The sequence below is a fragment of the Candidatus Villigracilis sp. genome (genome assembly GCF_057083605.1).
Map to the genome: position 1 here is coordinate 1 of NZ_JBXMTI010000107.1, position 48,305 is coordinate 48,305.

38 protein-coding genes and 1 tRNA gene are annotated in these 48,305 nt (G+C 48.2%); 12 read left to right on the top strand and 27 right to left on the bottom strand.

Annotation, left to right across the window (positions count from 1 at the left end):
* The first annotated feature begins 52 nt into the window (after nt 1-52).
* Complete coding sequence (locus tag AC14M5_RS15310; RefSeq protein WP_484030555.1) at nt 53-1,789, top strand: formylglycine-generating enzyme family protein; 1,737 nt, start codon at nt 53-55, stop codon at nt 1,787-1,789.
* A 101-nt stretch (nt 1,790-1,890) separates the two neighbouring features.
* On the opposite strand, the gene AC14M5_RS15315 is transcribed toward AC14M5_RS15310, so the two are convergent.
* The gene (locus AC14M5_RS15315; protein WP_484030556.1) at nt 1,891-3,930 is read right to left on the bottom strand and encodes a formate--tetrahydrofolate ligase; all 2,040 of its coding nucleotides are present in this window, start codon (nt 3,928-3,930) and stop codon (nt 1,891-1,893) included.
* 93 nt (nt 3,931-4,023) lie between these two features.
* Complete coding sequence (locus tag AC14M5_RS15320; RefSeq protein WP_484030557.1) at nt 4,024-4,869, bottom strand: isopentenyl phosphate kinase; 846 nt, start codon at nt 4,867-4,869, stop codon at nt 4,024-4,026.
* A gap of 47 nt (nt 4,870-4,916) precedes the next feature.
* On the opposite strand from AC14M5_RS15320, the gene AC14M5_RS15325 reads away from it, so the two are divergent.
* The gene (locus AC14M5_RS15325; protein ID WP_484030558.1) at nt 4,917-5,798 is read left to right on the top strand and encodes a hypothetical protein; all 882 of its coding nucleotides are present in this window, start codon (nt 4,917-4,919) and stop codon (nt 5,796-5,798) included.
* Nucleotides 5,799-5,901: 103 nt separating this feature from the next.
* A complete protein-coding gene (locus AC14M5_RS15330; RefSeq protein ID WP_484030559.1) occupies nt 5,902-6,390 on the top strand; it encodes a PaaI family thioesterase in 489 nt (162 codons plus the stop codon).
* Between the two features lie 133 nt (nt 6,391-6,523).
* On the opposite strand, the gene AC14M5_RS15335 is transcribed toward AC14M5_RS15330, so the two are convergent.
* From AC14M5_RS15335 to AC14M5_RS15355, 5 genes are all read right to left on the bottom strand, one after another.
* Nucleotides 6,524-6,910 (bottom strand): SRPBCC domain-containing protein, encoded by a 387-nt coding sequence (locus tag AC14M5_RS15335; RefSeq protein WP_484030560.1) that lies wholly within the window; start codon nt 6,908-6,910, stop codon nt 6,524-6,526.
* A 111-nt stretch (nt 6,911-7,021) separates the two neighbouring features.
* Nucleotides 7,022-7,948, bottom strand: coding sequence for a pseudouridine-5'-phosphate glycosidase (locus AC14M5_RS15340; protein WP_484030561.1), 927 nt, complete (start codon nt 7,946-7,948; stop codon nt 7,022-7,024).
* A gap of 9 nt (nt 7,949-7,957) precedes the next feature.
* Nucleotides 7,958-9,553, bottom strand: a complete 1,596-nt coding sequence (locus tag AC14M5_RS15345) for a hypothetical protein (RefSeq protein WP_484030562.1) — start codon at nt 9,551-9,553, stop codon at nt 7,958-7,960.
* The gene (locus AC14M5_RS15350; RefSeq protein WP_484030563.1) at nt 9,550-10,959 is read right to left on the bottom strand and encodes a hypothetical protein; all 1,410 of its coding nucleotides are present in this window, start codon (nt 10,957-10,959) and stop codon (nt 9,550-9,552) included. The genes AC14M5_RS15345 and AC14M5_RS15350 overlap by 4 nt, the downstream gene beginning before the upstream one ends.
* A gap of 69 nt (nt 10,960-11,028) precedes the next feature.
* Nucleotides 11,029-11,685, bottom strand: coding sequence for a D-glycero-alpha-D-manno-heptose-1,7-bisphosphate 7-phosphatase (locus AC14M5_RS15355; protein ID WP_484030564.1), 657 nt, complete (start codon nt 11,683-11,685; stop codon nt 11,029-11,031).
* A gap of 33 nt (nt 11,686-11,718) precedes the next feature.
* On the opposite strand from AC14M5_RS15355, the gene AC14M5_RS15360 reads away from it, so the two are divergent.
* Complete coding sequence (locus AC14M5_RS15360) at nt 11,719-13,152, top strand: phosphohexomutase domain-containing protein (RefSeq protein WP_484030565.1); 1,434 nt, start codon at nt 11,719-11,721, stop codon at nt 13,150-13,152.
* Here the strand turns inward: AC14M5_RS15360 and AC14M5_RS15365 are convergent.
* The 7 genes from AC14M5_RS15365 to AC14M5_RS15395 all read right to left on the bottom strand — a co-directional run bounded on the left by AC14M5_RS15365 (nt 13,137) and on the right by AC14M5_RS15395 (nt 25,015).
* On the bottom strand, nt 13,137-16,241 hold the full coding sequence (locus AC14M5_RS15365) for a hypothetical protein (RefSeq protein WP_484030566.1): 3,105 nt from the start codon (nt 16,239-16,241) through the stop codon (nt 13,137-13,139). The two genes, AC14M5_RS15360 and AC14M5_RS15365, sit on opposite strands and share 16 nt — an antisense overlap.
* Before the next feature lie 2 nt (nt 16,242-16,243).
* A complete protein-coding gene (locus AC14M5_RS15370; protein ID WP_484030567.1) occupies nt 16,244-17,332 on the bottom strand; it encodes a hypothetical protein in 1,089 nt (362 codons plus the stop codon).
* Nucleotides 17,333-17,482: 150 nt separating this feature from the next.
* The gene (locus AC14M5_RS15375) at nt 17,483-19,537 is read right to left on the bottom strand and encodes a winged helix-turn-helix domain-containing protein (RefSeq protein WP_484030568.1); all 2,055 of its coding nucleotides are present in this window, start codon (nt 19,535-19,537) and stop codon (nt 17,483-17,485) included.
* Nucleotides 19,538-19,576: 39 nt separating this feature from the next.
* The gene (locus AC14M5_RS15380; RefSeq protein ID WP_484030569.1) at nt 19,577-20,395 is read right to left on the bottom strand and encodes an HAD family hydrolase; all 819 of its coding nucleotides are present in this window, start codon (nt 20,393-20,395) and stop codon (nt 19,577-19,579) included.
* 143 nt (nt 20,396-20,538) lie between these two features.
* Nucleotides 20,539-21,573, bottom strand: coding sequence for a S24 family peptidase (locus AC14M5_RS15385; protein ID WP_484030570.1), 1,035 nt, complete (start codon nt 21,571-21,573; stop codon nt 20,539-20,541).
* Between the two features lie 8 nt (nt 21,574-21,581).
* Nucleotides 21,582-23,261, bottom strand: a complete 1,680-nt coding sequence (locus AC14M5_RS15390) for an SPFH domain-containing protein (protein ID WP_484030571.1) — start codon at nt 23,259-23,261, stop codon at nt 21,582-21,584.
* A gap of 188 nt (nt 23,262-23,449) precedes the next feature.
* The gene (locus AC14M5_RS15395; RefSeq protein ID WP_484030572.1) at nt 23,450-25,015 is read right to left on the bottom strand and encodes a hypothetical protein; all 1,566 of its coding nucleotides are present in this window, start codon (nt 25,013-25,015) and stop codon (nt 23,450-23,452) included.
* 253 nt (nt 25,016-25,268) lie between these two features.
* On the opposite strand from AC14M5_RS15395, the gene AC14M5_RS15400 reads away from it, so the two are divergent.
* Both AC14M5_RS15400 and AC14M5_RS15405 read left to right on the top strand, forming a co-directional pair.
* On the top strand, nt 25,269-25,916 hold the full coding sequence (locus tag AC14M5_RS15400; RefSeq protein ID WP_484030573.1) for a PHP domain-containing protein: 648 nt from the start codon (nt 25,269-25,271) through the stop codon (nt 25,914-25,916).
* Nucleotides 25,917-26,022: 106 nt separating this feature from the next.
* Nucleotides 26,023-26,235: a cold-shock protein gene (locus tag AC14M5_RS15405; protein WP_484030574.1), complete on the top strand. Its 213-nt coding sequence runs from the start codon at nt 26,023-26,025 to the stop codon at nt 26,233-26,235.
* A gap of 231 nt (nt 26,236-26,466) precedes the next feature.
* Here AC14M5_RS15405 and AC14M5_RS15410 read toward each other — a convergent pair whose 3' ends face one another.
* Complete coding sequence (locus AC14M5_RS15410; RefSeq protein ID WP_484030575.1) at nt 26,467-27,609, bottom strand: D-alanine--D-alanine ligase family protein; 1,143 nt, start codon at nt 27,607-27,609, stop codon at nt 26,467-26,469.
* 257 nt (nt 27,610-27,866) lie between these two features.
* On the opposite strand from AC14M5_RS15410, the gene atpA reads away from it, so the two are divergent.
* From atpA to mreB, 5 genes are all read left to right on the top strand, one after another.
* Nucleotides 27,867-29,531, top strand: a complete 1,665-nt coding sequence (gene atpA / locus AC14M5_RS15415; protein ID WP_484030576.1) for a F0F1 ATP synthase subunit alpha — start codon at nt 27,867-27,869, stop codon at nt 29,529-29,531.
* A gap of 29 nt (nt 29,532-29,560) precedes the next feature.
* Complete coding sequence (gene atpG / locus AC14M5_RS15420; RefSeq protein ID WP_484030577.1) at nt 29,561-30,454, top strand: ATP synthase F1 subunit gamma; 894 nt, start codon at nt 29,561-29,563, stop codon at nt 30,452-30,454.
* A 12-nt stretch (nt 30,455-30,466) separates the two neighbouring features.
* On the top strand, nt 30,467-31,867 hold the full coding sequence (gene atpD / locus AC14M5_RS15425) for a F0F1 ATP synthase subunit beta (protein WP_484030578.1): 1,401 nt from the start codon (nt 30,467-30,469) through the stop codon (nt 31,865-31,867).
* A gap of 89 nt (nt 31,868-31,956) precedes the next feature.
* Nucleotides 31,957-32,397, top strand: a complete 441-nt coding sequence (gene atpC / locus AC14M5_RS15430; protein ID WP_484030579.1) for an ATP synthase F1 subunit epsilon — start codon at nt 31,957-31,959, stop codon at nt 32,395-32,397.
* Nucleotides 32,398-32,403: 6 nt separating this feature from the next.
* A complete protein-coding gene (gene mreB, locus AC14M5_RS15435) occupies nt 32,404-33,411 on the top strand; it encodes a rod shape-determining protein MreB (protein WP_484030580.1) in 1,008 nt (335 codons plus the stop codon).
* A gap of 279 nt (nt 33,412-33,690) precedes the next feature.
* Here mreB and AC14M5_RS15440 read toward each other — a convergent pair whose 3' ends face one another.
* The 9 genes from AC14M5_RS15440 to AC14M5_RS15480 form a co-directional block, all read right to left on the bottom strand.
* The gene (locus AC14M5_RS15440; protein ID WP_484030581.1) at nt 33,691-34,308 is read right to left on the bottom strand and encodes a redox-sensing transcriptional repressor Rex; all 618 of its coding nucleotides are present in this window, start codon (nt 34,306-34,308) and stop codon (nt 33,691-33,693) included.
* A gap of 136 nt (nt 34,309-34,444) precedes the next feature.
* Nucleotides 34,445-36,319, bottom strand: a complete 1,875-nt coding sequence (locus AC14M5_RS15445; protein ID WP_484030582.1) for a CHASE2 domain-containing protein — start codon at nt 36,317-36,319, stop codon at nt 34,445-34,447.
* A 100-nt stretch (nt 36,320-36,419) separates the two neighbouring features.
* Nucleotides 36,420-37,601 carry a FecR domain-containing protein gene (locus AC14M5_RS15450; protein WP_484030583.1) on the bottom strand — a complete coding sequence of 394 codons (1,182 nt, stop codon included), beginning with the start codon at nt 37,599-37,601 and terminating at the stop codon, nt 36,420-36,422.
* A gap of 115 nt (nt 37,602-37,716) precedes the next feature.
* Nucleotides 37,717-38,802, bottom strand: coding sequence for an SH3 domain-containing protein (locus AC14M5_RS15455; RefSeq protein ID WP_484030584.1), 1,086 nt, complete (start codon nt 38,800-38,802; stop codon nt 37,717-37,719).
* Nucleotides 38,803-38,891: 89 nt separating this feature from the next.
* A tRNA-Arg gene (locus tag AC14M5_RS15460) sits at nt 38,892-38,963 on the bottom strand.
* Between the two features lie 84 nt (nt 38,964-39,047).
* Nucleotides 39,048-40,016 carry a PrsW family intramembrane metalloprotease gene (locus AC14M5_RS15465; RefSeq protein ID WP_484030585.1) on the bottom strand — a complete coding sequence of 323 codons (969 nt, stop codon included), beginning with the start codon at nt 40,014-40,016 and terminating at the stop codon, nt 39,048-39,050.
* A gap of 61 nt (nt 40,017-40,077) precedes the next feature.
* The gene (locus tag AC14M5_RS15470; RefSeq protein WP_484030586.1) at nt 40,078-40,707 is read right to left on the bottom strand and encodes a TIGR03936 family radical SAM-associated protein; all 630 of its coding nucleotides are present in this window, start codon (nt 40,705-40,707) and stop codon (nt 40,078-40,080) included.
* Between the two features lie 5 nt (nt 40,708-40,712).
* Nucleotides 40,713-41,234 carry a hypothetical protein gene (locus tag AC14M5_RS15475; protein ID WP_484030587.1) on the bottom strand — a complete coding sequence of 174 codons (522 nt, stop codon included), beginning with the start codon at nt 41,232-41,234 and terminating at the stop codon, nt 40,713-40,715.
* A 14-nt stretch (nt 41,235-41,248) separates the two neighbouring features.
* On the bottom strand, nt 41,249-43,174 hold the full coding sequence (locus AC14M5_RS15480; protein ID WP_484030588.1) for a TIGR03960 family B12-binding radical SAM protein: 1,926 nt from the start codon (nt 43,172-43,174) through the stop codon (nt 41,249-41,251).
* A 168-nt stretch (nt 43,175-43,342) separates the two neighbouring features.
* On the opposite strand from AC14M5_RS15480, the gene AC14M5_RS15485 reads away from it, so the two are divergent.
* Nucleotides 43,343-44,023 carry a hypothetical protein gene (locus tag AC14M5_RS15485; RefSeq protein WP_484030589.1) on the top strand — a complete coding sequence of 227 codons (681 nt, stop codon included), beginning with the start codon at nt 43,343-43,345 and terminating at the stop codon, nt 44,021-44,023.
* 44 nt (nt 44,024-44,067) lie between these two features.
* Here the strand turns inward: AC14M5_RS15485 and AC14M5_RS15490 are convergent, their stop codons facing one another.
* From AC14M5_RS15490 to AC14M5_RS15500, 3 genes are all read right to left on the bottom strand, one after another.
* Entirely contained in the window at nt 44,068-44,601 is a 534-nt protein-coding gene (locus AC14M5_RS15490; protein WP_484030590.1) for an NUDIX hydrolase, read from the bottom strand.
* The gene (locus AC14M5_RS15495) at nt 44,591-47,053 is read right to left on the bottom strand and encodes an FAD-dependent oxidoreductase (RefSeq protein WP_484030591.1); all 2,463 of its coding nucleotides are present in this window, start codon (nt 47,051-47,053) and stop codon (nt 44,591-44,593) included. The genes AC14M5_RS15490 and AC14M5_RS15495 overlap by 11 nt, the downstream gene beginning before the upstream one ends.
* 136 nt (nt 47,054-47,189) lie before the next feature.
* Nucleotides 47,190-48,305, bottom strand: a 1,116-nt coding sequence (locus AC14M5_RS15500; RefSeq protein ID WP_484030592.1) for an FGGY family carbohydrate kinase, incomplete at its 5' end; no start/stop codon positions are given.

Genomic DNA, 48,305 nt, shown 5'->3' on the forward strand with positions numbered 1-48,305 from the left:
AACCTGATAAACTTACTAAAGTTCAACCCACTCCCTTGGAAGAGAGATATTCATGAAAAAATTCAGGTTCATTTTGTTAGGGGTAGTTGTATTGTGTACGATGGTTTTGTCTGCTTGTGGTGGTGGGGAGAGTCAGGTGAATCCGGGCCCGGCTGTAGAGGAATCCACACCGGTAACCCCCACGGGGGTGGATAGCCCTGTAGTTCAGGTTTCGATCCCTGGCCCGGTTGCGGGGACAACCATGTTATGGGTGGATGGAAGTGTGATCGCATATGTTCCAGAAGGTGAATTCAACATGGGGGCGGATGGTGCTGATAACCCGATTCATACAGTCGGCTTGTCATCATTTTGGATACAACAAGGTGAAGTAACCAATCGTCAATACTCCCTTTGTGTTTCCAACGGACAATGCTCTGCTCCATTAGATGCCAAGCGCGCCCTTGCCCTTGAAGAACCTGCTTTGGCCGAGGTGCCAGTCAGTGGAATCAACTGGCAGCAAGCCGATGCTTATTGCACATGGATCCAGGGAAGTTTGCCAACTGAAGCCCAATGGGAAAAGACCGGACGCGGCCCTGAAAGCAGGCTCTTTCCCTGGGGTGATGCAAATCCATCATGTGACCTGCTCAATTTTGATAACTGTGTAGGGTTTCCAGCAGATAGCGGGCAATACCCGTCGGGGAATTCCTATTATGGTGTCTTTGACATGGCTGGTAACGTTTTTGAATGGGTGCATGATTGGTACGACCCTGCTTATTATCCGGTTTCGCCGGTTCAGGATCCTCAAGGGCCAGAGGCTGGAACTTTGCGTGGTTTACGCTCCAGCAGCTATTTCTCTTTTTCTTCGGATATAGCCCTTGCGCGCCGCTTGTATATGGAACCTGAGAAATTCCGAGAGGATGTGGGCTTCCGCTGTGTAGTTCAGGAACCTCAAATACAACTTCCGTTCTGCCAGGTCAGCGCGATTGGGGTTAAACAGTCCGCAGGCGGTTCAAGCTCCTTAAATTGCGAGCCGCCCAAGTATGAAGTTGGCGGATCATTCTGCGCGAATGATAATTCCTACGTTAATATTTTTGTTACTTCGGGTGAGTTGTCGTCTACGGATAAGAGTTCCCTTTGTCACTATGGGGGAGAGGTCAACGGAGAAAGCATATTTACTTGCGGCCCGGGCAAGGTAGACAAAGTAATGTCTATGTGTGGTGAGTGTACGAATCTCCCTGCCCCCAGCGAGTTGGAATGTCCCTTGGGATATACCCCGCTTGAAGGTTGGATATGTGCCTGGGATGGTGAAGGAATCTCTCTACCTGTTGGCGAAGCTCCCGGCTGCCCAGATGGGTGGACTTCAGGCAATCTGGATGGAAACCCCAACTACCCAGCCTGCGCTGATATGAGCCCGAAATCTGCACAAGGTGAATATTGTCCTGCGGGAACATATTGGGATGCTGCTGTTCCGGGTTGTGTGGGAACACCTGTGACCGGCGCAACGTGTATGGCTGGCTTTGTGTTTGATCCACAAGCCGGATGTTGTGCAGCTCCCAGCGCAGGGAATTACCCCGGTTGTGGGCCCGGTGATTATATGAATAAGCTTGGCTTTTGTTCTCCAATGCTTATTGAAACCGAATCCTGCACCGATGTTGTTGTCTCCTATATCGATTGCGAAGATTTTATAGTGACGCCTGTCCCCGGAGGTAATGATGGTGGTGATCCCGGAAGCGGCGGATGTAATTTAACCTGTACCAATGGTAATGTTCTAGACCCCGTAAGTTGCACTTGCCTCGGGAACAAGCCATAGGGCTAGATATTGCGTAGATAATTCAGAGCACCTGTTAGCAAAAGGGACTCAACGTTTGGTTGAGTCCCTTCTATATCTATAGCGTAGTTATTGTAAGTTTGTTAGAACAGCCCGACTACTCTGCCAGTCTTTAAATCGAGGTCAATATCATAAAAGACCGGGCGGGTGGGCAGACCGGGCATGGTTCTCATGTCACCGAGGATCGGGTATAGGAAACCTGCACCAACCGAAGCGCGGATCTCGCGTACTGTGATGCGGAAGCCGGTGGGTGCGCCTTTTTTGGATGCATCGGTGGTAAAGGAGAGGTGGGTCTTCGCCATGCAGATCGGCAATTTATCAAAGCCGAGGCGATTGTAGCGCGCGATCTGTTCTTCGGCTTCGGGGGAATAATCCACACCGTCGGCGCGATAGATCTCGCGTGCAATCGTTTCGATCTTTTCCTTGATGGAAATTTCCAGCGGATACAGGAACTTGAAATTGGTGGGCATCTCTGCGGCTTTTACCACAGCCTCAGCCAGTTTCTTCGCGCCTGCGCCGCCATCTGCCCAGTGTGTGGAGACGACTGCATCCATCGCGCCCATCTTCAGCGCGGCCTCGCGGATAAGTTCCACTTCGGCTTTGGTGTCGTAGGCAAATGAATTCACTGCGATGACCACGTTTACACCAAACTTGAGCGCGTTTTGTACGTGACGCTCGAGGTTGGTCAGCCCTGCGCGCAGAAGGTCGAGGTTCTCATCTGTATATTCGGGCGCAAGCGGTTTGCCAGCCACTACCTTCGGCCCGCCTCCGTGCATCTTAAGCGCGCGGACGGTTGCAACCATCACAACCACTTGCGGGATCAAGCCAGAGTAGCGGCATTTGATATCGAAGAATTTTTCCATGCCGATGTCTGCGCCGAAACCAGATTCGGTGACGACATAATCCGCAAGCTTGAGCGCAATCCTGTCAGCGATGATCGATGACTGCCCATGTGCGATGTTGGCAAACGGTCCCGCATGAACGAAGGCGGGAGTGCCCTCAAGAGTTTGCATCAAGTTCGGCTTGATGGCGTCCTTCATCAAAACAGTCACTGCGCCAGCGACGCCGAGGTCTTCAGCGGTAACAGCTTCGCCGCGTTTGTTCGTAGCTACAACCATTTTGCCAAAGCGTTCACGCATATCTTCAAGGTCTGTAGTGAGAGCCAGCACAGCCATGATCTCAGAAGCGACGGTAATGTCATAGCCAGAGCGATGCTCATGGCCTGCTTCATCCTTGCCTAGGCCAACTTGTATTTCGCGCAACATACGATCATTGATATCCACAACGCGGCGCCAGGTGATGGTGGACTCATCAATATCAAGACGAGCGAAACGGCTGCGTTCTTCGGGTGTCAGGTCATTGGGATTGGTTTTGTTGATGCCGAGTTTTTTTAATCGGCGCAGCATGGTGGGGGAGAACTTGCGATTGCCTTTCTTATCAACAGGACACAGCGCGTTGAACAACTTTTCATCATCCTGCGTTTTTTCGTGCATTACGCGCGCATCCAAAGCGGCTGCTGTCAAATTGTGCGCCGCGGTGATGGCATGAATGTCACCTGTCAGATGGAGGTTGAAATCTTCCATGGGGATCACTTGCGAATATCCGCCGCCTGCGGCGCCGCCCTTGATGCCGAATGTGGGGCCCTGACTGGGCTGGCGGATACACGTAAAGACCCGCTTGCCCAAATGAGCGCCCAATGCCTGGCTCAACCCTACCATCGTGGTGCTTTTCCCCTCACCAAGCGGAGTGGGAGTAATGGCGGTCACGTCAACGTATTTTCCGTTCGGCCGACTCTTGAGGCGTTCCAGAATCTCAAGTTTGACCTTGGCTTTGTACGGCCCGAATAATTCAAGTTCATTCTCGCGAATGCCAAGTTCTTCGGCGATCTGCATAATGGGTTTAAGTTTTGCAGCTTGTGCAATCTCAATATCTGATGGCACAGGGCGGACGAGTTTTAATTTCGTCGGCTTGAAAGTCACTTTTGCTTTGGCGGGAGTGGCTTTTCTAACGATGGCCTTTTTCACTGTCACCTTCTTTGAAACAACTTTCTTTCCCTTCGTGGAGGATGCCGGCCTGGCTTTTGCCCTCGCACTTTTCTTCGTGGACTTTGCATTGGTTGCCATAGAATCTCCTTGAAATTATATATAATTATTGCCTATCTATTATCTTAATAATCGATGAAAAAAGCAAGAGTTGTTCGTCATATTTTTGTCATATCAAATCGTTAAGAGGGTGCCAACATTTTCCCCACGTAATGCGCGCTCCAGAGATCCATTTTCTTCTGCTGAAAAAATTTGCACTGTCAACCCATTCGTTCGTTGGATTAATGCAAGCATTTCCTCCACTTTGGTTTTCATCCCGCCAGTGACATCGGTACTCGCCGAGCCGCCAATGCCTGCCCGCATCTTTTCATAATCCGACAGTTGAATCTGCTTCACCAGTTTTGTCCTGGCTGGGAAGTCTTCCCACACACCAGCTTCGATCCCAGCCAGTAATATGCGTGAGGGGGAGAATTGCTCAACCAGAAATGTAAAGACATCTTCTGTAGAAAGGATTGTGCCTCCGAGTTTCTCGTCAAATGCCACATCGCCGTAAACAACGGGTAGCAGGTGGACATCTAGTGCTTTGCGTATAGCCAATACATTATGATGAATGACTTTTCGATCATTTGAGACCATCGAAGAAGATGGCGGAAATGAAATGGCTGGCACACCAACATTGAAGAGAGACTCCATTACGTAGCGATTTAATTCCGCTGCCTGAAAACGAACTTCGGCAAAGCCTTTCCAATACCCCCTCTCCATCTCCCCCCATTTGCGAAGCAAATGGGGGGAGATGGAGAGGGGGGTAACTCCTTCGCGAGTGCCATACTTTTTCGCAGCAACATGTCCGAATGAGCCAGAACCATGCCCAAGGATCAGTAGCAGTTCCGGGCTTGAATCCAGAACCGTTTTTATTTCCTGTGCGAGTTCTTTTAATTTATCCAATCTTGGGGTGTAGGGAGTCTCTTTGTCTGTGATGAGTGATCCGCCCAGTTTGAGAAGCACGATTTCTTTTATCATGTTCAAGTTTTACCACTATTAACCAGACTTCGGAAGTCTTTTCAGTAATGTCCTCATCGCGTTCGCTAAAAAAGACTTCCGAAGTCTCGCCGGTATCCACATGCTATAATCGCTTTATGGATATTCGCGCAGGCGTGATCACTCTTGCCATATTAGCGGTTGTTGCTGCTTATTATTCGATACGTGCTGCGATCAAGACCATGCAGACCGCGCGAAAATTATCGTTCTATAGTTTGCGCAAGCGTTATAACGTGACGGCCTGGAGATTATTTTTCTTTGCAATAGCCCTGCTGGGATGCGCCTATTGGCTTCCATTTTATGGCGAGCCGCTGGTCTATCAATATTTCCCGCCATCTCCCACAGCCTCCCTGACCCCAACGATTACACTGACGCCAACCATCACGTTGACGCCGACGATCACCGTCCCGCCAACTCAAACCTTGACCCCATCTGTTTCTGATACGCCTACATTAACACTCACGCCCTTTTTGCCCGTTGCAATTGAAGCTTTGTTTGAAGGGCCGATCACACCGAATCCAGATGCGGTGTTTACAGCGATTCAATTTTCAACAGAGTTTGATGGGTTGAATCCGATCAACCCGAAGACTGTGTTTGAGCTTCCGATTCAATCAATGTATGGTGGCTTTGATTACAACAACACCATTCCCGGCGTGCAATGGACTGCGCTCTGGTATCGTAATGCTCAATTGGTTTGTTATGAAACCGAACCCTGGGATGGCGGCACAGGCGGCATTGGCGGTTATACAGAATGCTCATCCCCTGTTGGCGGTTGGCAGGCCGGTCAATATGAAGTGCAAATATTCATGGGCTACGACTGGAAAGTGGTGGGACGTTTTGTGGTCTTGGAAAACCTTAGAACCCCAACCGCGACAGGCACTCCGACTTTTACGCCCACTTCAACCCCATAATTCTTTCACCAGAGATGAACAACGATAAACAAAGATTGCGGATTCCATCCCTGTTTATCTCTGTTCATCAGGGTATAAATTTCTCTTTCAAAAGGCGAACAACATGATAGAAAAAGCATTTCAAGATTACTATCCCGATCACATGGCGCATTGTTATGGCTGTGGAAGCCTGAATGAGTTGGGGCATCAGATAAAAAGTCATTGGGAGGGCGAAGAATCAGTCGCGTATTTTCAGCCCAAACCATTTCACACTGCCATCCCCGGCTACGTTTATGGCGGCCTACTGGCATCATTGATAGATTGTCATGGCACAGGCACAGCCGCTGCGGCAGGCTACCGCGCCGAAAACCGCGCCATGGATACAGAGCCGCCTTTACGTTACCTCACCGCTTCATTGCATGTGGATTATCTCAAACCTACACCTCTTGGCCCCAGGCTGGAAGTACGTGGGAAGGTGAAGGAAGTGAAAGGGCGTAAAGTGGTGATCGATGAATGGATTGTGGTTAATGGAGTGATCACCGTGCGCGGAGAATTGGTCGCTGTGCAGGTGCCGGATGAATTGGTGAGGGAGTTGTTGAGGGATAGAGATTAGAGAATTAGAGATTAGTAAGTAGTGGCAGGGCAATAATGCTTTGAGTTTTCAATTTGGGCCTTCGGGGTGGGCGTGAGGTGCGAGGCACTCGCACCTTCCTTCTGGTTACTTTTTACTCCTCACTTTTTACTTCTCACCCAAAATATTCCTTCATTGGCTTAAAGTAAAAATCATCCCAGCCTTGTCTGTAACTTTCTTGTCCTTCGGGGATGTTCGTGTGGATAAGCGTCAGTTTTGTTTGGCCGTTCATCTCTTTCAATGAAATTTCAACGTGTGAGTCGTCGGCTTCTTCGGGGAATTCTGAGGTACGCCAGGTTTGGACGATCTTCTTATTCTCTTCTAAATTCAGAAATGTTCCCCAGATGTAGCCATCCCAGGCCGTGAAATCGCCGTTCACGCGGCCATCAACTTTGGCGGGGCTGCCCGTCATCGCAGTGTGGCCTTGTGTTGTGAGCCATGCTCTGTAGATTTTTTCTGTGCTTGTGTTGAACGTAACCGTAACGGTGAATTCGTTTTTCATATTGCTTCCTCTTCGTCATTGCGAGGAGGGCACTAGCCCGATGAAGCAATCTCATCATCGTGTTGGAGATTGCTTCGGGCGAAGAGCAAGAGCGCCCTCGCAATGACATGGCTAAATCACCCATTCTTTCTTTTTGATATTCACTTCTTTCGCAATTTCCGCGGCGAGCCTTGCATTGTTTAATAACAATGCGAGGTTTGCCTTGAGCGATTTTCCTTTCGTTAATTCACTAATGCGACCTAATAAAAACGGAGTTAGTTTCTGCCCGTGGATGCCCTGCTCTATGGCCTCAGTGGAGGCTTTGGCAATGATCGGTTCCATCTCGGACTTTGAAATTGATTCCGTTTCTGGAATTGGATTCGTCACGAGGACTCCGCTCTTCATACCCAAGTTCCAATGTGCTTTGGCAAATTCCGCGATCTCTTTGGGGGAGTCTAATCTGGCGCTTACACCAAGTCCGCTTTCGCGTGAGTAGAAAGCGGGGAATTCATCCGTTTTGTAGCCGATGACTGGAACTCCCACCGTTTCAAGATATTCAAGTGTAGCAGGCAGATCCAAAATCGCTTTCGCGCCTGCACATACAACGAGCATGGGAATCTCAGCCAGAGCATGTAAGTCTGTTGAAATATCGAAGGGTGATTCTTTGTGTACACCACCGATGCCACCTGTGACAAAGACTCTGATACCAACCATGTGCGCGGCAAACATTGTCCCTGCGACTGTGGTGCCGCCATCCGCTTTTTTGACGATGGCTGTAGCAAAGTCACGGTGACTCACTTTCAGAGGGGAATTAGAATCAGAAAGCCGAATCAATTCTGCGTCGGAGAGGCCGATGCGAATCTTTCCATCCAGTAAGGCAACGGTGGCAGGAGTCGCGCCGTGGTCGCGTACTTGTTTTTCCATATCCCGTGCAAGTTGCAGGTTTTGCGGGTGGGGAAGCCCGTGTGTGATGACGGTGGATTCGAGGGCAACAATGGGCGCGCCCAGGCTGAGAGCGCGAGAGATTTCGGGAGAGAGTTGAAGGTTGGGATGTTTCATTAATGTTCTTTATGTTATGTAATGAGATGTGTGATGCGATATATCCAGCAGGGCTTTTTCGATCATGGCAAGTTCAGCCTGCTTTTCAATGGATGATCTATTTTCTTTTTGGATCAATACTCTTGCGGCAAGCAGTTCCTTGCGGAAGGCTCTTAACATTTCCATTGCAAGGTTGTTCGTGTCTTTGATGGTAGTCGCCTGCTGTAGGAACTGGCGCGTAAAATTGGGGTTGTTGGCGAGTGCGGGGTTTGCCTTAACCAATTTATCGTATTCCTCAAGTTCTTTATCAGTGAACTTGCGGGTTGTCGTGGGTTTTTCGAAATTTGTGATGATGACACTGTTGATCATTTGAATCAGTTCATCCATCTCATGCTTTTTTCTCGATTGTTCAACTGAACTGCGTCTTTTTTCATTTTCACGCAAGAGGTTCCAGGCTTCCTTGTGTTTGTCAAGGATTAGGTTGGATGGCAATTGCCAGGTGCCGATGTCTATCCATTCAATAGTGATTCCCAATTTCGCGGCTTTTTCTTTGAACTCAGGCTTGAAGAATTGTGATGTGATCTTTGAGCGGGAGACAAAATTTGGTGCATGAGATTCCTGCTTCATGTTTGTCACTGTTTGCTGGCCTGTCATCTCAACCCGCATTTGTGCGATGGTCTCGTTGTTTTGAGAGACGATATCGATTTCCTTTTGACCAATGCTGGCAAGGATTTCACTGAGGGTACTTAAGGTGATCAATCTTTCCAATTCGGAGAGAACGAGCGGAATCGCGGTCGTATCCCAAGGGAAGGTAATACCGGACGGGCTGGATGGCTCCGGGGTGATAATCATTTGGTTATATACGAGTGCATGGACGGCGCGTTCGTCTAATAAATATGTATCTTCCAGGTCGTCATTTTCATCTTCTTTTTCGCGCTGCTTGCGCAGGATGCTGAAAATTATTTTGATGCCTTGCACTTCAATCGGGATGCCATCTTTCGTGCGTGACTTAACTGACAGCCCGCTGACAAACTGGTCGCGCAGATTGATGATGGCATACTCGCGTTTGCCTACTTCGTCATGTTTGCCGATCTCGCGAATACGCTCAAACCTACCGAGTTTCCAGGGTTCACTGCGCGGGGTGATAACCTCTGGTTCACCATCCACTCTTTCGAGCAAGGCCACACTATCCAAATTCACCTGAATCGTGCCCGGGCCGCCAATCAGGATGATGGGCGATGTTTCATCTCTTTCGGTAATCCTGCCTTCGTTGATCGTGATGTGTTCATGGCTGTAGCCGAAGGTAACTTCTTCAAGGAAGTCGGATGCGATGGTTTCATCAGGCAATTCAAATATATCAGCGAGGTAGTAAGTGGCCATGTTTTTGGAGAGGCTGTAAACAACGACCAAAAGAGGAATATATTTTACAAAGCTCAAGCCGATGACGATTGCAGCGTGTAATCTGTTTTCCACGGCAAAGATGTGGAGCAGCATGGTAAAACCGCTCAGTATAAACCAGACAGCCAGACTGGCAATACCTCGCCATCTGTTCCTGAACTGCACGCTTTTATCCGTAAGGCCAAAGAGCAGGGATGCGATCTCGTCGCGTTGCACAGGTCTTCTCATTGGTTTTTCCGATCCTGTCTTTCGATGCGGTCAACTTTGTTAACCAACAGCCATTTCCAGATTTCATCCAGTTTTCTTAATTCTGTTTCCATTTCATCGTTGGGGCGGCTCTCGTTAAGGATGGATTCCTTGAATGGCTCGATCAGGTTCATAAGAGTTGAGAATGCATCTTGCGGCGGTGCAATTGGGTTGTCGAATTTTTGCGATGCGATCTTCGCAAAGTTCTTACTGGCTTCTTCGCGCGCGGCGTTTTCGATCAACGCCTCCTTGTCGTGCAGATATTTTTCCTCCTCTTTAGCGATCTTCATCCACTCTGCGCTCCACTGCTGGATGAACTGTTCTTCCATAACCGGGTCAAACAGGATGTTATGGATGCGCACTTCCATGATCTCAAGTCCGCGCGCTTTGAGTTGCTTGTATTCCAGGCTCTCCAGCCACTCTCCTGTCGGTTCGCCGGTGTCGTTCATTGCCACCACATTTTCCTGCCTAACCCGTTTGTTGATCATATCTTCAATGGTTTGCAGGCCGCTGACACCCCCGGTTGCAAACAGCTCTTCAAGTTTGAATTTACGAATATATTCACGCCAGAGATTCACAACCAGGTGCGCAGGCAGTCTGTTCCAATCCATACGGGTCTGGCTGCTATCTGCGGTGCCAAGCCGAATCACTTCACGGGTGATCGCGTTGCGCACAGAGGTAGGATCAAATCCGTATTGTGAAGTCACGCCGCTTTCAGACGGCATTTTTTTGATGGGACGTTTAATGCTGAATTTGATGCTGATGGTCGGGGATACTTCAAAGCCATCGCGCGTTTGTCCGCTGGTTTGCTGGCGGCGGCTTTGCAAATCGTCATAACTTTTTTGGGATGATGTTTGCGTGGGCTTTAGGAAAGATTGCTCGCTCACAAGCGGACCGATGAACTGCCACTGTGCCCGAAGATCGACACTCCCTGCGATATATTCATTCTCCTTTGTGAATTTGATCCCAGGCCCAACTGTGCTGGTAATTTCGGTATCTGTTCGTAAAACAAGCGCGCTGGCAGTATCCAGCACGATCACACCGGGGCCGCGTTTCTCTGCTTCAGCCGCATGTTTGATCACACGTCCGTTTTTGATAAAAAGTGTTGGTCCGCGTTCACCTGATTCGAAGATCTTTACCCGTGAATAGATCTCCTGCCTGTCTTTTGGGTTTTGAATTGGCAGAACAAATTGGGAAAAGAAGTAGATCAACCGATCCAGCAGATAGAAGGCAAAGATTACGTCAAAGATAAGTATGGCGATGCTGACGTAATAACTAAAAGAAATTCCTAGTCCCCAAAGAACACCATGCCAGATGACCGTTGTAACCAGAATGACACCGACGGGCGTCTGTAATATCGAACCGAATCCACTAAAGAGTTTTCTCATCTTAAGCCGATTCTAAAGCAGAATCGGGCAAAGTGGCAATCGGAGTTATGGGGGATGGACTTGTTGATGCTAGGAAATATTTGGCAATAACCATGCAATTGCCTCTCCAAGATTTTGGCAAATAAAATCCGGTGAGGTGCTGTGATCGTCATCTAGAATCTTGCGAGCTTTTTTTCCGTGTCCACTCAGCAGGAGTATGGTTTTGCATCCGCTTGATTGCCCTGCTTCAATATCGGAAAGTTTATCCCCGATCATAAAAGATGAATTTAAGTCAATATTAAAGTCTTTTGCGGCTTTCAGGATCAATCCCGGCCTTGGTTTTCTACAAAGGCATTCTGGGGTTACCTCAGGGCTGTGAGGGCAATAGTAGAAGGCGTCATAATGTGCACCTGTGCCTGAGAGTTCATTCCATAATTTTTCATTTATCTTTTCAAGTTGATCCACTGTTAAAAGTTTTTTGTCGATAGCGGCTTGATTGCTTATCACAATGGTCAGTATATTCAGCTCATTAAGAATATGCATCGCCTCGCCTGCTGATGGATTGAGTTCAACGTCAGTTGGATCCAATAGATAGCCTCGTTCTACATTAATAGTTCCATCACGATCAAGAAAAATCGCCTTATTGACATATCTTTTTTGATTGAGCAATTCCAAATTTAAATCTTCACTGAATACATCATCAGGAATAAACCTGCTTTTGGGTCTTTGTATACGGGTATTTTTCATGTTAAAAGTTGTATAATACTTTTTGAGGGCAAAATGGACAAATTATTCAGTGCAGATGGAATACGAGGCAGAATTGACCATGGGATTTTATCATCGGAATCCTTGGAACGGTTGGGGATGGCGCTGGCGGTTTGGTGGAGGGAATTTTTCCCCAGCCCGGAGATTTTAATCGGGCGGGATACGCGCGAATCAGGAGAACGGATCAAGCAACATCTGGTCGTGGGGTTGACGCGGGGAGGAGTGCGAGTGGTCGACGCTGGAATCATCACCACACCCGCCATATCTTTCTTAATCATTCATACGGGGGTTTTTTGCGGGGGCATTTCAATATCTGGTTCGCACCTGCCCGTCGTTGAAAACGGGATCAAGATCTTTAACGAACATGGCAGGAAAGTAGATGATGAAGGTGAACGCTTGTTACAGGAATTGTTTTTCGGTCAACTACCCGAACGAATTGGTCGTTTACCAGCGCCAGTTGTTAAAAGTGAGAAACTTATAGATATTTATATTCATGAATTGATTGCGGAATATCCTTCTTTCAAACTGGATAAGAAAATCGCGATTGACTATGCCAATGGCGCCGCGTCGATTGTGGGAGAAAAAATACTTTCGAAATTGAGTATGAAACCACTCTCTGTAAATGTTTCGCCTAACGGAACCAACATAAATAGGCGGGCCGGCTCAGAGCACGCGAGACATGCTCCCAGGGATTTTGCTGGCTTTTTCAAGCGACATGGTTGCGATTTTGGCATTGCGTTGGACGGAGATGGGGATCGTGTGGCATTCATTGATAGAGATGGTAAGTTCTTTGACGGCGATATGATCCTTGCCATGTTGGCACTTGACTTGAAACAATCAGGCAGATTGAAGAGTGACAAGGTCGTCATTACCCAGATGAGCAATAGCGGCCTTGAGAAGCACTTGAAGCGGCACAATATTGAAACAGTAGCTGTAAGGAACGGGGACAGACACATCACGGACGCGTTGCTGAACGGAGGTTTAACCTTAGGGGGAGAGCAAGTGGGTCATATCATTATCCGCACGGATAAGAAGAGAATCACGGGAGATGGGCTGAGAACTGCCTTATGGATTCTGAACGAATTGGCGACCACGCCCAAAGGGGAAATCGGCGATTTAATGGGTGGGCTTCGAAAATGGCCACAAGTGAATACCTCCATATCCCTGCACAAACGTACATTGTTGGATGCGGAACAAATACCGGGATTGAATGACCTTCTAGAAATGATTCGGCAACAGGTTCCGGATTTATCCCGTCTCGAGTGTCGGCCAGCCAGTACGGAGCCTTCCTACCGAGTCATGATCGAGGCGTTAGAGACTCCCATTCATGTTCTCGCGGAGTTGACGCGGCAGGTAGCTCGTCATGTTCAAAAAGAGTTGAATTCCATAAACCAGCCAATCGAAATTCTCGACTGTGTGGATGGCGGGCATATTCACTTGCCAGGATAAACTCCCAGCATGATGAAAACCTGGTTGAACAGGGGTTTGGCCCATTCCGGTGGGATGCGATATTTTTCGATAAGATTGTCCACGTGCTTAGACAATTGTTTTACTATGCTCCTGTCACATTGACTGAAGCGTTTGTAAATGCGTTCTGTCGTTTTTGTGTAGGTGTTGGAGGATACAGAGGAATAGCGATAGTAATACGCAACAGAGAGCAGATAGTGTTCCAGCGCCTCTAGGGAAGTATGTAAATTGATCTTTGATTTCAGTTGCCGATCAAAGACAATGGCACCGATCAATGATTCAACCTGCCCCATCAATTTGAAATATGCATCTGTGACTTCCTCGTCTGGAATTAGTTTCGGCCTGGCGTTTGGAACCAGTTTATACTCCTTCGGTATTTCAGTAATGATTTCGTTCAGTTCCAATAAGGCTTTCTCGTGCTCTAGAGCGCGGAAATACAGCACTGCCAGATCTTGCTTGCTGTCTAACCTTTCGATGAAGTAATCGAGTTTTTCCGCGATCTTGACTGATTCGTTGAAGTAATAAGCGCTCTCCCTTAGAGTGACCTGTCTGGTCCTTCTGGGAAAGTTGCCCTGCGTTTGAAGTAGGTAGAGACAGCGAAAGCATGCCCCCATTTCGTTTAAAGCATAAACATAGCGGATTGTTTCCTGGACCGAGACCCTGAAAATTCGCAGCGCATTGTTCAGGTCAGAAATGGCGGCATGGGTGATTTCGATTGATTTTTCGAGACTAAGTCCATGTTGTGGCCCGGCTTCGGCCATACTGCGCTGGATCATTGCCCGCGTAAGAAAAGCCAGTCCTTTACCGCGCTCGACAGACATGCTCATGAATGTTTCATAGGCGGCGTTTACATTGTCCAGAGCCTCGTGGGAATTTCCGAACCTGTGCAGGATGCTGGCTAGCGATATCTGGCTGAGGGCGACACGGTACCTGGACTTATCTGCTTTGCGTTTTTTCAATCCCTCCTCAATATGAAGTTCAGCAGGGGGTTGGTGCCATAATGCGGAATGGATGCGTCCCATATTGTCGAGCGTGGTGGCTTCCTCATCCGTCAGCTTCGCAAATTCAAAATAGTTCAGCGCCTCTGAAAGTTCCAAGAGGGCGGCTTTGTTTTTTCCTAGATACATCCAATAAGTGTAGCCGAGGTTATTGTGCGTTCGTCCTTTAACAAAGCAAATACGCTTTAATTCATAATCTCCAAGATTCTTCTTAATTTCATTCAGCTTTTTTAGGTCAAAATGTTCAAGGATATCCAGGTTTTCCTTGTAGACCTCGATGGCTTTCTTGATCTTTCCCAGATACATCAGGGATTGCGCCTTCCAAATTCCCAATTCAGCATACGAGGAATAATACAGGTCCTTGTGTTTTCTGTAATTCTCTTTGGCCCAGACAGCCTTTTCGGCTACCTGGATTGCATCCTGGTGACGGCCGCGGAAGGATAAGCGGCGAACCCACATCATGGCGCTATCAATCTGGAATTGTTGCCATAGATCTGGCATGAGAATTTTGATATTTTCGCGATCAATCTCACTGCTGGCAGAATCCTCCTTTGCTTTCGGGTTGGCGTTGACCGCGAATTGAGCCATAGCATCCCGCAGTCGCATTTCAAAGCCGGTCCTGACCATTCGAAAAGCGGAATCTGCCTGTTCGAGATACCATAAATAACCGCTTTTCGGGTTGACCCTCAACCGATAAAACAGCGACTCAACCATCAGATCCGATAATGGGTCGTCTTTTCTTTCCGTACTTTCGGTGCTTTCTGCTCTGGCTTCCGCTGTCGGTGTACTTTTTATTTCTTTGTCATACCATGCAACGATTTTTTTGGAATCTTCCCTCGCCTGAACTGGTTTCAGCAACCCCATGTCACAAATTGCATACATGGCATCATGAAGGAAGTAGGTAATATGCAGGGTTGGCTTTTTTGACAGAGAGAGTTTTGTGAACAATCGCCTTGTTTTCACAAAAGGCAGTTTGGAGAACTCCTTCAATTCCTCTTCGAGGTTTTTGAAATTCGTAGGTTCCAGCGCCGCGAGCAACTCGGGAGAGAGACCATTTCTAGCAAGTGCAAGATGGCTCAGGATGGTTCTTCTCGTAGAGGCACTGTGATCCATGTAGATCTTCAAAAGCATTTTCCCGGCTTCTTTCGCGTCTCCTTTACTTTCGATCTTTTGACGGATTTCATCGAACTTGCCGGTTGCGAGAATGGCTTGCAAGGCAATATCCAGCAATAGGGGATTGTATTTCGTTCGCTCCAGCAGAACGGTCTTCATTTCATCAGTTAGAATTTTTTTCAAGTTGGGATAATCTTGTTCTCGGAACGCGAAGAAACCTTCAGCCTCTTCCTTCGAAAGAACTGATAGATCCTTCGATACGAAATTGATTCTTCCTGAGGCCCTGTCTCTGTTAAAATTCGCCTCATCAATGGCGGTTCTTAAGCGGGCCTCAAAGCGATCCGCAGGTCTTCCAAAAAGAAGGATGGTGGTATTAGTGAGGCGCGTAATCTGATCCAATAGCCAGCCGGTAACCGATGAGGTGTCTTCAATGTTCCCCATTTCCCCCAGTTCCGCTTCAGTTGGGTCGAGCGCGCTTTGCAGCCTTTCGATCGTGTCGAATGCCCATACGAGATGATTTTCCTCAGCGAGTTTTCGGATATCAGATGAAAATGTTCTTTCCACGATCCGACGCTGGTCCTCAAGAGGCGGCCCTCCTGTACCTCCTGTTGACAGTTTGACATAGATTCTTCTTTCATCCAGATAATTCTTAAAATCATCCGCATGTTGGGAAAAGGCGCGGATCAACAACCGCTCGATGCTTCGGTTATTGTTTGTGTCTGGATCATAGAGGTCCAATATGCCGGACCATAAAACCCCATCCTTGCCACTCGGTTCGTAACCATCTATGCTTCCCAACCGCGTTCCAATATCCCTTGCTAGAAAGGTTTTTCCTGCTCCTGCCGATGCCTTAATAAGATAAATCGTCACTCCTTTATTTCCATCGTGCCTTTTGGACAGAATATCATTGTAAATTTCTTTCGCCGAACCTCGGCTGACCCACGGAAAATGTTGTTTCATGATTACGCCTCCATTTCCTTTTTATATGTGGAGAACATTTCGGAGATTTTCTTATGATACTTATCACCAATTAGGGATAAAATCTCGAGTTTTAGTTCAGGATCTCCATCGCCGTTTTCCCACCGGTCAATCACCTGTCTCCAGCTTGCGCCGTTCCAGTAATCCCGCATGGATTGAACCCATTTGGTGCAGTAAGCACCGCGTTTGTTTGGGCTTTGCGCCCGGCTGGCCTGGGCCTGATGATAAATTGCACTGACAATCAGTTGAGGCAGAAAAGAAGCGCTTTTAGCTTCTTCCTGAAAATATATTGCTGCGACATCTTGTATGTCGTTAAATTGTTTAGGATGGCTCAAAGAAAAATTTAATGCAAGGAGGCGCCGGATGGCGTTGTCGGTGAAACGGTATGCGCCACTTTCTGTATCAAAATGAACGATCCAGCGGCGCGTCAATTCATTAATCTGATTATTGTAGTGATCCAACAGGCCGTCATCTTCCGTATTTGCATCTCCCTGAACTTTCCGCAAGATGTATACATTGAAGGCTGGAAACAAACTGATCATTTGGGCGATTTCCCTGGTTTCGTTTGGAAATTCCTCCAGAAAGTAATTGTATGCGAAGCGCGCAGTTTCCCTTTCGGTCCATTTTGGATGCTCCTGAACCTTCTCCAGTAATTTCGGGTGGCCAAATGTAAGTTTGTAAACAGTTTCAGCATCGAATTTCCTTCCCTCGACCATTTCTCTGATTTCATCGGGACTCAAAGGTCCAATCTGGTGATTCTCCTCACGAAGGCGCACATCATATTCCTGCCATTGGCTTAACTCAACTTGGCTTCCGGTTAGAATGAGCGTATCGCCCCTTTCGATAAGCGGCAGAATGGTATTACTTTCGAAGTCGAAAAAGTCTCTGGCTGATGGATCCTTAAGCAGAATGTCCAGATTGTCGAGGAATACCGCCTTGTATTTCGATTTCCTGTTTCCAACAGCCTTGAGAATGGCCTTGGACAAATCCCGAGATTTTGGGTTGGCCACATCCCAATGTCCAGCGATCCCCAAGTCGGCCTCTGTGGACAATCTTCGTTCCGCTTCTTTCAAAAATGTGGATTTACCGCTCCCGCGGCTTCCCCAAAAAATCAGCAAGAGCGGACTGGACTGATCACCCATCCTTCCGAGCGCAGTTTGAATTTTTCCGATCAGATTCAAGCGGGATGCCATCAGCGAATTGGCGCGTGGAGACTTTGACATCTATGTATCCTCCTTGTTAGCGCGTTTTCCCACGCGCAAGTTAACCTTGTTGTGATCCCCAGTAATGATTACCGAATTGGTCGCGTTACCCCCAATTCCGATGTTCCCTTGCGGATCCAACAATTGATAGCCTTGGCCGTGTATCGTCTTGATCCAGCCTGGATCAAGACCGTTTTTCTCTTCCATTTCGATTTTCAATCGCCGAATCGCCTCGCGTACTGCCGCTTCCGTGACCCCATCGCTGTTAGCTTCGGGCCAGGCGGAATGGATTAATTCATCTTTGGAGCATATCTCTCCCTCCGCCTCCACCAACGGTTTAAGTAGGAGTTTGGAGCGTTTGGATAATTTTAGTGGTTGATCCGAATTTTTGAAATACACTTCTGTTCCGCTAGCGAGGAAGGTTTCTGTGTTACCAGACGGGCCGATTATCAGATTCCTGCCCATTCGAAGCCATTCTAGGTGAACCTTTTCCCAACTCTGTAATTCAATCATTGTTGGTATGGGCACATTTTGGCAATGTACTAAGAACAACTCATTCGCCAGCCAGATGATTGCTCGCGGGATACCCTCTGAAAGTTGAATAACTTCTTCATCTATAGATTTCATTTTGCTTTTGGGCTCACATAAACGAGCCAGAACTTGGTTGGGGTTGACTTTATTAGGAGAATAAAAGGTCAGCCTTTGTTTAATTAACTCTTGGAGATCTTTGTCATTCCACTTTATTTCCCGTAGCTCGCATTTTCCAAAATACCTTTCCTGCATAAGGAATCTGTTTCGCAGGTTTTTGGGTAAGAAAAGGCGGAAGCCAATCTTGTCTGCTTGGAGAAGAACTAAGCCTGTCAGCATTTCAATTAATTTGGGCAACGGCACGTTGTCTTCAGGCGTGATGTCTAACAGGCATAACACCTGTTCATATTCTGATAGCTCTTTTCCCAAGATTTGAAAAATCCGTGTGGGGTTCTTTAGATTACCAATTTCCGAACCGTCAAAATCGTTGGCATGTTGCTTGAATCTTCCCGATCTTGCAAGTGCCGACATAAATATTTTTCTGGAAACACCCAAAAGTAATTCCTCGGGGTTGGTTGTTTGCGTAATTAGATCCAGGAAATCTTTGATCTCATATGAAATTGCCAGTGTCTTTGATAACAGACGTTCGGGTGCACAATTCGATGAAATGAATTTTCTTAATGCTGTTTTACCGCTTCCCTCTGCTCCGAAGAATAACCAGTTTTTCCTGCTTTTTGTGATTTCGCTGGATAATAACGACAGCCCTGTGGAAGGCACATAATACTTAGTCGAATCATTTTCTTCTTCGGCCATATTATATTTGAACGGATTTTCTGCTAAATTATTCTTGTTAAGCCATTCGGTTAATAAGGTAGTATCGTTTCCTGTTCCAACATCAATCTCTCTAGGCCTCCCGAGTACCGATATGATATCCGTGCCCTCTAGTTTTTCCTGCTCTACGACTAAATCGTTGACGGTTTCAATTAAATGTTTGCGAAATGTCTCCTCAAATTCGCTCGACCTAAAAGAATGTATTAGTGCCGGATGTTTGCCGCGGGGTTTACATTCTTCAAAAAACTTTAAGACTTTGTTGAATTGCGCCAAATCCTTTGAGTCTAAACCTGTGATTGAAAAGTCATCAGCCTTCTTGTAAACCATAATAACGGGTCGCCGAGATTTGCTCTGTAAAAATGTTTCGTAGGCCCTTTCAAATTCCTCTTGCGTGCCAGAACTATATTGTGTTCCATTTTTTCTTCGCGTACCAGGAGGTGTCCCAAGCCGCTTCCATAGAATAAAAACGAAAATATCGCTTCGTTCGGGTGGAAAGTGTTCCAGAATAATTTCGTTTGCAATGCCTGCATTGGGCGGAACATCCTCCCAACCGGCGGCTCGAAGCGAGGGAAGTGTGGGAAATCCCTCCTTCGATCTTTGGAATGCTTGAAGTATCTCATTTGTATATGATATGACCTTGAACGCGTTACTTCTTTCTTGGGGCACATCTCTTGGAGAACCTATGAAAATCCGAATGTATTGCTTCTCATCTGGCATCGGTTTTTTTCCTCCCGACAGTGACATATTGGGTTGCCCTCAAGCCATCAGGCGCATAAAAGCGCTTCCATCCTCGTAATGATGAGACTCTTTCTTGATTTCAGATGGAAAAGGGCTTTGCTCTGACCGTTCATTGTTTCCAAAAATCTTGTTTCTTAATTCAAACAAATCTGAAATTCGCGGAATCAGCGATTTCGTCTGAACATCTTTATTGAGGGGTGTGATGCGTTCAATCAAGTAGGCGTCCATTCCAAGTTCTATGGCGGCCTTGACGAATGACCAACGATCATCAACGAAAATACTTTTATTGATCTCGACGTCTAATTTCTCCACCGCGAGCCGATAAATTTCGGGTTCGGGTTTTATATACTCGAATTCATAGGACAGCAATATAAAATCAAAATACTGCCCTAGCCCAAGCCGGTTAATGATTTTGTTTGCGGACGGGAATGCATTCGAAATAACTCCTAATTTCAGACCTGCAGCTTTAAATTCAGCCAAGACTTCGTGCACATCCTCAAAACAATCAAAAGATCGAGCGTCCGAGTAAATTTTTGCCAGAATTTTTGCTGATCTTTCTTTGTCTGAAGTGATTTCAAGAATGGTCAGCAAAGAGGTAAAGAAATCATTCCAATATCTAATCTCGTCATTCGGCTTGACTATCCTTTTAATATTGTCCTTGTCTGAAGGTTTCTGGCGTCGGTTCCATTCAGCCCGAAATGCCTCTAAGTATTCAACTATTCCGAGCGGTTTCTGCCTTATCTGGCCTAGTGTCAGGCATATTTTGTTCACAATTTCTAACTTAATACGTACAACTGTATCACCCAGGTCAAAAAAAACAGCTTGAGGTAATGACATTTTGGTTTTCTCCCGACGACAGAATTAACTATTTTTACCATCGGTCGGGAATTTAATATCACACACTTTTTCCACAAAATTTAGCCGAGTCAAGCACATACTTGTGGCAAATCTATCATGTTCAGATTCTTTCATAACCTTTTTTATTCGCCTTGATTCCCTGGCTGTCCTTCAAATTTTGCGACCGCAATTACTATGCCGACAATATTAACATTTCTGTTGATTGGTAGCGGTCCGTACAAACCGGGCGGTTCGGTTTCTGAAATTAACAAATGATCGGATTTTGAGTAGCGCTTCACAATAAATTGATAACCTGAGCCGGAATTGTCCGGGCAATTAGCGACGACAATAGCGCCATGGCTGGCGTCGTTGCTTTCGTAGTACAAGACAAAATCATTCTCTATGATCGCTACAGGTTTTGAGGCGTTCATACTGTGGCCTGAAACTTTTGCCCAGCCATATTTCTTTCCCTCTATCAGGGTAATCAAATGATCACCTTGCTTTAGCGAATAAATATGATGAGGTTTATCGTCCATGATGATTTCGTCTATAAAAACGCCATCTTCTTTCAGGAAAGATTCGCTCCAGGTTGGACCTTTTGGATTGGCGTATACCCCGCTGTATTTTGGCATCCAAGGCATGGTAAGACGCGTGTTGTTTTTGACAGATTTGGGAGGCTGTGCTTTTTTCTTTTGTTTAGAACAACCTTCCAATTGGTCATGTAATAAGTTTTTGAGAATTAAAGCTTTTTCTATATATTCCGTTGGATGAAGCCGTATATAGTCTTTTGTAAGCGTCTCCAGGGCTTTTTCGTATTCGCGGAGGGCGAGATGATCTTTTCCGCCCTCTTCATAGGTGCTGCCAAGCATGGCCCGCCCAATGATGTCGTTCCAGGTTTCGCCCTGGCTGCGAAAATGCTGGCTTGCGGCTTCGAGTTCCATGATCGCGGTTTCGTTTTCCCCCAACTTAAAATGTAAAACACCATTTAGAAACAAACAAATTCCCTCCTTGTTGCATGAGTAACAATGGGTCTGCTCGCGGTTTTCGCATTGCCGTAACATTATGAGGCTCATATTTTCCGTATTGTCAAAAGACTTTAATATTGAAATCCTTATTTTTTCCATAATTGGATCTTCGATTTCAAGCAAGCCGGTTAATATTTTGGGAATAGGTGTCATAATTGCCCTTATATTTGAGGTTTTTCAAGCAGGTCTTGCAGTTTCTCAAGTGTTTCAAGAGTTTCTCTTGCTGTGTAACTTCGCATATACGGGTCGCTTAGGCCATGGTCTAAAATTTCTGAAAGAGATAACAGCAATGCCTCCGTAAGCCGCCCGCTGTTGTTCTTTCTCAAGCCGTCTGCAATCGCCAAAATGAGGTCGTGCTGGGCGTCGGCCCTGACTTTCTCATGGGCGCGGATGCCAAACGCTTTTGCCTTGCCATCCATGATCGTGGTCAGGCTTTGTTTTTCCGCTTCCCAATATTTAACATAATAATCTCCCACTTCCTGGGGGATTTTTATGGAGAGTATTTGAAAATCTGTGACATACACGCCAAAAGCGTTTGCCGCATTGTTGAGCGCGTTGAATATTTCGTTAGTGGCATCTGGCGATAAAATTTGCCCGCTATTACGATCGGCAACGAGGAGGTCGTCCAGGAACCTGCTGCCAATGTAACCGGGAACAACGCCGGAAATCTGCCCCCAGATGGCATCCTCCCAAGTGAACTCACTAGGTTCTTCTGTTGGAACTGACCAGCGTACCGCGTACCGCTCGATGGCTTTTTTAACCGCTTCGGGATCATAGGGATAAATCAATTGGGGCTTGGTGCTTATTTTTTGTGGATCTCCGACACGGTATTCTATGCAAATTGTAAGGCCAACAATAATCCCATCTTTTGTCCATACGGAAATATCCCCTGTTTTGGACTTTGTGCGTAAATCCACAGCATATTTAATCGTCTCGTACCGTTCTAGGAAAGAAACACCAGGTCCGACAACGCGCGAAAAACGATTTCCGCGCTCGATGTAAAGGGCGGAGCCGTCGAATACGATTAAGAGGATAGGTCCGCCAATATTACGTGCCAGCCATGCGGGCCAGTCGTCTTTTTTGAGGAATTCGCCATTTTGAACCAGGATGTACCTAAACTGGGAAATGGAAGGAAACCACTCACTAAAAGGCATTGGGAGCTTGATCCGGCTGCTGACACGGTAATCAATGACGTCGGCGGGGATAACACTCGCTGGAGGAATATAAAATTCCCAAAAGAATTCCTTTGCGTGGCGAAACGCAATTTTCTTAACCCGTTTGACTGCCACATATACCAGTACGGCTGTGATTACCATTACTCCAAAAGCAATGGGCCAATCCTGCTTTGCGTATACCTTCAACGTTTGCCGTTCATACCGGATGAGATATTGCTTATTTGCATCCCGAATCACCCATTTACTGCCGGCCTGTTCTACTATAATGGTGGCGTCGGCGGTCAGTAGCTTGCTTTTGATTTGGAATGCTTCACGAATTGGAACGGACACCTGACTTACATTCAGCATCTCAGCAAACACGGGGTCAAGGCTGAACAGATACTGCTTAATATAGAGTTTGCTTAACAAGAACATGACCCCATTTTGCCTTTCATACACATTCAGCGTTTCTCGCTTCTTTCGGATAATGTATTGCATATTTTCATCCTGAATCGTCCACTCGCTGCCAGCTTGTTGCGTTGTTATTGCCGCCTTCTCGGTCAGAATCCAACCCTGGCCTTGAAACGCTTCATGAAGGGTTTCGGTTACCTTCCCCGCATCCAGTGCCTTGGTAAATCCAGGGTCAAGATTAAACAAGTGCTGGTTTAAAGGAAGTATCGCGAACAAGAAAATGATGCTGTATAACAGAGCTATGATCAATGATGTCGTGCCGACAAGCGATGCGATGGGTGAAATTGCACCTGCGTCGTAATAGGCGTTATCGGCTGTGTACGCCGCCTGCCATTTTTCGGGGTCTTTCAAGAAGGGAAATTTCGCATCCATTTATTTGCTTACCTTTGTCAGCCCAATGATTACTATTGGTCTCGCCAGGAATCGTGTAGTTCCTTGATTTTTTCCTCTTCTTCGGGGGTGTTCTTGTGTGCGTAATCTTGAAGAGCGTTCAAGTATCGCATTGCGATCACGTGTTTGGATAATTGGGGATGCATATCATGTGTTTTTTGTAGCGCTTCTGCAATAGAGTTTAGTAACTGAGATTCGGCGTATGCACGCGCTTCCTGTTGGTCTCGTTCTGCACCTGCTTCGGCGTCCGCCAGTTTTTGGTTTCGTTTGTGTTTCCACTCGGAACCCCACGCGGCTATTTGTTGTTTTGAGATTTCGTCCATTTTGTCCTTTCCGTTGGGCGGGAATCTAAAATTAACGACACGCGCTACCACCAATAAGATACCTTTTGAATGTAAAGTTAATGCAGCGCGATCCTTTACTTCTTGGGCAATATCGTTCATGGCGTTAGCCCCCTTTTTATCGTCTGTCGGACGCCAAAATTCATCTAACATTTTTTGTGAAACCACTTTACGCGTCTCTTCGTCGACAATGTTCAAGGCCCATTGATCCCATGGTATTGTGACATTATCAGAACCAATTGTTTTGGCGCTTGTCGTGCTGAGCGCCGCCTGAATACGACGGTGTGAGAACGGAAAACTTCCCGTTGTATAACTTGGTATATTAGCGTCTTGTAAAATGGGATTTATAGCACGCAATTGAGCGTAAGTTTTATTATCCCAGGATTCAGGGTCCATACGGAATCCTGTAAATACGCGTACGATGAATTTGATCCCATCCTTGCTGACCACGTCAATTTCATTAGTACGGAGCTGTAAGCGTAGATCAATGATCTGGAGGGGCTGTTCGAGTTTCCCCGTAAATATCACGCCGGGACCGGCCACACGATTGAATTGGGTCCCACCCGTGATTCCAACTACATGATGTGATTTTGTCCAAATAAGCCCTGGGACTGGAAGGTCGCGTGCGAAATCACCCTTGATCCGTGTTTCCACTTTTTTCCAAGCATGATCTGAAACCACAAGTATTGGGAATTGGCATCCCCATGTATAAGACACCAGAACAAGAAACCGCTTCCATCTTTCAGTTGTATCTTCCGGGTTGGAAGTCGGCAGGGTGACCATTGCCAAAATATAGAGCGCCGAGTAATACGTTAGAATCAATGGAAGGGAAATGAATAAAACACCGACCCAGCGATTAATAACCCAGCCAAAGAAAATCGCTGCAAGATGTCTCGTTACAGAATGGAGCCATCGTTTTTCGCCATATTCATATCCATATACATATGCAATGCCCAGGCCGATCAGAATAAAGATTACCCACCTGAGTATTGCCTGTACCGGTGTAAACCCGGTAAATCTGAATAGTAAAATGGGCAAAAACCAAAATATTCCAATTAGTAATGCTTCCGCTAAAATCCAAATGATTTCTTGAGAAATAACATCGCGTTTTTTCTTATTCCTATTGTAATAGTAAACATCATATCCAATGAATATGGTTAGCACTATCCAGGGGAATATTAAATCTAAAACCGCGTTGGCTGTTGCCAACGTATTCTTGACTATTGCAATCCAGTCCATTACTCCAAGAATACTCAAATCAAAGATCTCCCTAGCTCTTTGTCAAGTTTTACATTGTATATGACTAAATCGGATATTTTTTTGCTGAAATTTTAGCTTTAGGGTGTATCCCAGTTAGGCAGTTTTTGAATAGTATGTACAAGTTAATAATTCTGACCACCTTTTTGCATGGGCACATTTTACCCAAAAATTACAGCACCATGACAAATTTCAGTATATACTGTCGCATATCACCTTGTCAAGAACAAATGTCATGATGAAACTGGAATTCCACTGCCATACCAACACCTCAAAAGACTCTCTCGCCCACCCTGCGGATCTGGTTAAGGCCGCGCGGCGTAAGGGACTTGACATACTTGTGGTCACCGACCATAACTCGATTGTCGGGGCTTTGGAGGCGCAGGCGATTGATTCTGAATTGGTAATTGTAGGTGAAGAGATCATGACGACGAAAGGGGAAATTCTTGCGGCGTTTGTGCAGGAGGAAATCCCCCCCAACCTTACGCCTGAGAAGACTATCTCACTATTGAAAGAGCAGGGGGCATTCATCAGTGTGTCTCATCCGTTTGATGAAATCCGTGCGGGAGGATGGAAGGAACATGATCTCCTTGAGATCGCCCCATTGGTAGATGCAATCGAAGTATATAACTCGCGTTGTATGCTTCCGCGATTTAATCGTAGAGCGCAGGAGTTTGCGGCGAGACATAATCTGGCTGGCACTGTCGGCTCGGATGCGCACGCGGCTTTCGAGGTGGGGAGGTCGCTTATGTTGCTGGATCAATTTGAAGGCGCGAATGGTATGCGAAAGGTAATTCGTCAGGCAAGGTTTAAGGTGAAGTGGTCGCCCTGGTGGTTCCATCTGACTTCCAGATATGCATCCATGGTCAAGAAAAAATCTTGACATGTAGTTTTAGCCATGATAATCTTGCGTGCAGTGTGCCCGGATCGCCTTTGAAAGCGTAGAAGGTGGACGGGTATAAATTTTTTCTCAGCAGGAGTTGTGAAAGATGTCTGAGCGTTATGTTGGAACCGTCAAGTGGTTCAATGCGACCAAAGGCTATGGCTTTATTGGACGCGAAGGTGGTGAGGATGTGTTCGTCCACTTTACTGCCATTCAGAGCGATGGCTATCGCAAGTTGGAGGCTGAACAGAAGGTTGAGTTTTCTGTGGAAGACGGCCCCAAAGGTCTGCAAGCCGCCAATGTCGTTCCACTCTCGTAAGACTGAGCCTGACGGCTAAGGTTTTGCGAAATAAACAGGGTTGTCGTGAGATAACCCTGTTTTTATTTAACGTGAATTATGGATAAAAAAAAGCAGGCCGTTGTGTCACCCTGAAGGAGCGCTTTTCAGCGACTGAAGGATCTCAGAAGTAGGTTACGAGATGCTTCGCGCCTGAGAAGCGGCACTCAGCATGACACGCCTCCTTATCCATTATTGACGTTATTTAATGCTTTATTTCTTCTTGGGAGTTTCAGGGACGGATTCTCGCGGCTCTAACATTCCCCAGCGGCTTGCGCCGAGATATAAAATATCGAGCACTAAATCTTCATAGCGAATGTCTTCGGCTTTGGCTTGCAGGCAGAGATCGCTATAGTCCGGGGTGAGGCCGGGCAGGGTGTTGATCTCGATTAAGCGCGGATTGCCTTCTTCATCGAGCCGAATGTCTGTGCGGGAGAAATCCAGCGCATTAAGGATTTGATGCGCACGCACAGCGAAATATTTTAATTTCTTTTCAAGTTCGGGTTCGATCTCCGCAGGGCAAAAATATCCGGGCGCACCATCTGCGCCGACATCTTTTGATTTTGCTTCATTGCTATATACCCAGGGTGTAACAGAGCGACTGGTATCCAGCTCAAGAACGGGGAAGCGATGAAAACCATCTTTCTCGTACCATTCCGGGTGGCGTGAAAATAGTTTTGAGTCGGAACGGCCCAATATGCCAACTGTGAATTCACGTCCGGGTAAAAAAGTTTCAACCAGCGCAGGTTGTTGATAACTATTGATGATGTATTGGGTGCGTTCACGGAGTTCTTTTTCGTTATTGACGATGGCCTTCATATCCACGCCCATGCCGGTGCCTTCGCGCGCTGGCTTTACGAAGAGCGGGAATTTCAATTCGGGGCGGAGAGGTTCATCACCGATATTGAATTCCTGAAAGGGGGCAACGGGCAGGCGGCGATCCCGCCAGATGCGTTTGGTGAGGGTTTTATCAAGGGAAATGCCATTCGTTAAAACGCGGGAGCCTGTGTAGGGGATGCCAAGCATTTCGAGCAGGGCAGGCACTTGCGCTTCGCGAGCGTCACCGCCGAGGCCTTCGGCGATATTGAAGCAAATGTCTGGCTTTTCTTCGCGCAGCGCGTAGGGTAGGTCCCTGTCAGCTTGGATAAATGTGGTTGTATGGCCATCAGTTTCGAGCGCGGCGCGAATCGAATCTATCGTCTCGATGTGGTCATAATCGGCGAAAGCATCAGGCGGGACGCCTTCAGGCTTGGCATGGTTATCATCTTTTATATTGGCGAGGACTGCTATTTTCCAGTATCGTTTCATTTGGCGTTGCGGTGTCTTTTCTTCCACACGGTTTAGCGGCTCGGGCATCTTTGCTCCTTAAGATGAAGGAATTTGCATTTCGTATTGCAATCATAGCGCAGATGAGAAGTATATGCAGGATTTCTTAAGGTAAAAGATGTTTGTAACTAGACAATCATTAGCCTTTCAGGTATCATTGGCTCGCTTGTGCTCTCGCTCACTAAGGCAAGATTAAGAGATTTGCAGGCGGAAAACAACAAATATACCCGGATAAGCCCCTTATCCGGGTTCTTGTACGTAATACGAATTTTGGTGGAGGCTAGGTAATGTCAGACTTGATCAAGCAGATCACAAGTGATTTGCAGAAACAAATTGAAGGCTTTGAGCCTGAACTCAACATCAGCGATATTGGTGTTGTAGTTGAATCGGGTGACGGGATTGCCCGTGTGCATGGCCTTGCGAACGTTAGAGCGCAGGAACTTGTGCAGTTCTCGAATGGCGTGATGGGCACGGCGTTCAACCTTGAAAAAGACAGTGTGGGCGTGATCGTGATGGGCGCATACGACGGCATCATCGAAGGCATGACCGTTCGCGGGACGGGGCGCATCGCTTCCGTGCCGGTAGGGGATGCAATGGTCGGACGCGTGGTCAACTCTTTGGGCGAGCCGATTGACGGCAAGGGCCCGATTGCGACTACAGGGTTCCGCCCAATTGAGCGCATTGCTCCAGGTGTGGTTCAACGCCAGGACGTGGACACTCCGGTGCAGACCGGTATCAAGTCGATTGACTCGATGATCCCGGTGGGACGCGGTCAGCGTCAATTGATCATCGGTGACCGCCAGACTGGGAAAACTGCCATCGCAATCGATGCGATCATCAATCAAAAAGGCAAGGATTTGATCTGTATTTATGTAGCCATCGGTCAGAAGAAGGCCGCAGTTGCGCGTACAGTTGGTATTCTCGAACGCGCTGGGGTTATGGATAATACAATCGTGGTTGTAGCCGCTGCTGATGAATCAGCAGCCCTTCAATATATCGCTCCATACTCAGCTTGTGCCATCGGCGAAGAGTTCATGGAGACGGGCCGCGATGCTTTGGTGATCTACGACGATCTTTCCAAACATGCGTGGGCATATCGTCAGGTTTCCCTGCTTCTGCGCCGCCCGCCCGGACGTGAAGCGTATCCTGGTGATGTGTTCTACCTTCACTCCCGTTTGCTTGAACGCGCCGCCCGCCTCGCGAACAAGTACGTCATCGTGAAGAATGATTTCAAAGAAGCCATGGCTTCCGAAAAAGATGGCGTGGATGGAAAAGTTTATACGGGCCCCGTTTCCAAAGATGAAGCGGAAGAAGCCCGCAAGAAGATGAAGGATGATCAAAACTACAAGATCATCAAGGTAAAGGGTACGGGCGGTTCACTCACTGCTTTGCCAATCATTGAGACCTTGCTCGGCGATGTCTCGGCATATATCCCCACGAACGTAATTTCAATTACAGACGGTCAGATCTACCTTGAATCCAACCTTTTCAATGCGGGCATTCGTCCTGCGGTGAACGTGGGTATCTCCGTTTCCCGGGTAGGTGGTGATGCGCAGACCAAGGCCATGAAACAGGTCGCTGGCCGCTTGCGCCTCGACATGGCGGCGTACCGCGAATTGGCGGCCTTCGCTTTGATGGCCTCCGATCTCGACAAATCCACACAGCAGCAGTTGAGCCGCGGCCAGCGTATGCAGGAAATTCTCAAACAGCCACAATATCGGCCCATGGAACTTGAGGATCAAGTCATTGTTATTTACGCGGGCACAAACGGTTTTGCCGATAATGTGCCGCTTGAAAAGATGGCGCAGTGGCAGGCAGATCTCATCCGTTATATGGCTTCTTCACATCCTGAGGTTAGAAAAGATATCGTCGCAAAGCGGGTAATTTCCGACGATAACCGCATCGCTCTCACAAAAGCCCTCGACGCTTTCCGCGCGGGTTGGCAAGCCTAAGACGAACCAAGGAATAGAGGACTAATCTTATGGCTTCCGCTCGTGAAATGCGACTCCGAATCAAGAGCGTAAAAAACATATCGCAGGTCACGCGTGCTTTGGAAACAGTCAGTGCCAGCAAGGTCCGCAAGGCGATCAACGCGGTCACTGCGACCCGCTCCTATGCAACAAAGGCGTGGCAGGTTTTAAAACACGTTGCCGAACAACCGGGCCGTGAAAGCCTACATCCATTGCTTGCGAGGCGTGCATCTGTTAATAATACATTGGTTCTGGTCATTACCGGTGACCGTGGACTGGCCGGCGCCTACAATTCCAATGTGATCCGTTTTACGGCTCAACGCTTTGACCCGAATCCTGTTCCCGTTAAATATATTGCGGTCGGCCGAAAAGGGCGTGACCTGCTCATCCGCCGCCGCAAGGAAGTGATCGCGGAATTCAGTAATCTTCCCGCAGCGCCCACATTTATGGATGTTTCCGCAATTGGTCGTTTGGCTGTGGATGCGTTCAAAAATGGTGAAGTGGATGAGGTCTATCTCGTTTACACAGACTTTGTCAACATGGCCCGTCAGATCGCTACAGTAAAGAAGCTCCTTCCGCTTGAGCTTGGTGGGGAAGGCCGTGTGGAAGATTATGAACACAAATCCACAACTGGGCCGTCTGCGGCATATGAATATGAACCAGACCAGCGTGAAATTCTGGATGAGATCATCCCGCGCTTTACTGCATTGCAGGTGTATCAGGCAATTCTTGAATCACAAGCCAGCGAACATGCCGCGCGCATGATCGCGATGCGCAATGCGACAGACAACGCGAAGGAATTGGTCGGCGCGCTGCAATTGGCTTACAACAAAGTTCGTCAGCAAGGCATTACGAACGATATCTTAGACATTGTGGGCGGCGCAGAAGCGCTGGCCGCGAAATAACTGGAGGAAATCATGGCAAAAGCAACTGGCCGTGTTGTACAAATCTTAGGTGGTGTGGTTGATGTTGAATTCCCCGAGGGTGATATCCCTGGGTTGTTCGAAGCGATTGAAGTGGAACGTCCTGGGCAAAGTGTGTTGATACTTGAAGTTCAAAAACACCTGGGCGGTAATTGGGTTCGCACCGTATCCATGGACTCAACCGATGGCCTTCAACGCGGTGTTCCCGCTTTCGCAACCGGTGCCCCGATCATGGTTCCAGTGGGACCAGCTACGCTCGGACGCATCTTCAATGTGCTTGGCAACGCAATCGATGAAAAGGGTGAAGTTGCTGCTGCAACTCGTTATCCCATTCACCGCCTGGCTCCCGATTTTTCTGAACAATCGACGCGTGTTGAAATTTTTGAAACCGGTGTAAAAGTTATTGACCTGATTGCTCCGTTTACCAAAGGCGGTAAGACAGGCATCTTCGGTGGCGCTGGAACTGGCAAGACCGTTATCATCATGGAACTCATTCGTTCTGTGGCTACCGAACACGAAGGTAATTCCGTTTTCGCTGGCGTGGGTGAACGTACTCGTGAAGGTACGGGCCTATACCGCGAAATGCTCGAATCAGGCGTTATGAAAGATACCGTCATGGTGTATGGTCAGATGAATGAACCTTCCGGCGTGCGCTTACGCGTTGCTCTGACCGCCCTTTCGATGGCTGAATATTTCCGCGATCAGGGCAAGGATGTGCTGCTCTTCATTGATAACATTTTCCGCTTCTCCATGTCTGGCTCCGAAGTGTCCGCTCTGCTTGGTCGTATGCCTTCCGCGGTGGGTTATCAGCCAACTCTCGCCACTGAAATGGGTGAGTTACAGGAACGCATTACCTCCACCCGCACTGGCTCGATCACATCCATGCAGGCTGTTTATGTGCCCGCAGATGATTACTCCGATCCTGCTCCTGTGGCGACGTTTACACATCTGGATGCGACCATTGCTCTCGAACGCTCCATCGTGGAAAAGGGTATTTACCCCGCCGTGGACCCGCTCGGTTCAACCTCCCGAATTCTTGATCCTAATATCGTTGGAGAGGAGCACTACCGAACAGCTCGTGAAGTTCAGCGTGTCCTCCAGCGTTACAAGGATTTGCAGGACATCATCGCCATTCTCGGTATTGATGAACTCTCCGAAGATGATAAACTCATTGTGTCCCGCGCCCGCAAGATCGAGCGCTTCTTCTCACAGCCATTCTATGTGGCTGAACGCTTCACGGGTATTGCAGGCAAGTACGTGCCTCTCAAGGATACTGTCCATGGCTTCCGCGAGATCCTTGATGGCAAATGCGATGACCTTCCTGAACAGGCCTTCATGATGGCTGGTACCATTGACGACGTGCGCGAACGCGCGGAAAAATTAGCGAAGGCGTAATATCGTCATTGCGAGCCCTTCGGGAAGCAACCCGCTAATCGTGGAGATTGCTTCGCCAAAAAACGGCTCGCAATGACATGGAAATAACCATGACCATTCGATGTGAAATTGTTTCCCAGGATCGCACTGTATTCACAGGAGATGTGGACATTGTTGTGCTTCCCGGTGCAGCAGGTGAAATGGGCGTTTTACCCAAACATGCACCTGTTCTCACCACCTTGAAATATGGAGTGATTAAGATCCGCAAAGGCGGAAAGGAAGAGTTGTTTACCGTAGCTGGCGGTGTGGCAGAAGTGCAGCCCGATATTGTCACTATCCTCGCGGACCGGGCTGAGAACATTCAGGAAATTGACGTGGTTCGTGCCGAAGCCGCGAAAAAGCGTGCGGAAGAATACCTTGCCAAAGGCGTATCTGCAGACCCAGATCGCTACCTTATTATGGAAGCCGCGCTACGCCGTGCGAACTTGCGCCTCGATGTTGTTCAACGATATCGCAGAGGCCAGGCGCGTATTCCATCCACGGAGAACTAGATACACGTGGCATTATTCTCAAAAGACCTGGGCGTAGACTTGGGCACCATGTTTACCCGTCTTGCTGACAGTGCTCAGGTGCTGTTGGAGGAGCCGACGATTGTTGCCATCGAGGTGGATGACCAGAAGATGGTTGCGGCCGGTCTTGAAGCACGAGACATGTACGGTAAAGTTCCTGAAAACATAGAAGTGGCGCGTCCGCTCAGGCATGGCGTAATCGCCGACTATGAAATTACAGAAACCCTGCTTGCGTATTTGTTGCAACGTGTCAGCGGTTCCATGCGCATCTTCCGTCCGCGCGTGATGATCTCTGTCCCTTATGGGGTGACTAGTGTGGAACGTCGCGCGGTTTATGAAGCAGTCATGGAAGCGGGTAGCCGCGAGGCTTTCTTGATCCAACAGCCGTTGGCAGCTGCGATTGGTATTGATCTTCCCATCAACTCCCCATCTGGAAATATGATCATCTGTTTGGGCGGTGGATGCACCGAAGCCGCAGTGATGGCTATGTACGGTATTGTCGCCGCAGATACCTTGCGGGCAGGCGGCATGGATCTGGATGAGGCCATTGTCAATTATGTGCGCCGTAAATATGGTGTGATCATCGGGCAGGTGACAGCCGAACAACTTAAGATACGTATCGGTGCAGCGGTCCCACAGGATATTGAAAACAGTATGGAAGTGCAGGGACAGGATCAAGTCACTGGCTTGCCTCGCCCTGTTACTTTGACAACTGGCGAAATTGTGGAAGCTTTGCAGGAGCCCTTGAGGCAGATCGTGGAAATAGGCCGCAAGGTATTGGAAAAAACCCCGCCTGAATTGGTCTCGGATATTATTGATCGCGGCGTTGCCTTGTGCGGCGGCGGTGCTTTGTTACGCGGCGTAGACAAATTGCTGACCAAGTCCCTGGGTATTCCTGCGTATTTGGTCGATAACCCACTGACTTGTGTTGTGCAAGGCGCTGCGAAAAGCTTTGGCATGTTGAATGTGATCCGTAGGAATCTGCCGCAAGTTTAAACCATAAAGAGTGTCACCCTGAGCGATAGCGAAGGGTCTCTGAGACTGGCGTAGAGATTCTTCGCTTCGCTCAGAACGACACAGACGAAGTTTTGTTTTACCAAACAGGTGACTCAATGTTGAGTCACCTGTTTGGTTTTAGGGCTTAGTTAGCAACTGATTCAGACTATGAATCTGCTGGTTGAATAGGAGCAGGCTTCGGCGTGGTGTGATGCGGCTCTTAATCCAAATAAAAAAACTCGCCACGAAAAAATCGGGCGAGTCAAGTTTATTCAGCCTTTATAGATAATAGGTCATTCTTTGCAGATGCGTCGCCGGGTCGATGTATTGCACTTTCACATTATTCGGCACATTCAAGCTGATGGGGGCGTAGTTGAGTATGGCTCTCACACCGGCCTGTGTCAGTTTATCGGCAACGACTTGTGCGGCAGGCGCGGGGACGGTGAGCATGGCGACTTTTATGTTGGACCCTTTGATGACCTCAACAATTTTGTCGGCGTCCTGAATGACAAACTCGCCAATCTTTTGACCAATCTTTTCCTTGTTATTATCGAAGATCGCCACAATCCGAAATCCGCGGTTTTTGAAGCCCTGATAATTCGCAAGCGCGTGCCCCATATCACCAGCCCCCACCAGCACCACATCCCAAATGCGATCTACTTTGAGAATTTCGCGAAGCTTATCAAGCAGGTAGGCAATCGAGTAGCCAGTACCTTGTTTTCCAAATTCGCCAAACTGTGAAATATCCTTACGAATCTGCGCGGCGGAAATACCCACGTGTTCACCAAGTTCCTGGGATGAAGTGGTCTTGACACCATTATCCGCCATACGTTGAAGCGCGCGCAGATAAACAGGGAGCCGCCCGATGATAATATCTGGTATTTTTTCTGCGTTCATGTGCCCTCGACTTTGTGAAATTTATCTGTAACTGTATCATAAAATTTGATTTAGTGCAATTCAACACAAATAATTCACAATCAAAAAAACGGCACATCATTGGATGACATGCCGCTTCTTTCTCCGCTGGTATCTGCTACACCTGCCAGGACTTCACTTGTTCTGACGTAGGTGCGCCCTTCCGCCCGATGACTTTGTATACGTTCACCGGCTGGGTCTTGCCTTTCACTGTCACTGCGTCGGCGAATTCTGCGTCAAATTCATTTTTGACCATTTGATAGGTACTCTCACTAATGAGAATGGGCCAGGAGTAGGTTTTCGTCAGGTCTTGCAAACGGGAGGCGAGGTTGGCATTATCACCGATCACTGTGTAGTTGATACGCTGTTCCGAGCCGACCATCCCTACGAATACTTCACCGGAGTTTACACCAATTCCCATTTCGATCTGGCTTTGTCTTCCCTCATTTGCCCATTGTTTTCGAAGGTCTTCGAGAGCTTTTCTCATATCCAGTGAAGCACGTAATGCGCGGACAGCATGATCTTTAAACGGCACAGGTTCACCAAAGAAAGCAATGATGGCATCGCCTTCGTACTTATCTACTGTGCCGCCATGCTTGTAAATCACCTTGGACATGGCTTCCAGATATGGGTTGAGCAGGGCCACTACATCCTCGGGCATAAGTTTTTCAGAGAGAGTGGTAAAACCGCGAATGTCGGAGAAAATGATGCTGACATCGGAGCGTTTGTTCAGCGAATTCAAATCCTGCGTAGCCATCATCTGGTCTACCATTTCAGGTGAGATGAAGCGGCTGAATAAATTGCGGACGCGTCTCTTCTCCAGCTCCTGTGATACAGCCTGTTCAAGTGTAGGCAGGACGACTCCTAAAAAGAGCATGATCTGCGGAGTCACTATGGGCAGAACGTATCTTTCGCGCATGAACAGCACCCCAGCCAAAATCACGTAACCCACCATACCAACGATGAGCAAGGTGACGGTGAGCGAGGGACGCTTCGAAAGTGAGATCAAGTATGCGAGGGCAGCCGCAACTATGGTGATAAGAAGAGCGATCCAGGGCGCGGCTAACGTAAGATATTTGCCATTGATCAATGTGTCTATTGTGCTGGCTACGATCTCCACACCGGAGGTGGGGACTTGTGCCGAGAAGGGGGTTGGGTAAATATCCTGAAGGGTAATGGAGGTTGCACCGATCAACACGATCTTATCGCGGAATGCATTCGGGTTTTGTTCAAGAACATCGCCGATTGCAACACTGGAGGCCGAGTAGGTGGTGTATGTGTCAGCAGGCCCTGCAAAGTTGACCAACAACTGCCCGCCGTGCAATGGCACGGTTACGCCATTGAATTGCACACTGTTGCTCGTTACGTTGGAAGGAGGCGAAACACCGAGGTACAGCCTTGCTATTTCAAAAGCCCAGTGATAGTAGGGTACTTCATTATAGAGATCAAAGGTTTGTACTCCGCGCACGATGGCATCTTCATCGCGTACCACTGTGGTAATGCCCATGCCATCCAGAACTTCCTGGTAAGCAGCCAATGGTTCTTGAATGCTTGGATAGGTGAATCCTTCTATGTTGTTTTGAAATATCTGTGCGATTGACACAGCAGAAGGAGCGTTTGCCAGAGCTTCTGCAAACTTCTGGTCGTTGGCGGGGTCTTTGTCATCTTCAAATAGGAGGACGTCCACGCCCACTACTTTCCCACCGCCTGCGTTGATCTGATCCACGATCTCGGCAAAATAGGAACGCGGCCAGGGCCATTGATAGCCTGTCCAATTGAATGAGAAATCATCAATCGCCACGATCACAATATCATCCGATGGTGTTTCCTCGCCGCGGATGCGCATAAGCAGGTCGCGTGCGGAGTATTCGACCAGTTCGATCGGTGTTGTCACGCCTGGGAATAGTGCCGCGATCTGGATCAGCAGTAAGAGTATTAATGTCCCTAGCAATAATGCGAGTTTCAGGTTGAATGGCTTTTTCTCTTTTTTCATTGTGGTTTTGCTGCCTTAATTATCTCATTGGTAATGAACTCACGAACACAAAAACTGGCGGTTTCCCGGGAGATGGGAAACCGCCAAAATTGGGTCATCACTAATAACCGTAGCAAGAAGGTCCATACGGGTCATAGCCTGGACATGAAGAATCAAAACAAATGTCGCAAGTAGTAGCCGGTTCAGTCGGCAGTTTCTCTTCTTTTTCTTCCTTAGGTGGCTTCGGTGTAGGGTCACCCTGTGGCTTCGTGAAGGATGCCGTATCTGTCGAGCAGATTTCACCTCCATCTGCGCCGTATGCAGTGACAAACCATTCATACTCTCCACCATTAGGGAAGATTTCGATATAACGCGCAGTGCTGGTCTCTGTAGTCTCGATGATCGCCCGATTCCCGTTTTGATCTATAAATGTAATCACGTACATTTGCGCGCCAGGCTCCTCTTCCCATGCAAAGGTGACCTGGCCCAGTTTTGGAAGGCCCGCTCCTGCTGGTGGCTCAATAATATTAAAACAGGCACTGCTTGAGCCTCCCGGCGGCACTACGGATTCAACAGTAGGCGCTTCGGTAGGAGGTTCAGTTGGTTCGGCCATTGCTGTCATGGTTGCCTCGGCCTGCTCAATAATATCTTTTGCCTCGGGGTTTTCATCCAGCCATTCCTGGAATTCCTCGGGTGTCATGGGTTCAGCATTGGGTGCGGTCCAATTCCCTGTTACCGGGTCGCGATGGAAGAGAATGACTCGTTCACCAGTGCCGAAATTCTCTGTGCCAGCCGGGTTGCTGGCAGAACAACTCCCCTCCAGGCAGGTCACATAAATGTCCCATACCCCGGGAGCAACTTCCACAGCTTCCACCTTCATATAGGAACCGCGCACAGAAGCCACACCAGAGGGCGTTTCTACATCCGCACTGCCGCCGCTCAAGATGATGAAGAGCTTTCCAACTTCCAATTGGATTTTTGTTGCAAGGCCGCCCTCCACCTCATCGTTCGAGACCAGTGTGAACAAAGAGGCTGGCGCCACTCGAATGATCGTACCAGAAGACAGATCCAGGCGAACGTGTCCATCATTCCCAGTTTGGATTTGCCCGTTCGCTTCCAGCACGGTATCCGCGCTGGCGGGCGAAAAAGCCTCATCCCCGGCCTGTTTTGAATCCACCTTCCCGGAGAGTTCACTCAGCCTGGCAGAAAGCGGCGAGACTGGTTTTTCGTCTTTTGGTTGACAACCAGCAATTAATAATATGGTCAAAACCAGGGTAAACAAGTATGTGGCTCTCTTTTTCATTCTTACCTCCAAATATCAATGATCGATAAATCTTATAACGCCAAGCTGGCGTTTCATTGGCCAGCTCATTCGTAGGAATTTTACTATCAATGTAATGCGATCTGACAAGCCATTTTCAGCGGACAGCTTCCACCTTCAAAGTATATTTTGTGTAACGGAATTCATTTGAAGCAGGGTTGGATAAACGCAAGTAATAAACGCTGTTGGATGTAATGTTAATAATTTGTTCTTCTCCACAAATAAATAAAAGATCATCGATACTAACTCCATTATTCCACAACTCCACTTGTATTGCATTGCTTGAACATGACACTTGAATAGTTATAGCCTCGCTATCTGAACTAAATTCAACCCAATCTTCGGTATCTCCATCAGGCGCAGAAACTTCGCCAATTACCTGAAAAGCATGGGAGCCTGTTGGGGCAATCGTCACTTTCGCTAATGGATTTTCCATTGAGTCACCATCCTGCAGGGCGGTCAAAGTGATCACGGCGGCAGGCGTTGAGACAATATCATTTGAGGCCTGCGGCGTTGGCTCTGCATCCTCAATTATCGGTAGAGAATCAGCATCATCAATTTGTAAAAACTCAGAGGCTGCCCAACCTTTTCCATCAGGAGCATTTGTATATTCGATCTGTATCCACGCGCCGCTGGGGTCTTTGCCGATGATGAAAACCACATCATTTGGATTTAATACACCGAGCGTTTCATATGTGGCGCCAGGACCGTTACGAATATTTATTTTTTGGATGACCAGCCCGCTCATAGCGGACCCTTCGCCTGCCTCCGCGCCAATGACAGGAATCTCCGCTGATGCATTTATCTGCACATATTCCGCGCGCACCCAGCCAATGCCTGTTGGCGAATCTGAATAAATGATCTGATACCAGCTTCCACTCGCATCCCTGCCAATGATCTGTACTTTGGAAAATTGCGCGATCAAACCCAGGTTCTCACTGGCTGTGGAAGTCTCCGCCCGCACGTTGACCTGGGTAGTGGTTGTCCCTTCAATTGGTTGGATGGTTGGAGCAGGCGTAGGCGGGAGAGGCGTTTGCGTTGGCAGTGGAATGGGCGTGGCTGGCAAGGTAGCGGTGACGAATTCCGGGGTCGCTGTAAATGCAACTCGGCCTTCCAGTTTCACATCACAACCCGTGATTGCGATCATCAACATAATGAGTAGAGCAAAGTTTTTATAATGCACGGAGACAATTGTATCCAAGAAATAAGTAGTGTGAAACAAGATAAAGGGGTCGAAACAAAAAACCGCCCGTATGTGGCGGCTGTGATGTGTACCCCCGGACAGACTCGAACTGTCCTCTTCAGCTCCGGAGGCTGACGCTCTGTCCACTGAGCTACGGGGGCGGGCGAACGGAATTTTACCATAGGCGAAGAAAAAGACTGATGGAAGTGTCATCAGCCTTATGGTCAGAATTGAAGCGATGTTTTTTATCGCACTTGTGGAGCGAGTCCTGCGAGTTCCTTGCGAAGCGATTCGATGATGACCATATTTCCGCTCTCGTCGCCAAGTCTTTTTAACTGTTCTTTCTTGTGCGCCAGCTCACCGCAGGCGTGATAAAAACGGGAGGTGGCCCTGCCGCTCAAGGATGCCGTGGTTAACGTCCAGGGGGATAAAGCTTTTTGATATTGCGCCTGTGAGATCAGGCCCGATGAAACTTCCTCCAACAATTGTTTTCTAACAATGTTGCGTTCGTTGACGATCATCCAAATGATGAAAAAGAACATCAATGCCCAGCCGAACCAGTCGATCAGTGAACCAACAGCAAGGCCTTCTACTCCACCGATCAATCCGCCGAGGGTGTTGTGGAAAGCATGGACGGTGATTGCAATGGCGAGTCCCATAAGAGGTGCGATGAGCTTAATTAACATGTTCCTGTTTAATCGGGCAACGGCAAAACCAATGCCTGTAAACGCAGTGAAGAAGGCGTGCATCCACCCGACCACGATGACGCGGATGAAGACCAGCACAAACAAACCGCCCCAGCCGCCTTCAAGATATCCATTGCGAAAAATGTAGAGCGAGTTTTCGGTTGCGGCAAATCCCAACCCAGCCATGCCGCCATAAATGATTCCATCCAGGATGGAATCGAATTCCCTGCGGAACATAACGAAGACGATTGCAACCGCCAGGCCCTTGAGTATTTCCTCGACAAATGGCGCAACAATTGAAGTTGTGCCAAATTCTGCGGCGACCTCTGAGTTGGTGAAGATGTAGATACCAACACCAAATGCCGTATTAATGATGAAGGCTCCGCCTGCGGCAATGATCACGCCCCAGAAAAAAGCTGCACCCAATAATGCCTTGGGCTCCTTTTCATAACGGTCCAGCCAGTAAACGAATGCGGCATACAAAAACATTGGGACAAAACCAAAGAACAAAGATGCGATCAGTGCCATAATGTTTCTCCTCTGAAAAATAAAAACGAGTCCATGAACTCGGACCCTTACATTCTACGTTTTATTTTTGAAAAATCAAGCGTGTTCTTTCAACGCGCGTGTATTCTGGTGCAATATCAAGCGCGCTCAAAACTTCTTCTGGCCGTCCCGTGGCGCCATCCCGCGCGGCCAGAGTCATCCTCAGCCACACTTCGCCATCCGCCTCTGTGACCACGCTTAACATCTCAATCAGTGGACGCAGGTCGTAAAATTTTCCGCGACGTTCACGCGGAAGTGATTCAGAGGTCATCAGCGCCTTGACGTTGCGCGTCAACTCCGCGCCGTCAATTGGTTCTGTCAAATGGACTTCATACGCCGCTGAGAGCACTTGTGTCTGCAAAGCGGGCGCGCGTTCATCCACGCTTTCCACATGGATGACCCGTATATCGGGAGGCAGGCTGTCTCTTAATCGAATGGAAATATCTTCAACGGATATCTCTTCATTCAAGCGCACATCCAGCACTTCGCCGCGGGATGAGAATCCCAATGGCAGGGCGGCGGCCAGGCTGATCTTCGGCTGTGGGTGAAACCCTTGCGAGTAGGTGAGGGGTAATTCTGCGCGGCGCATGGCACGTTCCCATAGTCGATGCAAGTCAAGGTGACCGGTGTATCTCAGTGCGCCTTGTTTTGTGAATGTGATCCTGGTCCGCATAAAGTTTATGATTCCGCAGCCATTCGTTTGAGCCAATGGTTTATTTCCAGGCTGGTGCGGCGGTACGATTTATAAGTGTGCTGCGCAATACGGTGGAAAAGGTCGTGGTCGAGGCATTGATCGTGCGATAAATTTTGCAGTGCAGAAAGGATATTTGAATACGCGGCGAGTTCCTGCATGATGATCTCGTCCAATGCGATATTCTTATATTTCTGCGTCACCAGGTGATCGATCTTTTCCTTTTCCATCAGCGGCGATTCGTAATCCGGGCAGCCATAAACCTTCTGAAAATTTTCCAGGGCAGTGTAGGAGGTGCAGGGTGAATATGTTTCGCAATGCAATATCTCAGTCAATCGGTCTGAGATGAATTGCTCGCGTGAGAGAACATCGGCCAGCAGGTCTTTGATCGACAAACTGCCTGAAACGCCGTTCATCGTCAACTGGCGCGCAAAACCGACACGGTTAAGCAATAACTCAAATTTATCGCGCTCATGCTGCAAGCGCTCAAGCAGAATGGTTTTATTCATTGGGCTAAAGGGAATTAATCACCCACTACGGGTAATTCAATATCAATTTTCCGTGCGGGGGTTTTCACATCCGGGCACTTCCAACCCTCACCAGGGTTCTCACGCCGCAGGTTGGCAAAAGTCGGCAGGATGCCACAGGCAAAGCAGTTCAAGCGGCAATCCACGCGGATCTGGCCTTCGAGTGACATGCGGAAATCCTGAAAGAGGAAATTCTTGCGCACCGCAGCAGTGATGTGCTCCCACGGGAAGACTTCATCGGTACGGCGCTGGCGGTGGGTGTAGAAAGCAGGGTCAAGGCCGTGTTCTTCAAAGGCAGCCATCCATGTTTCGTATTTGCGGCCCTCTTCCCAAGCATCGAACTTCGCGCCGTTTTTCCAGGCCGTGTAAATCACATCCGATGTTCTGCGGTCACCGCGCGAAAGCCAGGCCTCAAGCAGGGTGTCTTCGGGTTTCGTCCAGCTTAGTTTGATATTTTTATCTTTCATCAATTGGCGCTTGAGCAGAGCCTGTTTTTCCAAAATGCTATCTCGTGTATCGCAGGAAACCCATTGGAAGGGAGTTTGTGGTTTGGGCACGAAGGTGCTGACGCCTGCATGAAGTTTCACCTTCCAGCCTGCCACTTTACGTCCTTCTTCTATAACGCGTCTGCACAGATCTACAATGGCTTGCACATCTTCGATGGTTTCGCTGGGATGGCCGATCATGAAATATAGTTTGATAGTCGTCCAGCCGCGGCTGTAAATATCACGCGTGGTGTTGATGATTTCTTCGTCGGGGATAAATTTGTTGATGATGCGGCGCATGCGTTCGGTGGCTGCTTCGGGCGCAAGTGTGAAACCGCCGGAGCGGTGCTGTTTTAGCTTTTCCATCAAACTCACTGAAACAGATTCAATGCGCAGGGATGGAAGTGAAACGGTTAGTTTTCGTCCCTCAAAGCGTTTGCTGATCGCATCCACCAGATCGTTGATGTAAGTGTAATCAGAGGATGAAAGCGACATGAGCGCCAATTCCTCAAACCCCGTAGCGCGGACTGCCTCATCGGCGGCATCCACCACCTCTTGCACGCTTCTTTCCCGTACGGGACGGGTGATCATACCCGCCTGGCAGAATCTACATCCGCGGGTGCAGCCCCGCATAATTTCAACGGAGACACGGTTATGGACAACGTCAATATTCGGCACGATGAATTTTGTTGGTGGCGGAGGTAGTTTTGCCACGATGCGCTTGTTGACAGTTTTAGGCGCTTCTGGGATGGTTGGCTCGGTATAAGCCACCGTTCCATCTTCGAGATAGGTTGTTTCGTAAAAGCGAGGAACGTACACACCGGGGATTTTTGCGAGCGCAACCAACAAGTCATAACGTTTGAACGTTGAACGTTTAAACGTTTGAACGATGTTGATAATATCGTGAATCACTTCTTCGCCCTCGCCGATCACGAAAGCGTCGATGAATGCATGCATGGGCTCAGGATTTGTGGCGGAATGTCCGCCAGCGATGATGATGGGGTGAGTCTCATCCCGGTCTATTGAGCGGACGGGGATGCCAGCCAGATCGAGAATGTTGAGGGCGTTCGTGTAGAGAGTCTCGTAAGGGAGGGTAAAGCCGATTATGTCGAAGCAGGCTAAGGGGCGTTTTGATTCGAGCGAGTAAAGTGGAATCCCATGTTCGCGCATGAGTGGTTCCATATCCAACCAGGGAGCATAAGCGCGTTCGGCCAGAGCATCCTCCCGCTGATTGATCTGGTCGTACAGGATCTTCAATCCGACATTTGAAACGCCGATGTCATAAATATCGGGGAATACAAGAGCAACTTTGGTCTGCGCTTTATCCCAATCTTTGGCAACGGAGTTGAGTTCCCCGCCCACGTAGCGACCAGGCTTTTGCACCTTTAAGAGGATGCGATCCAGTTTTAATTCGATCTGCTCAGGAGTTAACATCATGGCGCAGATTATACCTGATAAGAATTATCGAAATAGATTGGAAATTTTTGAGCCCGTGATGAATGGTCTTTGCAGAAATGAAAAGAAAAATCATCATAAATAGCCCAAACGGGTCAACGGGTTGCGGGTGGGTAGGGCTTAAAATTAAAAACAAAAAAGGAGTATGAAATGAGAAAAGTTTTATTTATTACGCTGGCGTTATTGCTGGCGGCGTGTGGTGTTGTGCAGCCCATTCAGCAGGAGCAACCGACCCCGATCATTGCCACTGTACTTGTGACCGTTATCGCACCAACCGAAGAGGCCGCGCCAACTTCCATCTCGCTGCCTACCCAGGCGCCAACTGAGGTCCCTCCAACTGTGGGTCCCACTGAAACACTGATTCCCACTGCGGAACCTCCCCAAGCCACCGAGGTTGTGCCAACCCTTCCGGCAGCTACAGGTTCATCAGACGTTGTAGAAGTATTGGTCCCCAACGATTTAGGCAAGGGCGTATTTAAAGACATCAAGTTTTCGAGCGATCTACTTACCTTGCAATGTTTTCCGCGCGAGATGACGATTAACATCACTGCGAACCTGCCCGAGATCGTGGATGCCATCATGTATTACCGCGTCGTCGACAATCCTGCTGCTCTTTACCCGTCTGAATGGAAGAATGTTGGTGAAATGGTGAGCGACAAGCAGGGCAATTTCTCCCTCGTGTTCGAGGCGCTGGATATGCACCCCGACCTGCGCATCCTCGAAAAAGCTTGGATCGATTTCCAATTTATCGGTATCAACAAAGGTGGCGGTGTGGTGGATCGCACACAGAAGATAGAGAGATTGGTTACCTATAGGAAAGCGTGCCCGTAGTTCGATTAAACAAAAAGGACAGGTTTCAAAACCTGTCCTTTTTGTTATCTCTCCAGCACGATCAACTTGGATGGTTGGTGAAAATACCAGTTCATGATCTCGACAAACCAGGGACAAAAAGCATTCTTTTTATCCATCATCATCTCTTTGATCTGATCGAGGCTGAAATAATGAATCTCTTCGATCTCAACCGGGTCAAACCTGACTTGATTGGGGTGTGTGATGAACCCTTCATAAATTCTACTGATCTCATTGTCGTTGGGGCCATATTCCATTTTGATTGTGACCAGCGGTTTGATCTCGATCCCTTCCAAACCCATTTCCTCCTTCAAACCACGCACTGCCGCTTCGAGATAACTTTCTCCAGCCTGGACATGCTCCGAGACGGAGCAATCCAGCATGGATGGAGATGAGGCGCGGTCTGCGCTCCGCTTTTGCACAAGCATTTTTCTGTCTTGTGTAAATAAAAATACATGCACACCTCGGTGTTGTAACCCAAGCTTGTGGACAGTGGAACGCGTTGCCTGCCCCGTGACAATGTCGTCGTCGTTTACGATGTCAAGTAGTTCATCTGCCATTTTCTTGAGTCCCGCCTCTGGATTCAGGCAGTTCGCTACCTGAACTGAGTCCAGAATTAATGAAATTTGCCATAGATGTTGCCGCTCGTTTTCCTTCCAGAGCACAATGATCGGCAGTCTCCACACCGCGCAATAAATTCCCCGCCACGAATACACCTGTCACCGATGAATGAAACTCCGAATCGATCTTTGGCCCGCGTGTAACGGGGTTGATCTCCAGCCCGCCCAGCCTTGCAATTTCATTTTCAGGAATCCAATTGCCTGTGAAGATAACTGTGTCACACTCCACGATTTTTATTTGTCCGCTTTCGTGAGTCAACTCAACGCCTTCCAACCTTTTGTGCCCAAAGATATTTGTGACACGAGTTCTGGACAGAATGGACGTCCGAGTGAGAATATCAGCCAGTGCCCACTTCATCACCACGTATGGAAATTCAATTTGGTGATGCGCTTCTTCTGTCACCATCATTTCACATTTCACACCCGCGTGCATCAGCGTCATTAATGCGGAAAGACTCACCAATTCCGCACCTACGATGACGGCGCGATTACCAACAGGCAAATGTTCCTGATAAACAAATCTCTGCAAAGACCCAGTAGTAAAAATACCTTGCGGGCGAGTCCCTGGAATCAATCGCGCCGAACGAGGACGTTCGCGCACACCTGTGGCAAGCAATATCGCTTGCGCTTCGATTTCACCCAATCCACTTGGCGAAGTGAAACTTAATTTGGATGAGTCCTTCCACCCCATGATGGTGGTTGATGTTCGTATTTCAACACCAAATTTTTCAGCAAGATCACTATAGTATCTTGCATATTTTGGTCCTGACCACGTGCGCCACAAATCCTCCCTCCCAAAACCTGTGTGGTGACAAAAACGCGGCATACCGCCTGCCTCAGGTTCGCGGTCTACGACGATCACATCTTTTATTCCCCGCTTCTTCAACTCAATTGCAGCCGAGAGGCCCGCAGGGCCAGCGCCGACGATCAACACGTCAACTTCGTTGCCCCTCTGGAGTCTGACAGCTTGCTGTCGGTTTTTTTCGGGTAGCAAGCTCCCCGATTCCAGAGTCTTAACCAATGCCGCGTGGCAATTGAATCCCTGGCAGCGGCCTTGCGAGGCGCGGGTTCGTCTTCGTAAGGCATCCAAGCTTGTGGCTGGGATAATTGCATTCATGGCGTCCGTCAACTCACCGCGCGATACTCCTTCGCAATGGCAAACGATCTCAGCATAAGATGCATTACGAGAAATCATCTCGGCGTTTTGATGTGGCCGAATATCAGCTTGCCCAATCGTTGGCATCTTCACCGATCTAAAGCCTGATTTCAATTGTAAATTTAACCCCGCACCGCTCAATAGCTCCACAGCATATTCAGCGATTCCCATTGCGGCAGAAATCCCCGTCGAGCGGATTCCGCCCACGCACAAATATTTCTGTTGGGCATCCATCTCAATTTGATAATCACTGTGCTCCGTTGCGGCGCGCAAACCAGAATAAGTGGCTGTTACTTCTTCATCCAATAATTGGGGCAGGATCTCGCGCCCTTTGCCAATCAACATTTCTAATCTATCCGCAGTTGTTTGCGTGGCCGTTTTGCGCGAAGCGGGTAGGTCTTCCGCGGTTGGGCCAAGCAAAATATTTCCGTAAACTGTCGGGCTGATCAACACTCCTTTTGTTTTGGATGTGGGCACGGGCAGCAACACGTGATTAACAAGTGGACTCGCCAACTTATCGTAGACGATTAATTGTCCTCGCCTCGGAACGACTCCGAAGTTGTTCTTTCCAAAATGGGCATTGATCTCGTCTGAAAACAATCCCGCTGCATTGACGATGTAACGAGCACGAATGACCTCACTCACGGACGATAGACCATTGACGATAGACCATAATGAGCCATCGCCTGTCGTCGATGGTCTGATTTCCTTCACCTGAAAATTCAAAAATAAATCCACGCCATTTTCAACGGCTTGATATGCAAATGCTAGTGGAACAGAAAAGGTGCAAAGAATTCCCTCGCCAGGGACAAGCAAACCGCCTAACGCACCTTTGTTGATATGGGGTTCACGTTCATAAATTTCATCAGCAGAAATAATCTTTACATCCAAAACACCGTTCTCGAACGCCTTCTTTTGCAGAGATGGAAGTGAATCAAATTGCTCCTGATTCCAGGCGATCAAAATTGCGCCCAGCCTTTCATGCGCGATGTTTGCTTCGGGCATGAACTTGTCCATCAGGCCATAACTGCGCCTCATCAAGGTTGCTTCGAGCGTGCCTGGTTTTGCGTCAAAGCCTGTGTGCCAGATGGCCGTGCTGGCTTTCGATGTCCCCATGCCCACATCTGAATTCGCTTCTACGAGCGCAACTTTAAGTTGATAACGGGAAAGCTCACGTGCAGTTGCGCATCCCACCACTCCCGCGCCGATGATTGCAATGTCAAATGTTTGTGTCATAGTTCATTGTCCGTCCTGAGCGGAGTGACGAGCGGTAGCGAGGAATGAAGTCGAAGGACAAGGTGAATGCGAATTCGTTATTATATGTGCTTCGACTGCGGCGCAAAGACCGCGCCTCCGCTCAGCAAGAAGGGTATTACCCATGAAACATCTTCACTGCCTCAACCGCTTTATTCCACTGCGCCAGTTTCTTTCCTCTTTCTTCTTTTCCCATCTTCGGTATATAAACTTTTTCTGCTTTCCAATTTTTCGATAAATCATCGAAAGTTGTTCCCAAAGCAGACATGCCTGCGAGGTTGGCAATGCCAATTGCTGTAGCTTCCAGCGCGGCAGAGACTTGCACTTCTAAATCTAATAAGTCCGCGATCATTTGCATGAGATAGGGGTTGCCCGATGGGCCGCCATCCACTTTTAGATGTGGAGGTGTCTGGCCCAAATCCTGAGACATTGCCATTACCACTTCATATACACGGCATGCAATTCCATCCAATGTCGCGCGGACAATATCATCTGAACTTGTGCTGCGATTCAATCCGAACATGGCGCCGCGCACATCTGTCCGCCAGTGGGGGGCGGCGAGTCCTTGCAAAGCAGGGACAACCACCACACCCGAATCGGTGGAACGCTCGGCCGCTTCATTGCTGGATGCAGAATCAGGAATCAATTTCAAATTATCTCTCAGCCACTGCACTGCCGAACCTGTGACAAAGATCCCGCCATCGAAAGCATAAGCGGTGTGCCCGTTGAAATTCCAGCCTACGGTTGTAAGCAAGCCATTATTCGATAAACGGGGTTTGTCCCCGATATTCATCAAAAGGAAGCTGCCCGTACCAAAAGAACACTTCATTTCCCCGGCGTTGAAACAAGACTGACCAAATAATGCGGCTTGCTGATCCACCAATAATGCATGTAGAGGCTGAGGCCTGCCATTCCCAAAATCCACATCAGCGATATAACCTGCGGATGGCTTTACTTCGGGCAGCATACTGGGTGGAACGTCGAACAGTGAAAGTAAGTCATCATCCCATTGGAATGTGTTCATATCGAATAGCAAAGTACGCGAGGCGGTAGATGGGTCGGTGACGTGCAGTTTGCCATTTGTCAGCTTCCAGATGACCCAGGTTTCGGTTGTGCCAAATTTCAATTTACCTTCATGTGCCTGCCTGCGAATATTAGGATAGTTTTCAAATACCCACTTGAGCTTAGACGCGGAAAAATAGCTGTCGAGTAGCAACCCTGTCTTTTGGCGGAG

Coding starts and splice junctions, on each gene's coding strand:
- AC14M5_RS15465 (WP_484030585.1), bottom strand. CDS start 40,016: ATGGCACTGATCGCATCTTTGTTCTTTGGTTTTGTCCCAATGTTTTTG.
- AC14M5_RS15375 (WP_484030568.1), bottom strand. CDS start 19,537: ATGCCAGATGAGAAGCAATACATTCGGATTTTCATAGGTTCTCCAAGA.
- AC14M5_RS15335 (WP_484030560.1), bottom strand. CDS start 6,910: ATGAAAAACGAATTCACCGTTACGGTTACGTTCAACACAAGCACAGAA.
- AC14M5_RS15380 (WP_484030569.1), bottom strand. CDS start 20,395: ATGTCATTACCTCAAGCTGTTTTTTTTGACCTGGGTGATACAGTTGTA.
- AC14M5_RS15410 (WP_484030575.1), bottom strand. CDS start 27,609: ATGCCCGAGCCGCTAAACCGTGTGGAAGAAAAGACACCGCAACGCCAA.
- AC14M5_RS15385 (WP_484030570.1), bottom strand. CDS start 21,573: ATGACACCTATTCCCAAAATATTAACCGGCTTGCTTGAAATCGAAGAT.
- AC14M5_RS15310 (WP_484030555.1), top strand. CDS start 53: ATGAAAAAATTCAGGTTCATTTTGTTAGGGGTAGTTGTATTGTGTACG.
- AC14M5_RS15355 (WP_484030564.1), bottom strand. CDS start 11,685: ATGAAAAATACCCGTATACAAAGACCCAAAAGCAGGTTTATTCCTGAT.
- AC14M5_RS15345 (WP_484030562.1), bottom strand. CDS start 9,553: ATGAGAAGACCTGTGCAACGCGACGAGATCGCATCCCTGCTCTTTGGC.
- AC14M5_RS15495 (WP_484030591.1), bottom strand. CDS start 47,053: ATGACACAAACATTTGACATTGCAATCATCGGCGCGGGAGTGGTGGGA.
- AC14M5_RS15480 (WP_484030588.1), bottom strand. CDS start 43,174: ATGATGTTAACTCCTGAGCAGATCGAATTAAAACTGGATCGCATCCTC.
- AC14M5_RS15315 (WP_484030556.1), bottom strand. CDS start 3,930: ATGGCAACCAATGCAAAGTCCACGAAGAAAAGTGCGAGGGCAAAAGCC.
- AC14M5_RS15485 (WP_484030589.1), top strand. CDS start 43,343: ATGAGAAAAGTTTTATTTATTACGCTGGCGTTATTGCTGGCGGCGTGT.
- AC14M5_RS15450 (WP_484030583.1), bottom strand. CDS start 37,601: ATGAAAAAGAGAGCCACATACTTGTTTACCCTGGTTTTGACCATATTA.
- AC14M5_RS15490 (WP_484030590.1), bottom strand. CDS start 44,601: ATGGCAGATGAACTACTTGACATCGTAAACGACGACGACATTGTCACG.
- AC14M5_RS15320 (WP_484030557.1), bottom strand. CDS start 4,869: ATGATAAAAGAAATCGTGCTTCTCAAACTGGGCGGATCACTCATCACA.
- atpD (WP_484030578.1), top strand. CDS start 30,467: ATGGCAAAAGCAACTGGCCGTGTTGTACAAATCTTAGGTGGTGTGGTT.
- AC14M5_RS15365 (WP_484030566.1), bottom strand. CDS start 16,241: ATGAAACAACATTTTCCGTGGGTCAGCCGAGGTTCGGCGAAAGAAATT.
- AC14M5_RS15445 (WP_484030582.1), bottom strand. CDS start 36,319: ATGAAAAAAGAGAAAAAGCCATTCAACCTGAAACTCGCATTATTGCTA.
- atpC (WP_484030579.1), top strand. CDS start 31,957: ATGACCATTCGATGTGAAATTGTTTCCCAGGATCGCACTGTATTCACA.
- AC14M5_RS15325 (WP_484030558.1), top strand. CDS start 4,917: ATGTCCTCATCGCGTTCGCTAAAAAAGACTTCCGAAGTCTCGCCGGTA.
- AC14M5_RS15440 (WP_484030581.1), bottom strand. CDS start 34,308: ATGAACGCAGAAAAAATACCAGATATTATCATCGGGCGGCTCCCTGTT.
- atpA (WP_484030576.1), top strand. CDS start 27,867: ATGTCAGACTTGATCAAGCAGATCACAAGTGATTTGCAGAAACAAATT.
- AC14M5_RS15400 (WP_484030573.1), top strand. CDS start 25,269: ATGATGAAACTGGAATTCCACTGCCATACCAACACCTCAAAAGACTCT.
- AC14M5_RS15395 (WP_484030572.1), bottom strand. CDS start 25,015: ATGGACTGGATTGCAATAGTCAAGAATACGTTGGCAACAGCCAACGCG.
- AC14M5_RS15340 (WP_484030561.1), bottom strand. CDS start 7,948: ATGAAACATCCCAACCTTCAACTCTCTCCCGAAATCTCTCGCGCTCTC.
- AC14M5_RS15405 (WP_484030574.1), top strand. CDS start 26,023: ATGTCTGAGCGTTATGTTGGAACCGTCAAGTGGTTCAATGCGACCAAA.
- AC14M5_RS15360 (WP_484030565.1), top strand. CDS start 11,719: ATGGACAAATTATTCAGTGCAGATGGAATACGAGGCAGAATTGACCAT.
- AC14M5_RS15475 (WP_484030587.1), bottom strand. CDS start 41,234: ATGAATAAAACCATTCTGCTTGAGCGCTTGCAGCATGAGCGCGATAAA.
- AC14M5_RS15330 (WP_484030559.1), top strand. CDS start 5,902: ATGATAGAAAAAGCATTTCAAGATTACTATCCCGATCACATGGCGCAT.
- AC14M5_RS15470 (WP_484030586.1), bottom strand. CDS start 40,707: ATGCGGACCAGGATCACATTCACAAAACAAGGCGCACTGAGATACACC.
- AC14M5_RS15350 (WP_484030563.1), bottom strand. CDS start 10,959: ATGAGAAAACTCTTTAGTGGATTCGGTTCGATATTACAGACGCCCGTC.
- atpG (WP_484030577.1), top strand. CDS start 29,561: ATGGCTTCCGCTCGTGAAATGCGACTCCGAATCAAGAGCGTAAAAAAC.